Source organism: Nocardia cerradoensis NBRC 101014, assembly GCF_000308535.1.
Taxonomy (GTDB): Bacteria; Actinomycetota; Actinomycetes; order Mycobacteriales; family Mycobacteriaceae; genus Nocardia; species Nocardia cerradoensis.
Window position 1 is genome coordinate 1 of record NZ_BAFW01000383.1, and the last position, 43,634, is coordinate 43,634.

The window sequence follows — 43,634 nt, forward strand, 5'->3', positions numbered from 1 at the left end:
GGAACCCGCTCCGGGCGCGGCATAACCTGCAGCGGCGACTGAGCGGGGCCGCCACGATGCCGGTTCAGGTAGTCGGCGAGACCCTCGACCGTGGACGCGTCGAACAGATACCGCACCGGCACTTCCCTGCCCAGCGCGAGCTGCAGCCGCGCGCTCACCCTTGTAGCAGTCAACGAGTTTCCACCCAGGGCGAAGAAATCGTCATCGAGTCCCGCTCGGTCTCGACCCAATACCTCCGCGAACGCCTCGGCGATGATCTTTTCGGCCCCCGTCTGTGGCGCCCGGAAAGGCGCGGCGGCAAACATCGGTGCCGGCAAGGCCTGACGGTCGATCTTTCCCGAGGAGGTCAGCGGGAACTCGTCGAGCACCACGATCTGCGCCGGCACCATGTAATCGGGCAACCACGCGCTCAACCGCCGACGAATGGCGGCGATTTCGAGGTCGGTGTGAGGGTCGTTGGCGTGGACGGTGATTCGACGATCTCCGGTGGCGGGCAGGTAGAGGTCGGTCAGTCGTGGGGCGGGCCGGCGGTGAGGGGCGGAAGAGACGATGAAAACGGCATCGAGGGTGCCGGGGCGGGAGCCCCAGGTGACGGCGACCTGATATCCGGTGATTTCGCCTATCCGATGCAGTTGTTCGGGGGTAGCGGTGTCGGAGATGACGTCGGCTTTCGCGAGTGCGTCGGCTCGCGACAGCCCATCGGCGAGCGCGCGTTCGATGAGGACATCGGCGATCAGTCCGGTGCGGGGGATGTCGGTAATGCGTACGGTGGCGGGATGTTCGGAGATCAGCTGCGTCTGCAGCCCGCGCAGTCCAGCGAGTCCGGTCCATGTCCGAGTGGGTGCCGTGGCCAGTGAGCGGACCGGCGTCGGCGTTGTGTGGACGATGACGTCGTACCGGTACCGGTTGAGTTCGTTGTCGGCTGCGCCCCGTTTGACCTGAATGTCGAGTCCGGCCACCGACTGATGGCCGGCGGCCCAGCTGGTGAAGAACTCTGGGGCCACAAGCAATTCGGGTTCGCCGAGGACGGCGAGCTGGACTCGCCGGCGGATCTCGGCGGCGTCGGTGGTGGCGGTGCGGGCCAGCGTGACCGCGGTGTGGAACGCGCCCTGCAGGGTGTGGTTACGGACGTCGCCGATGAATATCGCCCCACCGGGGGCCAGCAGATCCAGGGCGGCGTCGGTGACCTCGGTCAGGTAATCCCGGTTGGGGAAGTACTGGATGATCGAGTTGAGAATGATCGTGTCGAAATCGCCCAGCGGCAGTGCCTCGGTGACGTGAGCCGGCTGGGTCAGCAACTGGACTCGGTCACGCCACGGGAGCTGCCTCTGCTCGAGCGAGTGCGCGAGATTGTCGATCGCCACCGCCGACACGTCGGTGGCGACATAGTGCTCACAGTGAGGGGCGAGCTGCGACAGCACCAGCCCGGAGCCGACACCGATCTCCAACACTCGGCGCGGCTGCAGGGCGAGGATCCGATCCACGGTGGCCGAACGCCACTCCATCATCTCCTCGAGCGGAATCGGATCATCGGTATAGCTGCTGTTCCAGCCCCGGAAATCCATGCCGAACCCCGACGCCGCCACCTCGGCGTCGTACAACTCGTCGTTCATGTGCCGCCACTGTTCGACGATCTCGGCGTCGGCGGTGGTGGTGTGGTCGAGGATGACGTAGGCGATGAGGTGGGCGCCGTTCGTGCTCCGGTGCATGGTCGCGGCGGCCCGGCTGACCTGCGGGCAGGCCAGCAGCGTGTTCTCGATCTCGCCCAGTTCGATCCGCTGTCCGCGCAGCTTGATCTGAGTGTCGGCGCGGCCCAGATAATCCAGGGTTCCGGTGGAGGTCCAGCGCACCAGGTCGCCGGTGCGATACATCCGCGCCCCGGCCTCTCCATAGGGATCGGCCACGAACCGTTCCGCGGTCAACCCCATCCGGCCCACATAGCCGCGCGCCAGCGCGGGCCCGCCCAGATACAGCTCGCCCACCACTCCGACCGGGGTCGGGTTCAGCCGCGCGTCGAGGACCAGCGCGCATATCCCCGGCATCGGGATGCCGATGCCGACCGGCTGCCCGGCCGACAACGACGCGAGGGTGGCACCGATGGTGGTCTCGCTGGGGCCGTAGCCGTTGAACATCCGCCGTCCCGGCGCCCAGACGGCCACCAACTCCCCCGGGCAGGCCTCACCGGTGGTGATCACCGTGCCCACCCGGTCGAGCCGGGTCGGATCCAGCGACGACAGCACGGTCGGGGTCAGCACCGCCGCGCTGACCCGCTGGTCCTCCAGGAACGCGGTCAACGCCTCCCCGGCATACACCTGCGGCGGTGCCACCACCAGCGCCGCGGCCGACCCGACCGCCCACAGCATGTCGAAGATCGACGCATCGAAGGTCGGCGCGGCCACCATCGAAATCCGCGCATCCGCGTCCAATCCGAGCATCGCCCGTTGCGCCGCGGCCAGGCCCAACAGCCCGGCGTGACTGACCGCCACCCCCTTGGGGACACCGGTCGATCCCGAGGTGAACATCACATACGCGGTGTTGTCCACTCGCAGCCCGGCCCGCCGATCGGCGTCGGTGATCGGCTCCGCGGACCGCTCGGACACATCCCGAGCGTCGACGCGCACGACCGGACGCGCCGCGGCACCGGCCACCGCGTCCGACCCGCAAGCGACCACGCATACCGCCCCCACCGCGTCCAGCACCGTGGTGATCCGCTCGACCGGGTGGGCCTGGTCCAGTGGCACATACACTCCGCCGGCTTTGGCCACCGCCCACCACGCCACGACCAACTCCACGCAGCGAGCCATCGCCACGCCCACCGCGCACTCCGGACCCACGCCCGCCTCGATCAGTACCCGCGCCAACCTCGTCGACCACTGGTCGAGCTCGCGATACGACACCTCCCGGGCGCCGTCGACGACCGCCGGCGCGTCCGGGCAGGCCGCCACCGCCGCGGCCAGCAACTGCGGCGCCAACCCGACCGGCGCTGCCACTCGCGCACCGGACCACTCCGACAACACCAGATCGCGTTCACCGGTAGCCAGCAGCGAGACCGCTCCCACCGGCACCGACGAATCCGCCACCAGAAGGCGGTCGAACAGCATTTCCAGCCGGGTTATGTGCCTGGCGATGTCGTCGGAGTCGTATCGATCCGGATTCCACGTGAACTGAATTCGCGGCGCGCCGTCACCCAGCCGCGGATAAATGTTGATTGCGCAATCTTGTATGGGATAGGTGGTCAATACGTTGTAGGTCACTTCGGAAGGCCCGAATTGAAGCGGGGCGGCGAAGTCGAGAATGTTGATCGCCGGGCCGAATTCGATGTTCATATCGGGCCGGGTCGCCTGGGCGATCAGGTCCGGCCAGCGCCGGAACTGTTGATGCCGCAACGCACCGATCATGGCCTCGGCCACCCGATCGCTCAGTACACCGATGGTGTCGTCGTCATGGACATCGATGAGCAGCGGCACCATGTTCGACACCATGCCCGTACATCGTTTCAGCGCCGCGGTCGTCCGTGCCGAAACCGGCAGTGACAACGAGACATGGTGCTGCCCTGTGGTTTTCGCGATGAACACGGCTACGGTCGCGACAATCCTTGCGACATCGAAGCGGAGATGCCGGTTCTCCTCGACTCGACGCGGGCACATCAGTTCCCGTATCAGCGGGTGGCGTGGGGCCACCGGCCTGCGCGTACCGCCCAGGTCGGTGATGTCGAGAGGTTCACGCACAACGGTTTTCCAGTACTCGGCATCGTCTCGACTGCGCGAAGACTGCTGATACTTCCGATCCGCGCTGCGGATCAGGTCGAACTCGGAGAAGTCGACTTCGCCGGTAACGGGCGCTGCTCCCGAGTAGACGGCCGCGATGTGCCGCATCAGATTGTCGGCGCCGTACCCGTCCAAGAGAAGGTGGTGTGTGCGCAGGTAGAAGTACGACAGATCGCCGGTGATGCGCAGCAGTGCGAAGTCGGTGAGTCGGTCACGGGCCAGATCGATCGGCCGGCGGTAGTCGTCGTCCATCCAGTCGCGAGCGGCGGATTCCGGGTCGCGCTCGGCGCGCAGATCGATACAACGGAGGGTTTGCGGAAACGAGCGGTCGACGGTGAAGACCGGTTCGCCGTCGTCGAGGGACAGCCGCGCGCAGGGTGTGCCGAACCGGGTTGCCGCCGATTCGCACGCGAGCATGAGCCTTTCGGCGTCGACATCGTGATCGATCGTCAGGAAAGCGGCCACGTTGTAAGGGACTTCGGGCCGGAGTTGTTGGGCAGCCCATATCGACCTTTGAGCGGCGGTTAACGGCCCGAGTACCTCCAGTTGAGCACCGTAGTTGAGCATGATGACGAATTCCTCGTATGTCCTCGAGGCTTCAAATCCCGGCAACCCGACGACCGATCAAGTGATCTCGGGTCGGCTGTGGTGGTGATGGCGATGACACACACTGCGCCCATGCTCGTGGTCACGGGCGTCGATGCCGATCGGTTCAATCGAATGTCCACGCGTCCGTACTCCTGTCATCTGAGGAGCTGCCGTGGACGCTCGCAGGGAGCCACCTACGATGTGGCCTCACGAGCACCCTACGCCGAACGGGATTGGAAGACATCAGAAGTCAGGACCGGATCTGGGCTTGCGGGCAGAACCGGCCACCGCGATCTGCGGGCTTCCGGGCAGAACGGGCGGCTGCCTGCGCAGTTCGAGGGTGATCGACGGGTCTGCGTAGCGGGCCAGCGCACGCAGCGCCGACGGGCTGTAGGCGCGCAATGAGCTGATCAACGCGTCGTGCCAGTACGGAATGATCGTCAACGGCAGTGCCAACGCCACCATGACGAGGTGCAGCAACGAAGGCGCGCGCGACAAGTCGATGATCAGCAGTTTATCGGCGGCGCGGGTGCCTTCCGCGAACACTCGGGCGGCCGGCGGCGGTGGTAGATGGTGCAGGGACAGCGCGAACACGGCGAGGTCGTAGGCCCCGTCGGGTGCGTCGATGGCGGTGGCATCCATCTCGCGCACGGTGGCCCGTGGATGACTGCCCAGGTCACCGGCGGCGATGGCGGCGACGGATGCGGGCTCGATGTCGGTGACCGTGACGTGCGCGGTAGGATGCATCGTCAGCAGCGCCCGCGACAGCCCACCGTGGCCGGACCCGAGTTCGAGGATCTTCGGATCGCGCACGTCGGCGACCTCGTCGAGCACGATGCGCGCGAGCCTGCGATGTATCCCGAAAGCCCTTTCGCCGCGTTCCAGAGAACGGATTATGCTGCGCTTGCGAGCATCGACGTCGTCACGGTCGAGGTACTCCAGCCGATCGGTCTGCAACCGCCGGTCCAGCCACGACGCATCCGGACCACCACGCGGCATGCGGTCGATGTCGAAGACTCCGGTGGCCCTCTCGTTCCCCCTGCTCTGCGCACCGCCACCGTTCCGCCGTTTCGTCGCCGTTCCGGCTCGGCGGTTGGCCGCGACCAGCCGCCTCAGGAACGAGGGCCGCGCGAGCCGGGCGGGTGGGTCGACGAAATGCATCACACGAAGCACCGCTTCGGCGACCGCCGGATCGTTCGCGGCGGCTTCCTGCGCCTTGTCGATGGGCCAGTTCAGCAGGCGTCTCGGCACCCGGCGCCAGCCATCTCCCTGGGACACGGTGAAATCGGTGAACCGATTCCCCCGCCACACGGGGCCGATCTGCTTGGCGGTCGCCTTGAAGAATCGCCGGCTCAAGTCGGCGTCGCGCTCGGTCAAGCAGTTTCGCAGCGCCACGGCCTGCAGTGCGGCCATGGTCATGCCCTGCATATAGACCGGGTTGAAGCTGCAGATCGCATCGCCCATCACCAGCAGCCCCGCTGGAAATTGACGCATCTTGTCGTAGCGTCTCCATGTGCTGGCCGGGTAATGCTGCGCGGACATCGAGCCGAGCGGCTCGGCGGACCGCAGCGCGGCGATCAGCGAAGGCGGCGCGAATTGCGCGGCGCAGTCGATGACACCGGACAGATCATGGGGAAGTTTGTGCCCATCCACGCCGAACAAGGTCAGGATCCAGGTGTCGTGCTCGTAGGCCACGGCCACCACCCCGACCGGTCGCTCGGGCAGCGGGCTGATCGAGAAGCCCAATTTGTCGCCGACCATGTCGGGCGGAACCCGCAGAAATTGGCTGGCGTAACTCAGATGCACCGGGTAACGCTGCTCGATCGGTCGCTCGCAGCCGAGGTTGTCGAGAAAAACCGGGGTGTGCGCGGAGCGGCCCATCGCATCGACCACCAGCTCGGCAGTCAGCCCGGTTTCCTCACCTGTGTGGCGGTTGACCACCCGCGCGCCCGTGACGCGGCGGGCCCGGTCGGTCATCGGCGCGACGACACCATGGCTGTCCAGGACTTTCACGTTGTCGATGGCGCGGACTCGCCGCCTGACATGGGAGTCCAAGAATGGCCGGCTGGGTTGATAGACGACCAGCGATGCGGGGTCGGCGTATTTGTCCGAACCGCCGAGTTCGTGCCGGCCCAGCCGGACATAGACACGCGACGGCTCGTTGGCGAGAACATTCGCGCCTGCGCTGACGAGTTCCTCGAGCAGGCCGGGAAACAGCTGGCCCAGGACATTCGATCCCGTACTCAGCAGCGCATGGAAATGCCGCGCCTGGGGCACACCTCGACGCTGCTCAGGACCGTCCGGCAGCGGGTCCCGCTCGACGAGTGTGACCTGCTCGTAAAAGTCCGACAGCACCCGGGCGGCTAATAGCCCGCTCATACTCGCACCGCAGACGATGGCTTGTTGTCCGAGCTTGCTCATGGCACTCCCTGCCGCAACTCGCCGTTGTGCTCGTTGGTGAGAAGCTTGCCCGCCTATCCTTCGCCTTATCCAGCAAGCACGAAACAGCGGGTGTACCAGGTTCAATTTGTCGAAGCAATTTCCGGCGGCCGGCAGACGCCGCGATAAGACCCTGTTCGAACCCGGCCGCCCCTTCGATGCTGTTCGCCCCTGCCGCCCGCCCTCTCCACGTTACCGACGTTGCTGGTGTGTCGCGGCAGCGGCCGGCAGTCCGGCCTTCCCGGGGGAGCGGCGGCCGGCAATTCCGGGATCACCGCTCGTTCGGCTACCGCAGCCCCGGGAACGCCGCGTCGTGCGGGTTGTCTGCTCCTGCCGCGCGAAACTCCGGACGGGAATGTCGATCCCGTCTCGTGGTGAAAGCAGGCTCGGTACCCGCGTCCGTGTAATCATCGATGGCCGTGTCGGTGGCGTATTGTCCTCGCGCCCTGCGGATTTCCCTCAGACCGTGAGAGATACAAGCCGCGATCACAGCGATGCCCAGCAAGCCGACGCAGATCGAGAAGATCAGCTGCCCGTGGGCGCCATCGAGTTTCATGCAGTCCTCCTCGCTCACCATCGTCGAAGGCGCCTGTCTCTGCGGCATAGACGCGGACAGACTGTCGAAACCTCCGACCCGGGACGGGTTCGATGCGCTGCCACCGAGCGATGCGCGTCCGGTACCGGAGGGGCTGTCGAGCCGAACAAGGTCTATCGCTGCGCGCGAAGTGGGCTGTCACACAGAGTGTTTGGTGTCTTCGATGTCGGTTGGTTGGTCGGCGGGATGCGGGGTATATCGGCGTCGAGCACGCTCGGATGCAGAGCGTTTCGACGTTCGAAAGAGGAGATACGATGCTGGGTCTGGGAATTATCGGTTGGATCATCATCGGTGGATTGGCGGGCTGGCTGGCCAGCAAGATCATGAAAACTGATGCTCAGCAGGGCATTCTGCTCAACATTGTGGTCGGCGTGATCGGCGGCTTCATCGGCGGCTTCCTGCTGAAACTGTTCGGCGTCGATGTCGAGGGTGGCGGATTGTGGTTCAGCTTCTTCACCTGCCTCGGTGGCGCGGTGGTCTTGTTGTTCCTGGTCGGTTTGGTCACCGGCCGCGGCCGCGCACTCCGATAAGGGCGCCTCGCCCCGGGATCGCACGCGAACCGGCTGTGATGTAAGGGGCGCAATGCTGGGCTCGGAGGCCGTCGTAGCCTCCGAGCCCAGCATTGTGTCCACCTTCGCGCGCGGGCCGAGGAGAACCGATTCGACCGTTTACCACTATGGAAAACCACGGTCACAGTAGGCTGCTGCCCATCGCCGTCTCGATGATGGGAAAGTATGCGCGCTATCGCAATTCACCTCGCCGCGGCCGTGGCCGCCATCGCCGCAGTCGTCGCGTCATTGCAGATCGCGCAGGTGGCGCACGTTGATCGCAGCCCAGTGCGCCCCACCGCGGCGCAATGCAGCCTGGCACCGACAGCCGGCACCGTCGTACGGACGATCGGTAACAGAATCTATCGGCTCAACGTTCCCGCCGGCTTGGCCGGACACTCGGTGCCGCTGCTGCTCGCCGAGCATGGGAACGCCAGTAACGCAGCAGATTTCGAGCAGGTCTCGGGCTGGACTCCCTACGCGGCCGCGCACCACTTCATCGTCGCCTACCCGCAGGGCAACGCCAACAATCTGCCGCTGGATCCCGGTAACGGTCTGGTGGGCAACGATTGGCAATTCCAGCAGGGCTCGATCGACGTCCAGTTCCTGCGCGCGGTCGTCGCCGACATCGAGGCGAATTGGTGCATCGACTCCGGGCGCGTATACAGCAGCGGGTGGTCCGACGGCGGCATCATGTCGCAGCGGTTGGCATGCGACGCCTCCGACGTCTTCGCGGACGTAACCTCCTGGGAGGGAGGAGATCCCACCCTTCCCAACCCCACCCTGCTGATTCCCAGTCCTCCGTCGCCCTGCACACCGGCTCGACCGATCTCCGTCGAGATCGCCCAGGGACAGATCGACCCGATCTCCGATCCGCCGGCCGGCGTGGCCAACGTCGGCGCGTGGGTGAATCGCGATGGTTGCCCCGTCCGTCCGGCCCAATCCAGCGACGCCTTCGGCACGACGGCCGGCTACGGACCGTGCCGCAGCGGGACCTCCGTGCAGTACCGGGTGGAGAACGGTCAGTTGCACCAGTGGCCGTCCGGTGCGGCCGGCGAGGACCTGCGAGATCGACTGTGGAACTTCATGTTCGCCACCACACTCCCGTAACGACCGAGCGGGCACACTGCCCTGGCGGAGCGACGCCGCAGTGGGATTCCGGTGCCCGTCATCCGTGGGCGAGGGTGCGGTCGATGAGGGCGCCGATCGCGGGTCCGAGAATCTGGGCGTAGCTGACGGTGAGGTGATTGTCGTCGCGGAACACCAGAGTATTGCCGACGATGACGGGGCAGCGGCCGGCAGTGCAGAACATCGGGGTGAGATCGGCGTACTCGCCGCCACCGGCCGTGGCCGCGGCCTGCTCGGCCGAGACACCGGCGTCGTTCACCCCGGCCGGGCGCGCGGGTGCGCATGCGGTGGCATCGTCGAGGTGTTCGGACAGGCACGTCGGCACCGTGGCGTGGGGATCGGGGATCGGGCCGAGAACGAGAACCGCCGAACCGATCGCGCGCAGCTCGGAAACCAAGCGGGCCAGGCTGTCCACCCAGGCCCGATCGTAGGAGACGAAGCCGAAATCGCCGCCGTAGCGCCGGGACATGCCGACCACGATCAATCGCGGGTGTTCGTTGCGCAGCCGGTTCACTACCTGGCCGCGCCACTGCTCGCATTCGGTGTACTCGCGGTCCAAGTACGGGCTCGTGATCGGCAGGTCCAGCAGTGGGCAGGTGACCTTCGCCATCGTTTCCAGCCGCCAGTGCCGCGCCTCGGCGATGGGTTCGAGCGCTGGATTCCACATCGCCGCATGTGAATCGCCCACCAAGGCCACCGTGGTGGGCGAGTCCGGATCACCCGAGGCGCACTCGGCCTGCCCGACCTCGCGCCACGAACGCACACAGCCGTTGGTGAACACGTCGGCCTTGTCGCCGGGCGCGTTGTCCAGCGAGGGGGTGAGATTCGATGGGACAGCACGGATTTCGGCCGAAGCGGTGACAGCGGATTGCGCCTGCGCCATCAGCTGCCGGACGGCCTCGTCACGGGGGTCGGCGGCAGGCGCGGTCGAGTCGCGGGGCGTCGAAAGTACCAGCGACGGTGCCGCCGTGCCGCGCCCGATCGGGGCGGGGACGAGCATGAGAAGGACGAATGCCGCACTGGTGGCCAGCGCGGTACAGGCGAAGCCGCAGGCGAGGCTGCGCATGGCCGAGTTCCGCAACGGCGCCGCGAAGCGGACCGGGTTCTCGATCGTCCACTGTGTGAGCAGGGCCAGCCCGCCGGCCATCATGAGCGCACCGATTGCCCCGACTCGCCCGAGCGGGTGGCCCAGCATGTGCGGTGCCAGCAGCAACACCGGCCAATGCCACAGGTACCAGGTGTAGGACACGCCGCCGATCGCCCGTACCGGACCGCGGGTCAGCAGTCGGCCGACCCCGAAACGTGGCCCGGCGCAACCGGATACGATCATCAGAGTGGTGCCCGCGACGGGTATCAGGGCCGCGCTGCCGGGATAGGGTGTCCTGCCGTCGAGGTGGGTGCAGGCGACGACGACCAGAACCAGACCGATCCATCCGGCCGGCGCGGCCACCGCGTGCGGCAACCGGGACCACACGACAACCGAGAGCGCCACCAGGCCGCCGGCGGCCAGCTCCCACGCCCGGGCGGGCAGCGAAAAGAACGCCCACGGCGGCAGTGTGCCGGTCCAGATCAGGGAGATCGTGAACGAGAGCGCGGCGACAACCGCAAGAATGATCAGGTAGGGAAGTGGCCCCGCCGATCCGGTGCGTCGGCGCCGGAGGACCCACGCCGACGCGACGATGAGCACCGGCCACACCAGATAGAACTGTTCCTCCACGCCGAGTGACCAGAAGTGCTCGAACGGCGACGGCGGCTCGCTCGCCGCGAGGTAGTCGGTGCCGTGCAGGGCGAGCCGATTGTTCCCGACATACAACGCGCTGGCGATCCCGTCGCCGAGGACCTGGCGCGCCTGCAGCGGCGGCAGCAGCACCGCCGCGCCGATCGCGGTGGCTACCACCACGATGCCCGCCGCGGGCAGCAGCCGGCGAGCCCGTGCGCCGTAGAATCGCGCCAGCCCGATGGTGCCGCCGGCCCTCACCTCCCGCCACAGTATGCCGGTGATCAGAAATCCGGAAATCACGAAAAAGACGTCCACACCGACAAATCCACCGCTGATACCCGGAATTCCCGCATGGAACAGCACGACCGCCACGACAGCGACCGCTCGCAGTCCCTCGATATCGGGCCGAAATCCCTCCCCGGGCCGCGGTGCATGGTGAACCCGGTCTGCCTGCCGATTTACCAACCCGCTCACGGCCGTGTCCGTCATGTGCAGCATTGTGATTGATCGACGCGCTCATGACGCGACGACGTGCCGATTCCGCGCCCGACGAATTCGCCGTGCCGGATGTGCTACTTATGGTCGAATTCGGCGGTTTTTGTCTCGCGGAATTCTCTCGGCCCGGTGTGGGATTAGCTCGAGCGTTTCACCGAAAGTCTCTGCGGTAAGAGCGAATCCGCGTGGCCGGGCCAATGGCGGTGAACGAGAACCATGCTCGATGTGCTTATCGGATCAGCGCTTCCAGTCGTGCTGCGGCGTCGCCGAACACCGGCATGAGTGATTCCGGAATCGGCTCCCAGCCAGTACTTACCCGCCATGGTCGCCTCCGCAACGGATACGTGCGGCTACCAGATTTGCCTGCTCGTCGGGGCATCGCATCACCCGAACCGGGTGATCTATGCACGATGGGGGTGCCGGCCGGCGTGGACACTCGCGAGTTGGATTCTCGCGCCCGATTACGACGGTCGGACAGGGCTTTTCGTCATTCCGAACCGATCCGGACCCTTGTCGCATTCACCCGCGGCGGGTGATGCCACCGTGTTCGCGTCGATGGAAACGTCGCCCGGCGACAGGGCAGGTAATCCGATCGGTTCGAGGAGAGGTCATATGGCGCGGCTCGCTCATTTCGGAATCGTCCTCGCGGCTGCCGTGGGGGCGGCAGTCGCCGCGTTACCGAGCGTCGCCGCCGATCCGCCGGCAGGTGCGGGTGTGCATATCAGTGCCTCGGCCGACAATCGAAAATGCCAGGTGACGTTCAAGATCGACAATTACACGAACGCGCACAACTGGTACACCCTGGACTATTGGTTCTCCCAGGAGGACCAGCCCTGGGCCCCACCGGACGCGGAACCTCTGCCGAGCGGCTGGCCCGACCCGCTGCCGTCCCCGTGGCGGTTCGTGCCCGGGGCCAAGAAGCCGGTCGCGCGCTACACGCCGCCGAGCCCGGACGATTCGCCCGGCTCCATACGTGGCGCACTCCCGGCCGATTTCCCTGCAGCGGACCGCTATCAAGCTCCGTACACGAACTTCAATCCATCCGCCCTGTCAACACCTTTCACCACGACCGTCACGTTCGACCTCCGGACCGTCGATCCGGCCCCTCCCACCACCACCGACGGGACATACACACTGCGCTATCGCGTGTACCTGGGCCCGCAAACCGAGACCTACGGCCAGCTGGTGCCGAAGTCCGTCACCGTCGGCGGGTGCAATTCCGGCGGAGGCTCGAGCGGGTCCGCGGACATGGGGTCCAGCGGATCCGCAGATATGGGCTCCAGCGGATCCGCTGGAGCCTGACCTGGGTGCAGAGATGCGCAAGCGGTAGCGGCCGGGTCCTCTACCTTTGGGGAACTGAGATGACCGCGTAAATCGCTGTGGGGGAAGACTTTTCGAGCCGCTCGGCTGCTGAGATCGGGTGAAGGAGCTCGGCGATTCAGACCTGCGGCGGCCCGCTACTCGGCTCCCGACTTCGCCTGTCCTGCGTGTGGATGCTCGGTTACTGCCGTGAGGTCGATACTTCTCTGTTCAGTGGCGCTGAGGCTCGCCTATTCGTGCGTGGACGGTATCGGCGATGTCTTCGGTGGCGGCGCGTGCGTCGGGATCCGCGAGCATGGTGGCGAATCCGTGCGGCAGGTTGTCGTAGCGTTCGAGCGATACCGGTACGGCGAGATCGTCGAGTCGATGGGCCAGTGCTTCGCCTTGGTCGCGCAGGACGTCCATTCCGGCGGTGGCGATGTGAGTGGCGGGCATGTGGTTCACATTCGGCGCGTGCAGCACGCACACGCGGGGGTCGAGGGCGGTGTGCGGGTCGGGGGCGTACCAAGCCAGGGCTCGTTCGACGCAGCCGCGGTCCAGCGGGACGGTGAACAGGTCGCTGGATCGGTAGCCGGCCATGCTGGTGTCGACCACCGGATACAGCAACACTGCCAGTGCCGGTCGGTATCGAGAGTCCGCACCGAGATGCAGGGCAGTTGCCGCTGCCAGATTGCCGCCGGCGCTGTCGCCGCCGATCGCGATCCGGGTCCTGTCGACATTCCAGTCCGGTGCGTGATCGACAGCGAATCGGTACGCAGCGAGGACATCGTCGAATGCCGCGGGGAAAGGATGTTCGGGCGCGAGCCGGTAGTCGACCGACAGCACTTTCACCCGGGCGCGCGTGGCCAGGAGTCGGGCGGGTGCGTCGAAACCGGCGGCACTACCCAGATGCCAGCCACCGCCGTGCACGTACACCAGCAGGCCGCACGGTCGTCGCAGTTCTGTGGGTTCGTACAGTCGCGCGCTGAGCGGGCCGGCCGGACCGCTCAGCTGGATGGTGGTGACAGCGACATCGGTGTGGTCGACGCCGCCGGCGATGCGTGTCAGGACATCGAAGCGGGCGCGAGTCGCCGGGGAGGGGGGCCGTCGGGCGAGCAGTTCACGTTTTCCGAGGGTGGCCAACACGTGCAGGCGCGGGGAGAGTCGCTGACCGTCGACGACGGGGCGCTCGAGCGCCAACAGCGACCACCAGGCCGAGGGCATCGACAGTGCGCGAGCGCCCGCTGCCTGTATCGCGGTCGTCAGGATCCTGAAGCTTGCTCTCACGGCGTTCCATCCTTGCTTGTCGACGCCACGTGTAGACAGCTTTTTCGCACCGTCTCGCGCCGAGGCGCGGACCACATCATCATGGACCGCCGACGTATTCGGTTTCTCACGGCCCTTGTGGTTCGAATTCGTCCGACTCAGTCCGAACGTAGCGACTTCTGTTCGCGCTCGCCGCGCAACCAGTGGGACAACGCTTCGTAGACTGCCTCGTGGTTGAGCAGCGTGAAATGATTCGCCCCGGGCAGGTGCATGCCGTTGTCGTCGTCGAAACCGATGCGCCGGGCGCGATTTCGGCCCGAACCGCTCGTGGTCAGCACCAATCCGTCTCCGATGACGCGGCCCAGAGGATGGTGCGGGCTGCGAGTGATGGTCGCGGTGACGAAGTAATGATCGGCGCCCTCGAGAAGCGGGACCTCGCGAATCGCTCGGCGGCGCAACGCGTCCGCGTCCACACCGTCCCAGTCCTGATCGACCAGTGAACCTTGACGCAGATCTCGGATGCCCGCACTGCGGCGGCGTAGCAGTCGTCCGAACGGACGGGTCTCCGGGATGCGGACCAGCGCCGCGGAGAGGTAATGGACGAATTGCTCGAGCGGCGCACCCAGATGAGGTGATCCGAGGCAGACCACTTGACGCACCCGGCGTACCCAGGAACGTCCCTGCTCGGCGGCCTCGAAACATGCGCCACGCGCGATGAGCCCACCCATCGAATGACCGACCAGCGACAACTGTTCGACCTCGACCGGCCAGTGCTCGACGAGGCGCTCCAACAGATCGTTCAACTGCCGGGCGTTCTCGGAAATGTGCAGACCGCTGTTGTATCGCACCTGAAGGGAGGTGCAGACGAGATCGGTCTCGAGTCGTTCGGCATAGGTCGGTCTGCCGCCGAGGCGCCACGCGTGTTCGGTTTCCGCCAAACCGTGCAGGAAGATCACGACCCGACCGCTCGGGTTCGTGATGCGCTCCGCGAGCTGTTCCGGCGCCACCGGTTCGCCGGCGGAGCGAAATGTCATGGGAGCGGCGAGAATCGGCCGCTGCTGCGCAAGAGTGTCGCCGATCAAGCCTTGCAGCGCGGCGAGGAAGCCGGAGCCGAAAACCGTACGCGACGGGGTGGATACCCCGGAGAGCGTCGCGGCATGTTCGGCCAGCACGCCCGCCGACACCGCGGAACCGCTGACGATCCGGTACACGCTGTCGGCGATGGTGTCGTGTACCACCTGCACCGGCAGAGTGGCCGGGCCGACCCCCAGCCGCACGGCCGCGAAGACGTGATCGGAGATGGCGCGATGCACCGTGGCGACCCCGTCGACAGCACCGCCGAGTTCGTCGCCTGCCAACCGGGCGAGCGCCTCGATCTCCGACTGTTGCCGATCGCTCATCAATTCAGTGTACGTCTGTGCACTGAAAACTGTTCCCCTCCAGGGCAGATCTCCGGATGACCGGACATTCGACGAATGGATACCGACCGCCGGTGATCTGTACCGGCGGTCAGTTGTCTCGATTCGACTACTCAGAGCTCCGCCGCGATTCACGGAACGGGAGCGAAGAAGCCGATCGCGGCACCGATCACGGCACCCACAGCGCAGCCGACCACCGCGCCGACCACGAAGAACCAGATCCCGATCGCGATGCCGATGGCGCAGCCGATGCCTGCACCCACAGCGGCCCCGATGAACAGGGCATTGTGCAACAGGCCATTCAGCTGGTCCGGCGTGGCGACCGGATGAGTGGTCGGTGCACTGACCGGTGTCAGCGTCAACACCGTGCCCGTGCTGTTCAGGCTGGGTGCGACGGTGAACGTTTCACCGGTCTGCATGCGCAGGGTTGTCGGTATCGTGCCGACCACCGAACCGTTGTCCGCGGTCACCGTGATGGCATCCGGCGCGAGGCTGAACTTTCCGGAGGCCAGATCGACCGTGGCGCGCGAGTGGTCGGCAGCGAGGTTCGTCGTATAGGCGACGGTGCCGTCGACCCCATGCAGGCTGACATCGGTAACCTCGGCCTGCCCATTCGCTGTGACGGTGGCAATCGCCGTAGCGGCGATGGTGAATAATATGGTTGCCACCAACTTCTTGAGAAACATGTGAACTTCCAATCATCGAGCCCCCACCTAAGGCCCCGATCCCAGTAGAACTGGGCATTGATAATTTTTCTCTGATGATGTACGGCCGTCAACAAAGTAAACGGCCGGCAGGGAAAGGCTTAACGAGTCCGAGTCCCGCAGCAGCCCGATCAGTGGAATGAACAATTGCGGACCCCACAGAGGTCGGCGGCGATACCGAACAATCGGGCCCGTTCTGAATGCCGATTCCGTTGATCGTCGTGATGATCGGGGGCGTGACGGTAGATCTGCCGCATCATGCGGTCGGCGGCGTCGGCCGAGCCGAGCATGAGATGGCAGAACAGCCGCAGTTGCGTGTCGAGGGCCGCACCACATGCGGCGGAGTTTTCCGGTTCGGACATGCTGTCGCCGTCTCAGAGCCCGAAGCGGGGAAACAACGATGCGCCGTGGAACGCGACGATCCGGGCAACGCCCTCGGTCGTGAGAGTCAGGACGTCAGCAACATGACTTTCTCTTTCCGTTGTTCACGCCGGCGCGTGAAGACCGTGCCCGGGTTCGCCGGGCTTACCTCCGACATATGCAGAGGTGAGCGCACCGCGAAAATCATCGGTGCCCGATCCGTCCGCATCTCGGGGATACGGTTTCGGCGATCCGTGACAGGGTGGTCGCGGAAAGTTCGGGTGTTTGCGTCGTGCTACCGGGGCGGGGGTCCCAGGAGAGGGAGGACCATCGTGCACGTCGGCGGGGTGGCGTGGGCGGGGTCGAGTGCGTCGAGTACCTCGTGGATGGCCACCGGATCCGACGTCAGCTCGTTGTGTTCGGTGAAGTCGGTCGGGCACAGGTCTTGTAGGACGACGTTGTGCACGTTGGGGCCATCGAGAAGACCTGTGGTGTAGGGAGTGGCGATCTGGTCGTAGCGGGTGACGATCATGGTGAACGGGATCTGCGGTGTGGCACCGGGATTCGGCTCGAGATCCTGCAGGAACGGTGTGCCTGGTGAGAGCTGACACGGTCCGCAACGGCGGGTGGCCGCCGCACCGCTGCCGGTGGACTCCACCAGCGGCTGCAATCCGGCGAGGCCGCTGAGCGTCGATCCGTGCATCGGAGCGGCCAGGGCGATGTAGCGGCCGACCTTCGACGCGCCGCCGAGTCGGCTCAGGTAGTAGTAGGCGACCGCCCCGCCTATCGAATGACTCACCAGGTCGACATGTTTCGCTCCGGTGGCGGCCTCGACCTCGTCGACGAAGTCGCCGATCTGTGTGGCGCTGTCCTGCACGGGCACGGTGGCGCCGATCGGGCCCAGGCTCTCCGTACCGTAGGTGATGGTGTACACGCAGTAGCCGGTGTGGGCCAGCACCGGCGAGAGGGTATTCCAGCTGATGGTGTCGTTCGACAAACCGTGGATCAGCACAACGGGATTCGGATGTGCTGCGGTCGGCCGGCACGATCGATCGTTGGCCCCGGGAGGCGACTGCCCCGGTCCGGTCAACTCGGCCTGCACGCCGCTCAGATAGCTGTAGGAGGGGGAGGGTCGGGTACATGATCGTCGGCCGCGGCTGGACCGGCTACCGCCACGAGCGCCGTAACAGCCAGCGTGGCAACGGATATCGCGCGTCTCATCGGCGTACTCCTTCGCGTGTGTAGCCGGTCGGCAGTCCTTCCGCCCCCGCCGAGGAAGGAATGACTCCGACCGGAGTGGCTGCGGTGATCGAACCTGATCTGCGGGCCATCGGATGGGAGGACCCCGCGGCGGTGGCGCAGCTGGTCGTCGCGATGGTCGCTGAAATCGCTTTCGTGGAACTGTATGCCGATGAGCCGCAGCCGGCTCTGCGTTCAGCGGTGATCAGCCTGATCAGCAGGTAGGCAGCGCAGCTCGCGCCGCGCACCGGGCGGTTCAGGTGAAGGCCAGAGGTCGGCGTCGCCGTGGCTACTCGTGACCACACTGACCGGTGACAACCGGCCACACTGTCGGGTGTGATCGACGTCGGTGCCTCGGTCGAGTCCACCGCCACTAGACTCGGCGCGGTGAGACGGTCCGCTCGGTTGCAGCATGCGCGTGGCTTGGGGCCGCGAGATCATGTGTGCTGGGGTTATACGGGGATAGCGGAGTTCAGGACCCGTGCCGCTGAGTTCCTCGCCGACGGTTTGGACGCGGGTTGTCGGGTCTGCTACATCCGGCCCGGCACGGTCGGCGACATCGCCGAGGACTTGCGTGAGCTCGCGGGCTGGAGCGAGGCGTTGCGGGACGGCAGAGCCGAGGTCATATCGCTGTCGGAACTCCACGACGCCGACGCGGTCCTCGACCCGTCCGGCCAGGTTCAGGCTTACGCCGAGGCGACCGAGCGTGCCGTGGCGGACGGGTTTCGAGGACTGCGGGTGGCGGTCGATTGCACGTCGCTGGTGAACGATGCGCCGCGGCTGGCGGTTTTCGCCCGTTTCGAGCATCTGATCGATCGCTATATGGCTGGCCATCCGTTCTCGGCGCTGTGTGGTTACGATCGGTCGGCGGTCGAGGCCGAGGTGCTGGCCGAACTCGCCTGCCTGCACCCGTGTACCGATGCTCGCGCGGCAGGGTTCCGGTTGTACGCGCCGCTGTCGGCCGGCCACACCGTCGCTCTTGCCGGTGAACTCGATCTGTCCACCCGCGACCTACTCGCGCCGACATTGAAGCGAATCGACCTGAAGCCCGAGGGCGGCGAGGTCGTCCTCGATGCCAGCGGGGTGGAGTTCATGGACCATGTGAGCGTGACTCGGCTGGCGGATTGGGCCGCGGCGCGCGATGCGGATCTTGTCATCCGCACGCAGTGGTCCGGTATCGATCGCGTGATTCGGCTACTCGATATTTCCAACGTCCGAGCGGAGCAGCTGCCATGACGTCGACAACCCGCACGGGCCCGCGAGCAGGGGAATTCGTCCACCCCGCCGTGTTCTATCGATCCGACGAGGACTACCTGGCGACGCTCTCGCCGTTCATCACCGAGGGCGTGGCGCAACAGCATCCGGTCGCGGTCGCCGTGCCCGGCCCCCGGCTGCGAGTGCTGCGTGATGCCGTCGGGTCCGCCGGCGAAAACGTGACGTGGATCGATATGGCGCAGGCCGGCCGGAATCCGGGCCGGATCATTCCCGGCATCTTACGGCGGTTCGCCGATGCGCATCCGGATCGGCACGTGCGCATCATCGGCGAGCCGATATGGCAGGGGCGCACCGCCGCCGAATATCCCGCCTGCGCTCAGCACGAGGCGTTGATCAACGCGGCCTTCGCCGGTCGCGACGTGACGATCGTGTGCCCCTACGACGCGACGCGACTCGCTCCGGACGCACTCGCCGACGCGTATCTGACGCACCCGCTGGTCTGGGAGACACACCGGCGGTATCGCAGCGATCGATACGACCCGGACAGCGTGGTCAGCCGATACAACGAGGAGTTGGTCGTGCCGGTCGAGGCGACCGAACACCCCGTCGACACGTCCGCCGAGGTCTCGGACGCCCGCCGATTCGCCACAGCCGAAGCCCGCAGGCTCGGCCTGGCCGAAGGACGAATCGCCGACTTCGAATTGATCGTGACGGAGTTGGTGACCAACAGTCTCGTCCATACCGGCGGCCCGTGTCGGTGGCGGCTGTGGCGCGAGGGCGAGGACATAGTGTTCGACCTGCGCGATTTCGGGCATGTGACCGATCCGTTGATCGGGCGTCATCCGCCGGACCGGGATCGCTTCGGGGGACGTGGTCTGTTTCTCGTGAACGAGCTCGCCGACTTGGTCCGCATCCACTCCACACCCCACGGCACCACCTGGCGTGTTCTGCTCCACGTCCATCCGCGCTGAACCGCCGACACCGCATCCGGTTCGCGCGGTAGTCGTCGAGCCGGGTCCGGAAACCGAGGAAGCCCGCACCATCGGTGCGGGCTTCTTCATGTCCGCCCTACGAAAAAATCTATAGTGGTGATGGTAGACATTCGGCAAATGATGCGGTAACTTCTGTCTTGTCGGAAGCGAAGAAAGTATCCAGATGGCACGGGAGATGATGAACTGCCCGTGAGGAAAGACGGCGGGCGTGGCAGCGGGACCAGCAAGTACGACGGTCCCGCCGCCCGCCGGGCAAGAAATGAAGTGGTACGGAAAGTTGAAGTAACCCAGTGAGGAGAAGGGAGGAGTTGCCCGTCGGGTCACTCGGAAGAACATGTGGTCCGTGTGATCGCCGACGCTTCGGTTACATGTCGGAAGACGCAAGTACATTCCCCCTTTCAGCGCCCCGGTGTCATGGGACACCGGGGCGCTTCGGCGCATGGAGGCCGCACGATTTCTGAATCACCCACCGCGAACGAGAAGTTCGACGACGACGACTACCCCGCCTACACGATGGGCCGGGCCGCGGACATGCTCGGCACCACCCAAGCGTTCCTGCGCAGCCTGGACGAGGCGAAACTGATCACCCCGCAACGCTCCGCCGGCGGGCACCGCCGCTACTCGCGCTACCAGCTGCGAATCGCCGCCCGCGCCCGTGAACTCGTCGACCAGGGCACCCCCCTGGAGGCGGCGTGCCGGATCATCATCCTCGAAGACCAGCTTGCCGAAGCTCGCGATCTCAACGACAAACTCAGCCGGCAAGACCGACCCAGCTGACCCTCTGTCCCTGTGGCGCGACGATCAGGCGACCGCGCCGGTCGCTCATTGGAGTGCACGAACCGGCCGACGCGGCGCGCCAGGAGACCGACCGGCGTGCCGACTCGAGGCTAGAGGTCGATGACGACCTTGCCGTGCACGTGGCGGCCGGCTTGGAGCTCGACGGCGGCGCGGATCCGGTCGACCGGAAAGGTTGCGGCGATCGGTACGTCGATTTCGTTCGCCGCGACCAGGCGGGCGATCTCTTCCAGGGTGCCGGGGTCGGCGTCGGCCCCGTTGGCGGGGGTGATCCCGTCGATCTGGCCCGCGATGGTGGTGATCCGCGTGTCCGCGACGCCGAGTTCGCGTGCGACCTGCGCTGTCTCCAGCCCGTGCAGGTCGATCGCCGCGGTGACGCTTTCCGGAGCGAGGCCACGCACACGATCGGCCAGACCCTCACCGTAAGCGACCGGCTCCGCCCCGAGGTGGCGCAGAAAGTCCTCCGATGCCGGCGATCCTGTGCCGATCACCCGAGCCCCCGCGAGGCGCGCCAGTTGGACGGCGAACACCCCGACCCCACCCGCTGCGCCGCCGATGAGAACCGTGTCGCCCGGTCCGGGATCGACGACGGCCAGAGCGGCAGCGGCGGTGCAGCCCGCGATGGTGAGAACGGCCGCGGCGCGGTCGTCCACACCGTCCGGAATGTGGTGCGCCTGGCCCCCTTTCGCGATGGACCCCGCCACGTCGACGACTACGAAGTCGGCGACCGCGCGCGACAGAGCGCCGCCGAACACCCGATCGCCGACCGCGAACCCGGTGACACCGTCACCAACCTGGTCGACCACTCCCGCATAGTCGGTTCCGAACCCCGCAGGCGCGCTCAGGCCGAACCGGGCGGCGGTGTCGGCGTCGGAGGTCATGAACCAGTCCATCGGGTTCAGTCCGGCCGCGGTGACTCGCACGCGAATCTGTCCCGCGCCCGCCTGCGGCGCGGGCACCTCTTGGAGGTCCAGAACTTCCGGGCCGCCGAACGACTCGAGCCGTACCGCCCTGCCTGTGCTCACCGACGTGCGAGTGCCGTGTTCCTGCATCGTTGCTCAACTCCTCGGCTCCGATATGGCCTCGAAACGGACTATGCTCCGTTTATATGAGCTACGGTAACATAAGCGGAGCATGATCCGTTTTGGGTAAAGGGCAGAATCGCGCGCCGCGTGCGGACGCAACCCGTAACCGCGACCAGTTGTTAGCCGTGGCGACCCGCGTGTTCGCCTCGGCCGACAGCGAGTCGTCGATGCGTGCGATCGCGCGCGAGGCGGGAGTCGGCATTGCCACGCTGTACCGCCATTTCCCCACCCGTGAATCGTTGGTCGACGCCGTCTACCGCGATCAGGTCATACGGCTGACGGCCGGTGCCAGGGAACTGCTCGGCCGGCTCGCCCCTGCCGCCGCGCTACGGCGCTGGATGGACCTGTTCGGAGAGTGGATCGCGACCAAGAACGGCATGCTCGACACGCTGCTCACGATGATCGAGTCGGGTGAGATCGCCCATGCCCGGACCCGTACCGAACTGCTGACGGCCATCACCGAGATACTCGACGCCGGCCGCGCGGCGGGCGATATCCGCACCGACGTCACCGCCGAAGACCTCGCCGCCCATCTCATCGGAATCTTCACCGTGGCCCCCCGCCCGGAGCACGAAGCGAAGGCGGCTCGCATGCTGGACATCCTGATGGACGGCCTGCGACCTCCCACGTACGGCCGACCTCAGGTGGTCGAGTAAACGCGAGAAGCCCGACCGGCTGCTCAACCACTGTCACCTGACCGTGCGGCAGCCCGTTTGAGGTTGTGTGGATGGGTATTGAAAGGTCGCGGTCGGTGCGACCGTCGTCACGGAGCGCTTCTGGTTCGTGGTGCAGCGGGCTGAGCGGCGAGGAGTTCTGGTGACATTTGGCGGCGCGACGGTTGATACGGCCACGGAGTATGTGATCACGCAGTTGGAGAGTGCGGGTAGCGCGGAGCGACACGATTTCGATGTGCCGGCACTGGTGGCCAACTTGCACGCCCTGACCGAGGGGTGGGATTTCCACCTGGTGAACCGGTCGATGTTCTGGTCGCTGGCGGCCGGGTATCTACGGCTGTAACTCATGTCGGCACGGTCGTGCAGTCTCCGATGCGAGCGGTCGTCCTGTTGACTCTGCCACCGTGTCAGGGTCGACACTCGACGAGTCATGTTCACCATCGGAGACTTCGCCAGGCACGGACGTGTTTCGGTCCGAATGCTGCGGCACTACGACGCCATCGGTCTACTGCGCCCCGCGCACGTGGACGCGTCCAGCGGCTACCGCTCCTACCAGGCGGCGCAGCTGTCGCGGCTCAACCGAATCGTCGCGCTGAAGGACCTCGGCTTCACACTGCAGCAGGTGCAGACAATCCTCGACGAGGACATCGGCATCGAGGAACTGCGTGGGATGCTGCGCCTGCGACGCGCCGAGCTGGAAGCAGCCCTGGCGGAGGCCATGTCGGGTCTGGCTCGGGTCGAGGCGAGGCTCCGGATGATCGAGAACGAGGATTCCATGCCCCAGGAAGACATCGTCATCAGGAAATTGCCCCCGATCCGCCTGGCCGAACTGAGCGCGACGGCCACGAGCTTCGACCCCGACGAGACCGGCCCGCTCATCGGCCGGCTCTTCGATGAGCTGCGCCGACGGCTCGACTCCGCCGCAGTCGCGGCGGGCGGCCCTCGTACCGTCTATTTCGAGACCCCCGACGAAGACGACTACCGGATCATCGTGCACGTCGGCCTCCCGGTGTCGGCGGGTGTCACCGAGGCCGCGGGCCTCCGAATCGTCTCGCTGCCTGCGGTGGACCGCGCCGCTACGATCGTGCACCGCGGCATGGAACACGGCTTTCTGCGCACCAGTCAACTGCTCGTGCGCTGGGTCGAGGCGCACGGCTACCGGTTCGACGGCCATGCGCGGGAGATCACGCTCAACTCCTCGGAGGATCCGGACGAGTCGGTGGCCGAACTGCAGGCCCCGATCGTCACGACCTGACCTCGGACACTGCGATGTCGCAGCCGAATGCGCCGGGTCGCGTCGAGATGCCGGTCGACGATGAACTGTGCAGTGGTGCCGACGATGGGTGGTATGCCCGTCCAGAACACGGCGGACCACCGACCATCGAACGTGACGAGGTATTCACGAGTGGTGGCGAAGATGTCGGTGATCTCGGCGGTGACTTCGGAGCCGACGGGGTGGCGGTGTGTGGCGGCGTGCCATTCGGACCGCTCATGCCGGGAAGGCCGGTCCTCGTCGATCAGAACGTCGACGAATCCGCCTCGGGGATGGCCCACGTCGACGAACAGCCCGATCATCGCTGGACCATTCCGACGATCGCTCCTTCGGTTGTGAACGGCCCGGAGGAATCTGTCGGCTCCTCACCTTTCGCTGTCGAGTGCCTGGCGTACCAGCTGATCGCTGGCGGACAGCAGTCGGCCGCCGACCGATTCGTCGCGGGCGAGTGCGGAAGGTTCACGGGGACTGTCGTTTTCGAAATAGCCGCCCGTGGTGTCCGTCAGGGCCGGATCCGTGGCGAGGTAGGCGAGCCGGCGACCGCCTTCCTCCGGTGAGACCATGGTGAGGCGTTTGACGACTTCCAGGAGCGGGCGGGTGAACCACGGGGCGCCGTTCCAGATGCCGGTGGCGACCATGCCGGGATGGAGCGCATTGACGGTGACGCCGGTACCGGACAGTTGCGCCGCCAGGGCGCGGGCGTAGCCGACGTTGGCGAGTTTCGATCGGGAATACGCCTTCATGATCGAGTATCCCTGCCGGTACTGCAGGTCGTCGAAGTCCATCGTTCCCCGATAGTGCGCGGTCGAGGCGGTGAACACGATGCGCGACGGCGCGCTCGCGATCAGGAGCCCTTTCAGCGATTCGGTGAGCAGATACGGCGCGAGGTGATTGACCGCGAACGTCGCCTCGTAGCCGTCGGCGGATTCGGTCCGCCCGGAATAGACGGTGCCCGCGTTGTTGACCAGGACGTCGAGCCGGTCGTATCGCGCGAGCACCGAATCGCTCAGTGCGCGTACCGATTTCAGGGAGGTGAAATCCGCGACCAGGCTGTCGACCTGCGCTGCCCCCGCGGCCGACACGCGCTCGGTTGCCCGGCGCAGTTTGTCGGCATCGCGCCCGACCAGTACCAGGTGTGCTCCGGGCGCGACCTGGCTCGCACATTCCAGTCCGATGCCCGCGGTGGCGCCGGTGATGAGAATCGTCTTCACGGTATGCCTTTCGAACGGTGGTTGTTCGCTTTCGCGGTCAGTGCGTACCCGCGGCGCGCGCTGCCATCCGGAAGATACGACGCCGCACGTCTCGGCGCACCCGGTCGCGCAGCGGCGCAGCGGGTTTCGCGGGCGTGCTGCCGAAGCGCGGGAACAACGCGAGCGCATCGGATCGCTCGATACCGCGGCGGGTCGATTCGTCGATGCCGTATTCGTCGAGTCCGCCGTTGAAATACAGCACCGCGGGTTCCTCTTCGTCACGGTGCCCACGCCCGACTTCGCGGCGGCCGCCACCGAAGCCGAACGGGCGCTGGACGTTCTGGGCGCCGATGGTGTCGTTCTGCTCGCCAACGCCCGCGGCATCTATCTGGGCGCCGATGGGCAGGACGAGCTGTTCCGCGTGCTCGATGAGCGGGCGGCGGTCGCGTTCGTGCGCCCGGCCGCGCCGTGCGATGACGCCGCGGCGTTGTGACTGATCGGAAGAGGTTCGGCTGGCCTCGACTGCCGACTACCGGACGATAGTTGGTCAAGAACGTCAATCATGCTGGAACTCACATCTTCGATGATTTCATCGGACTTCTTGACAGAGGAGATGATCGTAACTGATGATTTAGTCAATAACGGTTCTGGAGGTAGCGGTGACGAGTATCGACAAGCAGGCGGGAGCCGGACGGGCGGTCCGGGTCGACGGTCGCGAGATCTACTTCGACGAGGCCGGCTCCGGTCCGGTGGCGGTCTTGCTGCACGGTGGTGGTCCCGGGGCGACCGGCTTGTCGAACTATTCGCGCAATATCGAGGCGCTGGCGCAGCGGTTCCGCGTGATCGTGCCGGATATGCCGGGCTACGGGAAGTCGTCCAAGTGGGTCGATCAGTCCGATCCGTTCGGGTACCTGGGCCGGGCCGTCGGAGGGTTGCTGGACGAGCTGGGTGTGGCCTCGGCGCACCTGGTCGGCAATTCCTACGGTGGTGCGGCGGCGTTGCGGCTGGCGATGGATCGGCCGGAGAAGGTCGACCGGATGATTTTGATGGGACCCGGTGGTATCGGCTCCTCTCGGGCGTTGCCCACCAAGGGGCTGCAGGAGTTGCTGAACTACTACCCGGGTAGTGGTCCGAGTCGCGAGAAGATCACCCGGTTCATCCGTGAATACCTCGTCTTCGACGGTGCGTCGGTGCCCGAGGAATTGATCGAATTGCGGTACCGGGCCAGCATCGAGCCCGAGGTGGTCGCGAATCCGCCGCTGCGGCGTCCGTCGGGGCCGTGGGCGCTGCGCACGCTGTGGCGGATGGATTCCACCCGGGATTCCCGGCTGCGGAAGGTCCAGCATCCGACCCTGGTGATCTGGGGGACCGACGACAAGGTCAACCGTCCCTCGGGCGGACGCATCCTGTCGGAGACCATGCCGAACTGTGATCTGTACCTGGCGGCGAACACCGGTCACTGGGTGCAGTGGGAGCGTGCGGACCTGTTCAACTCGCTGGCCACCACATTCCTGGAGGCGACGTCGTGATCGGTGCGAACCCCGATTCGGTTTTCGGCTCCGTGCACCTGGGTTATGTTGTCGTGCAATCGAATCGGCATGCCGACTGGCGCCGCTTCGGCGCCGACGCGATCGGTCTGCATGTCGACGCCCTCGACTCGGGGGTGCTGCGTTTCCGTCTCGACGACCGTGCCTGCCGCTTCCTCATCCAGCGTGGCCCGGCCGAGGATGTGACCGCGCTGGGCTGGCAGATCGACGATCACGAAACCTTCGATCGCATCGTGGCGCGCGTGAGCGACCGCGGCGTCCCGATCACCGAAGGCTCCGCCGAGGAAGCGGCGCTACGCGGGGTGCAGCGATTGTGGCGCTTCCCCGGGCCGAAGGGGATCGCTCAGGAGATCTTCACCGTGGCTGTCACGACGCCGGAACCGTTGCGAATGATCAGTTCCGGCTGGGTGACCGGTGAGGCCGGCATGGGCCACGTCGCGATCGTGTCGCGTGAGCCGGAGTCCATGCGCGGCTACTACGAGACGGTCTTCGACTCCCGGCTGTCGGACTACATCGACGAGAACATTTCCGGGCTGAAGATGAAGATCCGCTTTCTGCGGGTCAACGAGCGCCACCATTCGATCGCCATCGCCGATATCCGCGGAATCAAGATCGATCCGCTGCGCACGCGCGTGCAGCACATCAACATTCAGTCCGCGACGCTCGACGATATGCTCGCCGCCTTCGGCCGCGTCACCGACCTCGGCTTCCGCATGCAGTGGTCGGTGGGGCAGCACACCAACGACCGCGAGCTGTCGTTCTACTGCGTCACCCCCTCCGGCTTCGAACTCGAGGTCGGCTGGAATCCGATCGTCATCGGCCCCGAACTCGAATCGACCTGGGAGCCGACCACATATCCGGGAATCAGCATCTGGGGACACACCCCGGTAGGGGACACGGTGCTGACGAAGTTCACCCAATTCCGCCGGGCGCTGCAGTCCGTGCGCACGCCCGAGATCACCGTCCCGCAGCTCACAGGAGGTCTGTCACGATGAACGCCACCGACTACGACGTGGTGGTCGTCGGCTTGGGCCCGACCGGGCTGACGCTGGCCAATCTGCTGGGCCGGCGCGGAATCAGTGTCCTCGTGCTCGAGCGCGAGCCGGAATACTACGGGCTCGCCCGTGCCGTCTACACCGACGACGAGGTCATGCGGATCTTCCAGAGCACCGGTGTCGCAGACGATCTCGCCGCCGACATGAACGTCGATTCGACAGTGCAGTGGGTGCGTGGTGACGGCAAGGTGCTGGTGCAGTTCCACCAGACCGACCGCCCGCTCGGCTGGCCGATCGTGAACTTCCTGTATCAGCCGTATCTGGAGAACGGCCTCGAGCGGGCGTTGGAACGCTATCCCCACGTCACCGTGCGGCGGGGCCGTGAGGTGGTCGGTTTCGATCAGGATGCGGACTGGGTGAGCGTCGAGCATGCCCGCAGCGCCGGGACCGACTACGGCAAGAAGACCTCGGAACCGGACCCCCGCACCACGGAGCGGGTGCGGGCGAAGTTCCTCGTCGGCTGCGACGGCGGGCGCAGCGTGGTCCGTACTCGGCTCGGAATCGATATGTCCGGCACCAGTTTTCCGGAGCGGTGGCTGGTCGTGGATCTGAAGGCCGCCGACGGTGTGGACGCGTTCCGGCATCTGCCGTACTTCAATTTCGTCTGCGACCCGAAGCTGCCGATCGTCTCCTGCCCGCAGCCGGGCGGCCATCACCGTTTCGAATTCATGCTGCAGGAATCGCAGACGGCCGAGGAGATGGAGGACCCGGACAACGTCCGCCGCCTGATCGGCGCCTTCGTCGACCCGGACGAGGTCGAGGTGCTGCGTCGGCTGGTGTACACGTTCAACGCCGTGGTCGCCGAGCGCTGGCGGGCCGGGCGGATCCTGATCGCGGGCGACGCCGCGCATATGACCCCGCAGTTCGTGGGACAAGGGATGAGCTCGGGTGTCCGGGACGCCGACAATCTGGCGTGGAAACTGCATGCGATCATCGAATACGGTGCCGCGCAACGGATTCTGGACAGCTACGAGACCGAGCGCCGTCCGCATGCGAAGGCGATGATCGACTTCTCGGTCTTCAACAAAGCGCTGGTCTCCGTCGACAACCCATTGCTGGCGGCCGCTCGTGACCTCGCGCTCACCACCGCGGTGCGCACACCTGGGCTGGGCGGCTGGATTCGCGCCGCGAAAATGAAGCCACAGCCGCGCTTTCGTCCCGGCGCCTATCTGGGCCTGCCACGTGGGCGGTGGAGACGCGGTGTGGCGGGCACCCTGTCGCCGCAACCGCAGATCCGCACCTACGACGGGCGGCATCGCCGCCTCGACGAGGTTCTCGGATCGGGCTTCGCGGTGCTCGGCAACGGTGTGGACCCGCGCTCGGTCCTGAGCTCCACGGACGGCGCGGCACTGCGGGCGTTGGGAACTCGATTCGTCACCGTCTACCCAGCCGGTGGTCGACCGCAGGGCAAGCCGGGAGACGGCCGGGCTGCCGGCGACGACTACGCCGACGTGGAAGACCACACCGGTGCGCTGACCACGTGGTTCGGGAAAGCGGGTGTGGGCGCGCGCGGCCTGGTGCTGCTACGTCCGGATCGGTACGTCTTCGGCACGGCCGCACCGCAGCGTGCGCACGAACTGACCGCCGAACTACTGCGTCAACTGGGTGGGCCGCGTCCGCGCATCGCCCCGGAGGTTGTGCCCACCGCCGGCATCCCGATCGCCGACACCGCAGCCGCCCACTCGGGTCCGGCCGAATCTATTGCCGAACACAGCGGTACCGGTCCACGCCGGGACGACATGGAGGACGCGCGATGAGGTCGGCGCCGTCCGAGACCGGGGCCGTCCGTGGCACGGCGCAACGACTGTTCACCGCGACGGCGACGACACCACCGTCGCCGCCGGCGTGGGCGGTGATGGTCTGCATCGCGCGCCCTCCGACCGGGCACCGGGCCGGGTGAGGGCGGCCCGGTTGTCGACCGGTGCACCGTGGATCGCGGTGGCGGCGAGGCGGTTACAGCTGTGGCAGCGGCGGGAGTTCGCTGCTGGAGAGTTTCTGCGCGGTGCGCTTGTTCATGCCGAACATGCGCAGCATATGGAAGGTCATCTCGTCGGTGAGGGCGTCGGCATCGGCGTCCGGACGGGCATCGAGCAGCTGCAGCAGTCCCAGCAGGGCCCCGCCGGCGGCCATGATCGCCATATCGGGGTCCATCGGTTCGAACCGGCCCTGCTCCTGCGCGGCGATGATGTCGCGGCGGGCCCGCGGCGCCAATCCCTCGTCACGCAAGAGCACCGACATTCCGGAATTCAGCAGCACCCGAACCATTTCCGGCACCTGGCGCTGCAGTCGTCCGGTCATGCGAAAACTCACCGCGAACACTTCGGCCGGATCCTCGTACTGCTCGACGATGCCGTCGCGCATCTCGCTGTAGACCTGCAGCACCGAGCGGATGGCCTCGTCGAACAGCTGTTCCTTCGAGGTGAAATGGTTGTAGAACGAGCCGAATCCGACGTCCGCCGCGTCGGTGATCTCTTGGATGCTCACCGCGGAACGGCCCTCGGACAGGAACTTCCGCGCCGCGCCCAGCAGGGCGTTGCGGGTGCGTTCGCGGCGTCGGTCGATGCGGTTGCGGACAACGGGTTCGGCGGCCATCGATCTCTCCCAATCACATGCGTTATGGAAATCGTAACTGAGAAGAACATCAGAGTCGATTCCGAGTGCCTTTCGACACGCGCTCGGACCGGAAAGTGAGAAGAACATGGTCAGTTCCCGCCTCATCTCGGCGGTGAGCCGCCGTCGCGCACTCGGTACGGCCGTCGCGGGCACGCTCGGCGTCGCCGCGGCGTCGGTCGCGTTGCCCGGTGCGCAGGCGACACCCGTTCGAAGGCGGCAGCCGGCGCCGTCGGGCACGTATCGCATCGATCTGCACGCGCATTTCCTGCCCCCGGACTACCGCGCCGCCCTGATCGAACACGGCCACCTCACCATCGGCGGGTACCCGACGCCGGAATGGTCGGCGGAGCAGGCGCTGGCCTTCATGGACTATTACGGCATTGCAGCACAAGCACTTTCGGTATCCGATCCGGGTGTGTCGTTCCTGAGCGGGAAGGAGGCCACCGATATGGCGCGTTACTGCAACACCTATGCCGCCGGGCTGTTCCGGTCGAATCCGACGCGGTTCGGCGCCTTCGCGGTCCTGCCGATGCCTGATATTCCCGCCTCGATCGCCGAGGCGATCTACGCCCTCGACGAATTGGGTCTCGACGGGGTGATCTTGCTGTCGGCCTACAACGGGGTCTATCTCGGCGACCCGCGCTTCGAACCGTTGATGGCCGCGCTGAACCAGCGCAGCGCCTACGTGTTCGTGCACCCCGCGGCGATCCCCGATAACGCCAAACCGAAACTGCCGCTACCGGATTTCCTGGAAGAGTTCACCTTCGACACCACCCGCGCCGCGACCATGATGATGGTCACCGGTGTCACCCAGCGGTACCCGCACATCCGCTTCCAGCTGGCTCACGCGGGCGGCACGGTGCCGTTCCTGTCGCATCGGATCAGCGTGGCCTCTCAGACCGTGCTGGGGCAGTTGTGGCCGCAGGACCTGCCGAAACCGTCCGTGCTCGATATCCAGCACCAGATCTCGACCTTCTACGTCGACACCGCGCTGAGTGGCTCGGCGGCCGCGATGGCGAGCGCTACCGCCGTCATGAGCCGCGACCACATCGTCTTCGGCTCCGACTGGCCGTTCAGCGCGTTGACTCTGCCACAGTCGGGCAGCCATGATCCGGCACCCGGACTGAGCGATATCTTCGACGCCGATCAGCGGATGGAGGTCGAGCGCCACAACCCGTTGCGCCAGTTGCCCCGCCTGGCCCAAGCGGTCGGCGCGTGAGCCACGGCGGTGTCGGGCGCGTGGCCGACGATCGCATCGAGGTCGCTATTGTTCGCCATCACCTCGAACGTGACGGCGAGAAGCTGAGCTACGTCCTGGCCCAGGTGTACCGTGTCGACAACGTGAAGCTCGTCGAGTATTGGGAGTATCCGGAGCCGGCCTTTTACCACGCGTGGCGATGAGGTCGACTCAGATCTGTTGGGCAGCGCTGCGATTCGCAGGGTCGGCCGACTCCGGATACCGGACCAACCGCCACGACCCTACTGGAGAAGTAGCGGGTCCCCCGACGTGAGCGAGGTGAAATGAAAATGAACCGGCGTCAGCGTTGGACGGCTGACGCGATACCGGATCAATCGGGGCGCACTGTCGTTGTAACAGGCGCTAATTCGGGTATCGGGTATGAGATCGCCGCTGCTCTTGCGCGTCGCGGAGCCCGCACGGTGCTCGCCGTGCGAGACATCGGCGCGGGAACCGAAGCTGCCGCCAGAATCGCCGACTCTCGACTCGGCGCTACCGTCAGCGTGCAGCAGCTCGATCTCGCATCCATGCGGTCTATCAGATCCGCGGCCGCCGACCTGCGCGCGAGCTACCCCCGCATCGACCTGTTGATCAACAACGCGGGGCTGGTCGCGTTTACGAAGGGATCCACCGAGGAGGGCTTCGAACTCCACTTCGGCGTGTGCCACCTCGGACACTTCGCGCTGACAGGCTTGCTCTTGGATATGCTGATGAACACACCCGGAGCCCGGATCGTGACCGTGAGCAGTTTCGGCCACCGCATGGCTGGTGACGGCATCGACTTCGCCGACCCACACTGGCAACGGCGTCCCTACAAGTGGGTACAGGCCTACGGCCAGGCCAAGCTCGCCAACCTGCTCTTCACCTACGAACTTCAACGTCGGCTGGCTGCGGCCTCAGGTACGAACGCCATCGCCGTGGCAGCGCATCCGGGCACGACGAAGACGCAACTCGTCAGGGACGCCCCGATATCCATCCGGCTGCAGAACAGACTGCTCGGCGGCTTGCGTCAAGGCGCTGCGATGGGAGCACTGCCGATTTTGCGCGCCGCGACGGATCCCACAGTTGTAGGCGGCCAATACTTCGGTCCCGGAGGACTGGGCGAACTACGAGGCTATCCCCGGATCGTCAGCTCGTCCGCGACCTCCCGCAATGCCCTGCTTCAGCGCAGATTATGGGAGATGTCCGAGGACCTCACCGGTGTTCGGTATTCCGTATGACCACCGACGAAGCAGTATCTGAAGTCTTTGGGGGGATGGAAGCTCACACGTCGATGGGACGGCCGCCATGCTGCCCTACCGCGCCCGCGGCACGGTTACGCCGGTACCGGCTCGGGTGCGGTGCCCGCCCGAAATCCGGGGACCACGCGGTCGACCAGCGGTATCAGCAGTTGGATGAGCGGCCCGATACCGAACGCGTAGACGAAGGTGCCGACGCCGACGCTGCCGCCCAGCAGCCAGCCGGTGCCGAGTACCGTCGCCTCGATACCGGTGCGTATCACCCAGACGGGTTTTCCGGTGCGTGCGACCAGGCCCGTCATCAGTCCGTCCCGCGGTCCCGGCCCCATGCCGGCGCCGATGTAGAGGACCGTGGCGATGGCGTTGAGCACCACTGCCGCGGCCATCGCCGCGATGCGCACCGCCATGGCGTCGAGTTCGGGGAGCAACCACAGTCCGGCATCGACGGACACCGCGAGCACCACCACATTGCTCACCGTGCCCAGCCCGGGACGTTGCCGCAGCGGAATCCAGGCGAGTAGCACAGCGATTCCGGTGGCTGCGGTCACGGTGCCGAAGCTCACCGGCACGTGTGCGGCCACACCCTGATGGAAGACATCCCAGGGGTCGAGTCCCAGTGCCGCCCGGATCATTACGGCCATCGAGAACCCGTACAACCACAGTCCGGTGTAGAGCGCAGACAGTCGGCGAAGCAGCATTCGGCCAGTATGTCGACGACTGGACCTTCAGCCCAGAGCCAGTTGAGGGGGAGTGGACTGTATTGATATGGCCGGTGATTCGGCGACTGAGCTCCGGAACGGAATCGCCCGACCGGTCGCGGTAGCGACTTTCGGGATCCGAGCCGAGGAGTATCACCCATGACATCTCCTACATTTTGTAGTAGAAACGTCAGCGTGTGACTTCGATGAAACCTGCTGTCACGCAACATCGAACGACAACGGTTGCGGGAAGGCAGAGATGTTCACAGGGCGTCGAGATTTCCTGATGGGCGCTACCGCGGCGTTGGCTGGTATGCCATGGCTGCGCGGGAGGGCGGTCTCCCCACGCGATACCTCAGCACCGATCCGGCCGGTCGACGAGCCCCTGCGTGAGGGAAGCGAGCAGATCGCCATGCTGCTCTACCCTCAGTGCACGGCACTGGACTTCATCGGTCCTCAATATGCCTTCGCATGCCTGTCGGGCGCGACGGTGCACCAGGTCGCTGCCACGATGGAACCGATAGTCACCGACACCGGGGTGACCCTCACGCCGACGGCGACCTTCGATCAATGCCCGCGGGATGTCGATGTGCTGTTCGTCCCCGGTGGAACGAACGGAACGCTGGCCGCCATGCGCGACGACAACGTCATTCGCTTCGTCGCCGACCGTGGCGCACGGGCGACATGGGTCACCAGCGTGTGCACCGGTTCGCTGGTGCTGGGCGCGGCCGGACTGTTGCGCGGTTATCGGGCCACCTCACATTGGGCCGCACGAGATCTATTGGCCGAAGCACACGCGATTCCCACCGATTCGCGGGTCGTTGTCGACCGCAACCGGATCACCGGCGCAGGCGTCAGTGCGGGATTGGACCTCGGCTACGTCATCCTCGCGCTTCTGCGCGACCAGCGCTACGCGGAAACGGTGCAACTCATGGCCGAATACGCACCGCAGCCGCCGTTCGGCGCAGGCTCTCCCGACACCGCACCGCCATCGACGAAAACCATGGTGGAGGCAATGTTCACCGACTTCCGCGCAGGCGTGCAGCAGACTCTCCCGCGTTGAACACTCTCTCTCCGGCTCTCGCCACCGCGGGGTAGTCTCACCCGAAACGATGAGGGGGCGGTGGTGTGAGAGATTCCCAGGCAGACCCGAAGTCGTTTGCGCCACATGGTGCGACCGCCGTCACCGCGGCCATGACAGCGTTGACCGTAGGACTGCTCAGCGGCATCGCCGGAATCCTGTGGCTTCTCTACGTGGTCACCGGAATCGAGGATCAGGCCCGCGAATCGCCTACCGAGATCAGCCGATCCTCGGACCTGATCGCCATGGGCGTCGTCGCACCTGTCATCGGGCTGGCCTGGATTGTCGGAGGATTCCTTCTGCTGATGTGCATGAAGACGGGCCGAGTCCTGTTGGTCCTCGCATCGGGAGTGGCGCTGGTCGCGAGCGTGGTGCAACTTGTCAACAGAGGCTTCGCCTTCTTGTACATTCCTCTCGCCGTGAGCCTGCTGATCCTCATCCTGTGCGCGGTTCCGGCAACCGGTCGCTGGATCGTATCCGAGCGACAGGAGCTCCGATGACGCGGCGCGGCGCGGAGGATGGTGCGGGCTGCGAGTGACGGTCGCGGTGACCCGCCGTCGCGTCCGCGGTTGTGCGCCGAATCGTACTGGGACCCTATCGGTTTGGTGTGCGGGTCCGGCAGGTATCGCGGACCCGCACGGTGATCGCTAGCGCCCGGCGTGCACGGCCGGACGGCGGTCGGCCCACGGCATGGCTCGCTCGAGATCCCCGGCGAGCGCCAGTAGCGTGGCCTCGTCGCCGTGGCGGCCGGCGAACTGGATGCCGATCGGCAGCCCCGCCGCCGATTGGGCCAGCGGCAGCGAGATGGCGGGCATACCGGTGACGTTGAACAGCGCGGTGAAGCTGCCGTAGTCGAAAATTCGGTCGTACCATTCGCGGGCGCTCAGCGAGGCGTCGTCGGCATCGAGGTGACCCAGCGGGATCGGTGGCGCGCTGGTCGTGGGCGTCAGCAGGACGTCGTAGCGGGTGAGGAACCCCGCGACCGCGCGGGTGGTCTGGTTGAACACCCGGTCGGCGGCGTAGATGTCGAAGGCGGACAACGTTTTTCCGTATTCGACGCACGCCAGCGTGGTCGCCTCCAGGTGCTCCCGGTTCGCCGGCACGCCCAGCTGCGCCGAGGCACCCAGGACGGCGTCGGCGAGGAAACTGCACCACGCGTCGAGGTTGGCCTTGTCGAAGGCCACCACATCGAGCTCGGGCGCGGCCTCCTCGACGACGTGCCCCATCTCGGCCAACCGTTCGGCCACGTGGGTCACCGCGGCCACGCACTCCGGGTCGACCGCGCGACCGGCGTCCATCGGGGTCGCGGTGACGGCGATTCGTAGTGGCCGGGAACCGGCGGCGGCGTGTTCGGCGTAGCTGCGCACCGGGCCGGGCAGCAGGTAGCGGTCGCCGGGTTCGGCGCCGTGCACCGCGTCGAGCAGCCGCGCGCTGTCGCGCACGGTGCGGGTGACGGCGAATTCGATGCCGAGCCCCAGCAGCGGGTCGGCGAAGTCCGGGCCGGGCGTGGTCCGTCCACGGCTCGGCTTGAGACCGACCGCACCGCACGCGGCGGCGGGGATGCGGATCGAGCCGCCGCCGTCGTTGGCGTGTGCCATCGGCAGCGCGCCGCTGACGACCAGCGCCGCCGAGGCGCCGCTGGAACCGCCGGGGCTGCGGTCGGTGGCCCAGGGATTGCGGCTCGGTCCGCCGTAGGCGAGAGCTTCGGTGGTGGCGTTGAACCCGAACTCCGGGCTGCGGGTGATCGCGCCGATCGCCAGGCCCGCGCGGCGGAATCGCGCCACCAGGTGGGTGTCCTCCGGGTGGGTGACACCCGCACCGAACAGCCTGCTGCCGCTGCGGCTCGGCACTCCGCCCGCGTGTGCGATGAGGTCCTTGAGTGCGAACGGCACACCGGCGAACGGACCGGACTCGTCGTAGTCGAGCGGTGTGTCGAAGCGCTCGCCCGCCACGGCGGCCAGTTCGGGTTCGACCGCGTCCAGGGCGGTCGCGGCGGCCGTCCAGACCTCGGACGCGCTGACCTGACCGTCGCGGATCAGCTCCGCCAGACCGGTGGCGTCGTGCGCGGCGTATTCGGCGACATCCATGCGATTTTCTCCTCGTGCTTCGCGGGCAGGATGGGCGAAGAGTAGGAGCGAATATCACGGCGCGTATCGGCAGAATTGCGGAGGCGCAATCGCGGACAAGTCGCTAGCCGCGCACCTACCATGACCGCATGAGCGAGTCGGCGGTGCGTGCGCGTCTCGCCGCCGCGCTCGAACTCCGGGACACGGCGGCCGGGTCACCCGGGGGCGAACCCCTCAAACAGCAGACCGCACGTCTGCTGTTCGCGCTGCGCCGAGTGGTGCCCTACGACCACGCCGCGCTGTCGATCCCGGACCCGGTGACCGGCGAGCACACCACCTATTCCAACTTCGGCTACAGCACCCCGACGCTGGATCTGATCAACGACGCCATGCCGGACATGGAGCTGTACGGCGAACTCCGCGAGACCAGGCTCCCGGTACTGCTGCACGACGTGGACCGGCGGCGACGGCGCGGCGTCGTCTTCGACATCATCCGGCGCAACGGCTTTCGCGACGGGCTCAGCCACTGCCTCTACTCGCCGCACGGCCGCTACCTCGGCTTGCTGAACCTGAGCACCTACACCCCGCTCGACGAGCACACCCTGCCGCTGACCACGCTGGTCTCCGACGCGCTCGCCGCCGCGGTCGACCCACTGCGCCCGGCGAACGGCGGCGCCATCGCGATCGGCGCGGGGGAGGACGCCCTGCTCATCGATCTCGACGGCACTCCACGCCCGTTGACCGCGGGCGCCCGCACCGACCTGGCCGCCGCCCTGATCGGGCTCGACCCGCCCGCTGCGGTGACGGTGATCCACGGCGCGCACGTGCACGAGGTCCGCCTGGACGCGGTGCGCGGCGGCACCCTCATCCGGCACCGACCCGTGCCGCCGCCCGCCGGACTGACGCTGCGAGAACTCGAGGTGCTGGAACTGCTTTCGCACGGCGCGGCCAACACCGAGATCGCCCGCACCCTGCGGATCGGCGCATCGACGGTCGCCACCCACGTGGAGGCGATCCTGCGCCGCACGGGATCGTCCAACCGGACCGCCGCGGCCGTCTACGCGACACGCATCGGGCTGTGCCGTTCCGCGTGACGCCGGCAACCGCTGGTACGTAGCGCATTTCCGCGCGTGGGAATCGCGTGGGCGGCGGCTGGATCTACTCTCGTCGCGTCGATCGAGCGGCCGCTACGTCCACGAATTCCGCGCCCGGACCCAGCGGCCGGGCTATGAGGAGTTCGCGGTGACCCGAGGCGATGTTCATCTGTGTGGCAGTGTGCCGCTGCCGGATGCGGAGGCCGTATTCGGTGCGGCCGCGCGGCGGCTGGGACCGTGGCTCAGCCGCATTCCCGACGGTGAGACCGGCGAGCGGGACAATTTCACGGTCTGGCAGTTGCCGCGCATGGGCGCGCATCCGGATCTGGAGACGGTGCCGCCGCCGAGCCCGGAATACGGTCCCAGTGAGCGGGTGCGGCCCAAACCGGGCGTGGATCCCGCGTCGATCGATTTCGGTGAGCTGGGTTACGCGCAGGCAGCGCTCGAGTCCTGGGGTGTGTTCCGCAAGCTGCGCGAACGCGGCGATATCGATGCCGGGGTGCGGTTCCAGGTCTGCCTGCCCACCCCGATCTCGGTGGTCGGCGCCTTCGTCGGCGATCCGCAGGACATTCTCGAACAGCGCTACGAGGCGGCTCTGCTCGCCGAACTCGGCCGCATCGCCGCGGCGATCCCGCACACCGATCTCGCGGTGCAGTGGGACTGCCCGGTCGAGTTCGCCATCTTCGAGGGGGTGTTCCCGTCCTGGTTCGGCGCCGACGACGAGACTCGGCTGAGTGAGATCGTGGCACGGCTCGTGCGCCTCGGCGCGGCCGTGCCGGGAAACATCGAACTCGGATATCACTTGTGCTACGGCGATTTCGGGCATCGTCACTTCGCCGAGCCCGCCGACACCGGTCGCATGGTGGCGGTGCTGTCCGGTGTGCTGGCGGCGCTGCCGCGCCGGGTCGATTGGGTGCATATGCCGGTTCCGCGCTCGCGCGCGGACCGTGCGTACTTCGCGCCGCTGGCCGGGCTGCACCTGCCGCCGCAGACCCGGCTGTACCTCGGACTGGTGCACGCCACCGACGGCCGCGACGGGGCCCTGCGCCGCATTCGCGGCGCCCGGGAAATCGTCGACGGCTTCGGTATCGCCACCGAATGCGGATTCGGCCGCCGGCCCGCCGAACACATCCCGGATCTATTGGATCTGCATGCCGAAGTGGCGGCCATGCTGTCGTGAGACCGGTGAACTCGGAGTGGACGGTGAAGGGGGCCTGCTGGTCCGAGTGACAGCGGGATGCCCCGGCCGACTAGCCCCAGTTGGCAGCGAGGGTGAGGCAGAACGGGTGGCCACTCGGATCGAGCAGCACCCGCCAGGTCTCACCGGGCTGAAACTCCGGCACCGTGGCACCCAGTTCGACCAGTTGTTTACTGGCGATCTCGAGGTCGTCGACCGCCAAATCCAGATGGAACTGTTTGGTGCCCTTCTCGTTCGGCCAGGTCGGAGCCTGATAGTCCGGGATAGTGCCGAATCCCAGCGCGTGATCCGGACCGGTGAGCATGGCGTACTCGTCCTGCGCGTGCGTGATTTTCCAACCGAGCGCCGCCGCCCAGAACTCCGCGTCTCGCCGCGCGTCGGCACTGTCCAGAGTGAGCATTTTCAACGTGGCAACCGCCATGGGTTTTCCTCTCAGCTACACGATTACTGTCAGTCAGCCTGCACCACCGGCACCGCGCGGGATTGGAGAAACGCGACACCGGCCCCTGCCGGATACCGGCCGCCGTCAGCGGTTCGCCGAGGCCGACGCGCCGAAGGTGTACGCCGGATCCCTCGCGACGTCCGCGGGCGAGCAAACGGTTCACCCCACGTGGACAACTGCGCCCGTTCTCACATGCTCGCGAGGCCACCAGCCCAGGTGCGCATACCCGCCGGGCCGTCACCAGCGGCATAGGCGGCGAACTGTGCGCGGGCTTCGCCTGATCGGATGCCGCCCCTGATCTCGCGGGGTTTCGCGAAGTATGGAAGCTCCTGCGGGGGCAACCACGATTCCACCAGCGCGGCAGCACCATCGTTCGGCGACGGGAGTGCGAACCATACTCTGCGAACGCCCAACGTGATGGCCGCACCCATGCACATCAAGCAGGGCTCGAGATTCACTGCGAGGGTGAGTGTTCCGTTCGGTCGGGTGAACCCCAGCGCTTCGTCGGCCTGCTGCATCGCGAGAAGATCGGCATGCACGATCCGTCGGCCCTGTGCCTTTTCCTGGGTGTGAGCGCGCCCCAGTACCTGCTCGTCATCGAACACCACCGCACCGATCGGCATCTCACCCGCGGCCAATCCCTCGTCCGCGACCGACAATGCGAGTCCCACAGCGTCATACGGCTCCATCACCACCGCGACTGTAAGCGTTCTCGGAACGTCGTGTCCGCCACACTCCCTTCCTGTCGGTCGCGGTCGGCTCTGGTCGAGAGCCGTACCGAATCGTCAGCAGGCGCGGGCTCCCGCAGGCCCCGGACCGATCTCCGTGTCAGTAGCCGCGTCAGGTCGCCGTCAGTGTGCTGTCAGCGCGGCCGGACACAGTAGGTCCATCGAACACCACGGCCCCCGACCATCAACCCGGTGACGGGGAACTGCCACAACAGATTTCGAAGGAGACCACCATGTCCGCCACCCTCGCCCTGACCGCCCAGGACCAGCTCACCTTGCGCACCGCCGCCTACGGCGCGGTCTCGCTGCTGGCCGCCGGATCGAGCAAGCCCCACACGGCCGCCACCGCGGGATCGACGGCGCTGCTGTCGGCGACCGGCACGGTCGGACACGTCCTCGCGGCAAAGTCCAGGGACATCAAGCTGGCTGGGAAGTCCGTCGCCGAACTCGCCGATCAGGTACTGCCCGCCCTCACGGCCGCAGTGACCCTGCTCGAACAGTCCGACCCCGCCGAAGCCGACAACTTCCGCACCACCGTGCAAATCGCGATCGAGGCCGCCACCACCGAGGTCCGCCCCGGCCCCGTCACCACCGAAATGATCCGCAAGATCACCGCCGCCATGCACGCTGGGTAAGACGCTTACGAGTGCTCGCCAATACAAACGCCTCCAGGTGACACCTTGCGGGTCGGAGTGTGAAGATCGGCCGAGTGCGAACGGCCTGGCGCGGGTAGGACGCCGGCTGGCAAGGTGTTGCTCATGGACAACTTGCGGGACGCCGAGCGCCGACTCCAGACCGCGCAGCTCGCCGGCGACGTCGAGGCGCTGGATCGACTACTGGATGATCGGCTCATCTTCACCTTCGGTGCCAACGTTCAGACCAAGGCGGACGATCTGGAGCTGCACCGCACTCGAGCGCAGGTAGTGACGAAGGTGGCCGAGGAGGAGTTGACCGTGCTCACCGACGGGCGTACCGGGGTGACGTGGTTTCTCGGCACCATCGAAGGGACCGTCTCCGGGACGCCGTTCGCGGCCAGGATGCGCTACACCCGTACGTGGCTGTACGACGAGACGCACGGTTGGCGAATCATCGCCGTGCACGCCAGCACGGCCGATTGACGCAGCCGACACGTTGTCCGGCGACCGGCCGGCTACACGGCAAACGGCGGGTTCGGCGGGGCAGCACCGACATATCCAGGCGTTCCTCGGGCCGGCCGCGTGGTCGCCGGCGTCGTTAACGCCGCAAGGGTAGGTGATCGATTGTCGAGCGACAGTAAAGGAATGTGGGAGAGGGGAAACGAATGAACACGACGGCAACTGTCGCGGCGCGGGCTGTGGTCGCCGCGGCTGTGGTTTCAGGTTTCGCCGGCTTCCTCGGATCCGGTGTGGCTCGAGCCGCGCCGCAGGACTGTGCGGTTTCGCGGGATCTCGTCGGTGCGACGGCGACGTGCTACGACGACGGCCCCCCTGGCCGGGAGTACGCGCTGATCGTCGAGTGTTTCGGTCTGCACGGCATCCCCAACGCATTTCCGTTGATGGCTGTCGGCCCCTACCTGGGATCGTGGAATGGTTCCTTCGGCCCGTCCGGGCAGGGCACGGCCTCCTGCCTGGGGCCGACGAGTATCGGGACCGCTACGAACGCTTACGTGAAGATCTATCGGGATTGATCGCCGCAGTATGTGGCGGCGGGCTCACGGCACACCCGGCCGGCGCGATCGAAACGCACTCCGCAACGCCAAAGGGATTGTGTCGTAGGCCGACTCGTTCGCTGCTGAGCAGGTGTGGTACGACGAGGAGTCCGCCGAGGAAGGGAGGCCCAGTGGCCGCCGAGCCGTTCGAAGTCAGCGTCACCGAAGCCGAGATCGCGGATCTGCGTGAACGGTTGCGACGGACGCGGTGGCCCGAGCCCGAGCCGGTGGACGACTGGTCACAGGGTTTGCCGCTGGCTTATGCGCAAGAGCTGTGCCGCAGCTGGGCCGAGGACTACGACTTCGGGTTCGCCGAGCGGCTGAACGTTTTTCCGCAATATCGCGACACGATCGACGGGCTGGGCATCCACTTCCTGCACGTCCGCTCGCCCGAGCCGGATGCGTTCCCGCTGGTGCTCACGCACGGGTGGCCGGGTTCGGTGCTCGAGTTCCTGGAAGTTCTGGGCCCGCTGACCGACCCGCGCGCGCACGGTGGGGATCCGGCGGACGCGTTCCATGTCGTCGCGCCGTCGTTGCCCGGGTACGGCTGGAGTGACAAGCCGTCGACGACCGGGTGGGGCGTCGATCGCATCGCGCGCGCCTGGGACACGTTGATGGTTTCGCTGGGTTACGAGCGGTACGGCGCGCAGGGCGGTGACTGGGGTTCGGCGGTGTCCGGCGCGCTGGGCGAGGTCGCGCCCGAGCGGGTCGCCGGCGTGCATCTGAACATGGGATCCGTGGCGGCGGGCACGTTCGACGATCCGACGCCTGCGGAGCTGGCGAACCTGAAGGCCGCCAAGGAGTTCCGGCGCACCGGTCGGGGATACTCGGCGATCCAGGCGACCCGGCCGCAGACGCTCGGCTACGGCCTCACCGACTCCCCGGCGGGCCAGGCCACATGGATCGCCGAGAAGTTCTGGGCCTGGACGGACAACAACGGTCATCCCGAGGACGCGGTGTCGCGGCAGCAGATCCTCGATGAGATCTCGGTCTACTGGTTCACCGCGTCGGCCACGTCGTCGGCCCGCCTGTATTGGGAGAGCTTCGCCGCCTTCCGCGACAAGGTCACCGCGCCGTCCGGGTTGTCGGTCTACCCGCGCGACCTGACCCGCCCGTCGCGGCGTGAGGCCGAGCTACGGTTCACCGACCTGCGCTGGTTCGAGGAACTCCCGCGAGGTGGCCACTTCGCCGCGCTGGAGCAGCCGGAGTCGCTGGTCGAGCAGGTGCGCGGGTTCTTCCGCCTCTTTCGCTGACGGTCCGTCCCAACCCACCACAGCCGGCCCAGCGCACCAGCATCTCAGGAGCGCGCCGCGAGGGGCGATGATTCTCCGATGGATATCGTCGAGTCGCTGCGGCGAGCCTGCGCGGCTTACGGGCATTTCAGGGTTTGGCATGCCTGGATGAAGTGATCACGCCGGACGTCTCTGCCATTGGAACCGCCGTTGATGATCCGCGAGACGGGATCGATGCTCGCGGAGCCTCGAGGATGTGCGTTGTCGGCGACGGCGTTGAGGTTGTTCCAGTACCACGCTGCCGTGGCGAACGCGTACTTCGGATCCGCCACCAGCTCGGGGTGATTGACGAAGTCGACACCGAGCGCGCCGAACTCGACGTACTGACGCCCCGTGGTGGTGACGGTGTCCGCAACGCCCAGCCGCGAAGGTGCTATGAACGCCACGCCCGCTACAGCACGCTCATGTAATTGCCGTAATTTCCGTTCAGGGCGTCCGTTGCGGCTTCGGCGATGATCTCGCGGCTGTCTTGCGAACATCGGGTCAGAAACACCCGCACGCGTGGCCCGGACCAACCGGCTGCTGCGACCGCCGGCCAGTACGCCAGGTGCTTGTGGTTGAGATCGTGGAAATTGGCCTCGGCATAGTCGAGGACGGCGTCGACCGCGGAGTCGGGGAGTTTCAGTCGCAGCATCGCGACCGCGCGCAGCGCGCCATCGGCGAGAAGTTCGACATCTTGTCGCAGGCACCACAGGGCGGGAGCAGGGTCGTTGTCGGAGGCGCGGCCCAGGCGGACGATGGCGTCGCCGAGTGCAGCGTTGACCGTCGTTGCCGACCGTGGTTGCAGCGCCAGCCTTTTCAGAAGCTCGACATCCGCGCTGCTGCCAGTCGTTCCCAGTGCCATGATCATGTGGTACTGCGTCTCCCA

At 66.6% G+C, this 43,634-nt stretch carries 43 protein-coding genes; 25 read left to right on the forward strand and 18 right to left on the reverse strand.

Features of this window, described 5'->3' with window-relative positions:
* From ON23_RS33625 to ON23_RS33635, 3 genes are all read right to left on the reverse strand, one after another.
* Positions 1-4,334 (reverse strand): non-ribosomal peptide synthetase (locus ON23_RS33625; protein ID WP_157170368.1); only part of this gene is annotated, 4,334 nt, incomplete at its 3' end.
* A gap of 264 nt (positions 4,335-4,598) precedes the next feature.
* Positions 4,599-5,354, reverse strand: a complete 756-nt coding sequence (locus ON23_RS37310; RefSeq protein WP_083904405.1) for a class I SAM-dependent methyltransferase — start codon at positions 5,352-5,354, stop codon at positions 4,599-4,601.
* A 1,726-nt stretch (positions 5,355-7,080) separates the two neighbouring features.
* A complete protein-coding gene (locus ON23_RS33635) occupies positions 7,081-7,350 on the reverse strand; it encodes a hypothetical protein (RefSeq protein ID WP_157170369.1) in 270 nt (89 codons plus the stop codon).
* Positions 7,351-7,643: 293 nt separating this feature from the next.
* Here ON23_RS33635 and ON23_RS33640 point away from each other — a divergent pair, with 293 nt between their 5' ends.
* The gene (locus tag ON23_RS33640; protein ID WP_039783587.1) at positions 7,644-7,919 is read left to right on the forward strand and encodes a GlsB/YeaQ/YmgE family stress response membrane protein; all 276 of its coding nucleotides are present in this window, start codon (positions 7,644-7,646) and stop codon (positions 7,917-7,919) included.
* A 204-nt stretch (positions 7,920-8,123) separates the two neighbouring features.
* Positions 8,124-9,047, forward strand: coding sequence for a CE1 family esterase (locus ON23_RS33645; protein WP_051043719.1), 924 nt, complete (start codon positions 8,124-8,126; stop codon positions 9,045-9,047).
* Positions 9,048-9,105: 58 nt separating this feature from the next.
* Here the strand turns inward: ON23_RS33645 and ON23_RS33650 are convergent, their stop codons facing one another.
* Positions 9,106-11,274: an acyltransferase family protein gene (locus tag ON23_RS33650; RefSeq protein WP_086007053.1), complete on the reverse strand. Its 2,169-nt coding sequence runs from the start codon at positions 11,272-11,274 to the stop codon at positions 9,106-9,108.
* Positions 11,275-11,892: 618 nt separating this feature from the next.
* Here ON23_RS33650 and ON23_RS33655 point away from each other — a divergent pair.
* A complete protein-coding gene (locus tag ON23_RS33655) occupies positions 11,893-12,582 on the forward strand; it encodes a hypothetical protein (protein ID WP_039783590.1) in 690 nt (229 codons plus the stop codon).
* Between the two features lie 228 nt (positions 12,583-12,810).
* On the opposite strand, the gene ON23_RS33660 is transcribed toward ON23_RS33655, so the two are convergent.
* The 5 genes from ON23_RS33660 to ON23_RS33680 form a co-directional block, all read right to left on the reverse strand.
* Entirely contained in the window at positions 12,811-13,866 is a 1,056-nt protein-coding gene (locus tag ON23_RS33660; protein WP_063821397.1) for an alpha/beta hydrolase, read from the reverse strand.
* Positions 13,867-14,003: 137 nt separating this feature from the next.
* A complete protein-coding gene (locus tag ON23_RS33665; protein ID WP_039783593.1) occupies positions 14,004-15,245 on the reverse strand; it encodes an esterase/lipase family protein in 1,242 nt (413 codons plus the stop codon).
* Between the two features lie 149 nt (positions 15,246-15,394).
* On the reverse strand, positions 15,395-15,949 hold the full coding sequence (locus ON23_RS33670) for a DUF8020 domain-containing protein (protein ID WP_039783595.1): 555 nt from the start codon (positions 15,947-15,949) through the stop codon (positions 15,395-15,397).
* A gap of 149 nt (positions 15,950-16,098) precedes the next feature.
* Positions 16,099-16,329 (reverse strand): hypothetical protein, encoded by a 231-nt coding sequence (locus ON23_RS33675; protein ID WP_039783597.1) that lies wholly within the window; start codon positions 16,327-16,329, stop codon positions 16,099-16,101.
* A 293-nt stretch (positions 16,330-16,622) separates the two neighbouring features.
* Entirely contained in the window at positions 16,623-17,339 is a 717-nt protein-coding gene (locus tag ON23_RS33680; protein ID WP_051043721.1) for an esterase/lipase family protein, read from the reverse strand.
* A gap of 269 nt (positions 17,340-17,608) precedes the next feature.
* Here ON23_RS33680 and ON23_RS33685 point away from each other — a divergent pair, with 269 nt between their 5' ends.
* From ON23_RS33685 to ON23_RS33700, 4 genes are all read left to right on the forward strand, one after another.
* The gene (locus ON23_RS33685) at positions 17,609-17,791 is read left to right on the forward strand and encodes a hypothetical protein (RefSeq protein ID WP_039783601.1); all 183 of its coding nucleotides are present in this window, start codon (positions 17,609-17,611) and stop codon (positions 17,789-17,791) included.
* Between the two features lie 111 nt (positions 17,792-17,902).
* Complete coding sequence (locus tag ON23_RS33690; protein WP_210743217.1) at positions 17,903-18,802, forward strand: MEDS domain-containing protein; 900 nt, start codon at positions 17,903-17,905, stop codon at positions 18,800-18,802.
* Positions 18,799-19,752: an anti-sigma factor RsbA family regulatory protein gene (locus tag ON23_RS33695; RefSeq protein WP_051043722.1), complete on the forward strand. Its 954-nt coding sequence runs from the start codon at positions 18,799-18,801 to the stop codon at positions 19,750-19,752. Before ON23_RS33690 ends, ON23_RS33695 begins: the two co-directional genes overlap by 4 nt.
* Before the next feature lie 534 nt (positions 19,753-20,286).
* On the forward strand, positions 20,287-20,550 hold the full coding sequence (locus tag ON23_RS33700) for a MerR family transcriptional regulator (RefSeq protein WP_210743451.1): 264 nt from the start codon (positions 20,287-20,289) through the stop codon (positions 20,548-20,550).
* Positions 20,551-20,660: 110 nt separating this feature from the next.
* Here ON23_RS33700 and ON23_RS33705 read toward each other — a convergent pair whose 3' ends face one another.
* Positions 20,661-21,620 (reverse strand): NADP-dependent oxidoreductase, encoded by a 960-nt coding sequence (locus ON23_RS33705; RefSeq protein WP_039783606.1) that lies wholly within the window; start codon positions 21,618-21,620, stop codon positions 20,661-20,663.
* A 92-nt stretch (positions 21,621-21,712) separates the two neighbouring features.
* On the opposite strand from ON23_RS33705, the gene ON23_RS33710 reads away from it, so the two are divergent.
* From ON23_RS33710 to ON23_RS33720, 3 genes are all read left to right on the forward strand, one after another.
* Positions 21,713-22,309 (forward strand): TetR/AcrR family transcriptional regulator, encoded by a 597-nt coding sequence (locus ON23_RS33710; RefSeq protein WP_039783608.1) that lies wholly within the window; start codon positions 21,713-21,715, stop codon positions 22,307-22,309.
* A gap of 160 nt (positions 22,310-22,469) precedes the next feature.
* On the forward strand, positions 22,470-22,670 hold the full coding sequence (locus tag ON23_RS33715) for a hypothetical protein (RefSeq protein ID WP_039783610.1): 201 nt from the start codon (positions 22,470-22,472) through the stop codon (positions 22,668-22,670).
* A gap of 87 nt (positions 22,671-22,757) precedes the next feature.
* The gene (locus tag ON23_RS33720) at positions 22,758-23,582 is read left to right on the forward strand and encodes a MerR family transcriptional regulator (RefSeq protein ID WP_039783612.1); all 825 of its coding nucleotides are present in this window, start codon (positions 22,758-22,760) and stop codon (positions 23,580-23,582) included.
* Between the two features lie 383 nt (positions 23,583-23,965).
* Here the strand turns inward: ON23_RS33720 and ON23_RS33725 are convergent, their stop codons facing one another.
* On the reverse strand, positions 23,966-24,811 hold the full coding sequence (locus ON23_RS33725; protein ID WP_039783614.1) for an SDR family oxidoreductase: 846 nt from the start codon (positions 24,809-24,811) through the stop codon (positions 23,966-23,968).
* Here ON23_RS33725 and ON23_RS38330 point away from each other — a divergent pair.
* From ON23_RS38330 to mhpA, 4 genes are all read left to right on the forward strand, one after another.
* Complete coding sequence (locus tag ON23_RS38330) at positions 24,783-25,283, forward strand: hypothetical protein (RefSeq protein ID WP_373282274.1); 501 nt, start codon at positions 24,783-24,785, stop codon at positions 25,281-25,283. The two genes, ON23_RS33725 and ON23_RS38330, sit on opposite strands and share 29 nt — an antisense overlap.
* A 175-nt stretch (positions 25,284-25,458) precedes the next feature.
* Positions 25,459-26,319 carry an alpha/beta fold hydrolase gene (locus ON23_RS33740; RefSeq protein ID WP_039783663.1) on the forward strand — a complete coding sequence of 287 codons (861 nt, stop codon included), beginning with the start codon at positions 25,459-25,461 and terminating at the stop codon, positions 26,317-26,319.
* Positions 26,316-27,332 (forward strand): VOC family protein, encoded by a 1,017-nt coding sequence (locus ON23_RS33745; RefSeq protein ID WP_218001144.1) that lies wholly within the window; start codon positions 26,316-26,318, stop codon positions 27,330-27,332. The genes ON23_RS33740 and ON23_RS33745 overlap by 4 nt, the downstream gene beginning before the upstream one ends.
* Positions 27,329-29,149, forward strand: coding sequence for a bifunctional 3-(3-hydroxy-phenyl)propionate/3-hydroxycinnamic acid hydroxylase MhpA (gene mhpA, locus ON23_RS33750; protein WP_083904403.1), 1,821 nt, complete (start codon positions 27,329-27,331; stop codon positions 29,147-29,149). The genes ON23_RS33745 and mhpA overlap by 4 nt, the downstream gene beginning before the upstream one ends.
* A gap of 196 nt (positions 29,150-29,345) precedes the next feature.
* Here mhpA and ON23_RS33755 read toward each other — a convergent pair whose 3' ends face one another.
* Positions 29,346-29,984 (reverse strand): TetR/AcrR family transcriptional regulator, encoded by a 639-nt coding sequence (locus tag ON23_RS33755; protein ID WP_039783622.1) that lies wholly within the window; start codon positions 29,982-29,984, stop codon positions 29,346-29,348.
* A 106-nt stretch (positions 29,985-30,090) separates the two neighbouring features.
* On the opposite strand from ON23_RS33755, the gene ON23_RS33760 reads away from it, so the two are divergent.
* The 3 genes from ON23_RS33760 (at position 30,091) to ON23_RS33770 (ending at position 32,462) form a co-directional block, all read left to right on the forward strand.
* Positions 30,091-31,224 carry an amidohydrolase family protein gene (locus tag ON23_RS33760; RefSeq protein ID WP_083904404.1) on the forward strand — a complete coding sequence of 378 codons (1,134 nt, stop codon included), beginning with the start codon at positions 30,091-30,093 and terminating at the stop codon, positions 31,222-31,224.
* A 20-nt stretch (positions 31,225-31,244) separates the two neighbouring features.
* A complete protein-coding gene (locus tag ON23_RS33765; protein ID WP_157170370.1) occupies positions 31,245-31,406 on the forward strand; it encodes a hypothetical protein in 162 nt (53 codons plus the stop codon).
* 120 nt (positions 31,407-31,526) lie between these two features.
* A complete protein-coding gene (locus ON23_RS33770; RefSeq protein WP_039783627.1) occupies positions 31,527-32,462 on the forward strand; it encodes an oxidoreductase in 936 nt (311 codons plus the stop codon).
* A gap of 95 nt (positions 32,463-32,557) precedes the next feature.
* On the opposite strand, the gene yczE is transcribed toward ON23_RS33770, so the two are convergent.
* Complete coding sequence (gene yczE / locus ON23_RS33775; protein ID WP_039783629.1) at positions 32,558-33,178, reverse strand: membrane protein YczE; 621 nt, start codon at positions 33,176-33,178, stop codon at positions 32,558-32,560.
* Between the two features lie 412 nt (positions 33,179-33,590).
* On the opposite strand from yczE, the gene ON23_RS33780 reads away from it, so the two are divergent.
* On the forward strand, positions 33,591-34,241 hold the full coding sequence (locus ON23_RS33780; protein ID WP_218001145.1) for a DJ-1/PfpI family protein: 651 nt from the start codon (positions 33,591-33,593) through the stop codon (positions 34,239-34,241).
* A gap of 65 nt (positions 34,242-34,306) precedes the next feature.
* Positions 34,307-34,759 (forward strand): hypothetical protein, encoded by a 453-nt coding sequence (locus tag ON23_RS33785; protein ID WP_157170371.1) that lies wholly within the window; start codon positions 34,307-34,309, stop codon positions 34,757-34,759.
* Between the two features lie 147 nt (positions 34,760-34,906).
* Here ON23_RS33785 and ON23_RS33790 read toward each other — a convergent pair whose 3' ends face one another.
* Entirely contained in the window at positions 34,907-36,346 is a 1,440-nt protein-coding gene (locus ON23_RS33790) for an amidase (protein ID WP_039783634.1), read from the reverse strand.
* Between the two features lie 128 nt (positions 36,347-36,474).
* On the opposite strand from ON23_RS33790, the gene ON23_RS36400 reads away from it, so the two are divergent.
* Together ON23_RS36400 and ON23_RS33800 are read left to right on the forward strand one after the other, a co-directional pair.
* The gene (locus tag ON23_RS36400; protein WP_051043724.1) at positions 36,475-37,419 is read left to right on the forward strand and encodes a helix-turn-helix transcriptional regulator; all 945 of its coding nucleotides are present in this window, start codon (positions 36,475-36,477) and stop codon (positions 37,417-37,419) included.
* A 148-nt stretch (positions 37,420-37,567) separates the two neighbouring features.
* A complete protein-coding gene (locus ON23_RS33800) occupies positions 37,568-38,599 on the forward strand; it encodes a hypothetical protein (protein WP_039783636.1) in 1,032 nt (343 codons plus the stop codon).
* Between the two features lie 70 nt (positions 38,600-38,669).
* Here ON23_RS33800 and ON23_RS33805 read toward each other — a convergent pair whose 3' ends face one another.
* Together ON23_RS33805 and ON23_RS33810 are read right to left on the reverse strand one after the other, a co-directional pair.
* Entirely contained in the window at positions 38,670-39,038 is a 369-nt protein-coding gene (locus ON23_RS33805) for a VOC family protein (protein ID WP_039783639.1), read from the reverse strand.
* Positions 39,039-39,247: 209 nt separating this feature from the next.
* Positions 39,248-39,748, reverse strand: coding sequence for a nucleoside deaminase (locus tag ON23_RS33810; RefSeq protein WP_083904407.1), 501 nt, complete (start codon positions 39,746-39,748; stop codon positions 39,248-39,250).
* Positions 39,749-40,020: 272 nt separating this feature from the next.
* Between ON23_RS33810 and ON23_RS33815 the strand changes: the two genes are divergently transcribed.
* From ON23_RS33815 to ON23_RS33830, 4 genes are all read left to right on the forward strand, one after another.
* Complete coding sequence (locus tag ON23_RS33815; RefSeq protein WP_039783641.1) at positions 40,021-40,422, forward strand: hypothetical protein; 402 nt, start codon at positions 40,021-40,023, stop codon at positions 40,420-40,422.
* 123 nt (positions 40,423-40,545) lie between these two features.
* Positions 40,546-40,905 (forward strand): nuclear transport factor 2 family protein, encoded by a 360-nt coding sequence (locus ON23_RS33820; protein WP_039783644.1) that lies wholly within the window; start codon positions 40,546-40,548, stop codon positions 40,903-40,905.
* A gap of 182 nt (positions 40,906-41,087) precedes the next feature.
* Positions 41,088-41,453, forward strand: a complete 366-nt coding sequence (locus ON23_RS33825; protein ID WP_210743216.1) for a hypothetical protein — start codon at positions 41,088-41,090, stop codon at positions 41,451-41,453.
* Between the two features lie 152 nt (positions 41,454-41,605).
* Positions 41,606-42,727 carry an epoxide hydrolase family protein gene (locus ON23_RS33830; protein ID WP_039783646.1) on the forward strand — a complete coding sequence of 374 codons (1,122 nt, stop codon included), beginning with the start codon at positions 41,606-41,608 and terminating at the stop codon, positions 42,725-42,727.
* Positions 42,728-42,843: 116 nt separating this feature from the next.
* Here the strand turns inward: ON23_RS33830 and ON23_RS33835 are convergent, their stop codons facing one another.
* Together ON23_RS33835 and ON23_RS33840 are read right to left on the reverse strand one after the other, a co-directional pair.
* Positions 42,844-43,152, reverse strand: coding sequence for a hypothetical protein (locus tag ON23_RS33835; protein ID WP_051043725.1), 309 nt, complete (start codon positions 43,150-43,152; stop codon positions 42,844-42,846).
* Between the two features lie 5 nt (positions 43,153-43,157).
* Positions 43,158-43,634 (reverse strand): hypothetical protein (locus ON23_RS33840; protein ID WP_039783677.1); only part of this gene is annotated, 477 nt, incomplete at its 5' end.

Bases quoted from the DNA above. Each gene is read 5' to 3' on its own strand.
- ON23_RS37310 (WP_083904405.1), bottom strand. From the start codon at position 5,354: ATGCCGCGTGGTGGTCCGGATGCGTCGTGGCTGGACCGGCGGTTGCAG.
- ON23_RS33635 (WP_157170369.1), bottom strand. From the start codon at position 7,350: ATGAAACTCGATGGCGCCCACGGGCAGCTGATCTTCTCGATCTGCGTC.
- ON23_RS33640 (WP_039783587.1), top strand. From the start codon at position 7,644: ATGCTGGGTCTGGGAATTATCGGTTGGATCATCATCGGTGGATTGGCG.
- ON23_RS33645 (WP_051043719.1), top strand. From the start codon at position 8,124: ATGCGCGCTATCGCAATTCACCTCGCCGCGGCCGTGGCCGCCATCGCC.
- ON23_RS33650 (WP_086007053.1), bottom strand. From the start codon at position 11,274: ATGACGGACACGGCCGTGAGCGGGTTGGTAAATCGGCAGGCAGACCGG.
- ON23_RS33655 (WP_039783590.1), top strand. From the start codon at position 11,893: ATGGCGCGGCTCGCTCATTTCGGAATCGTCCTCGCGGCTGCCGTGGGG.
- ON23_RS33665 (WP_039783593.1), bottom strand. From the start codon at position 15,245: ATGAGCGATCGGCAACAGTCGGAGATCGAGGCGCTCGCCCGGTTGGCA.
- ON23_RS33670 (WP_039783595.1), bottom strand. From the start codon at position 15,949: ATGTTTCTCAAGAAGTTGGTGGCAACCATATTATTCACCATCGCCGCT.
- ON23_RS33675 (WP_039783597.1), bottom strand. From the start codon at position 16,329: ATGTCCGAACCGGAAAACTCCGCCGCATGTGGTGCGGCCCTCGACACG.
- ON23_RS33685 (WP_039783601.1), top strand. From the start codon at position 17,609: ATGACTCCGACCGGAGTGGCTGCGGTGATCGAACCTGATCTGCGGGCC.
- ON23_RS33695 (WP_051043722.1), top strand. From the start codon at position 18,799: ATGACGTCGACAACCCGCACGGGCCCGCGAGCAGGGGAATTCGTCCAC.
- ON23_RS33700 (WP_210743451.1), top strand. From the start codon at position 20,287: ATGGGCCGGGCCGCGGACATGCTCGGCACCACCCAAGCGTTCCTGCGC.
- ON23_RS33705 (WP_039783606.1), bottom strand. From the start codon at position 21,620: ATGCAGGAACACGGCACTCGCACGTCGGTGAGCACAGGCAGGGCGGTA.
- ON23_RS33720 (WP_039783612.1), top strand. From the start codon at position 22,758: ATGTTCACCATCGGAGACTTCGCCAGGCACGGACGTGTTTCGGTCCGA.
- mhpA (WP_083904403.1), top strand. From the start codon at position 27,329: ATGAACGCCACCGACTACGACGTGGTGGTCGTCGGCTTGGGCCCGACC.
- ON23_RS33755 (WP_039783622.1), bottom strand. From the start codon at position 29,984: ATGGCCGCCGAACCCGTTGTCCGCAACCGCATCGACCGACGCCGCGAA.
- ON23_RS33760 (WP_083904404.1), top strand. From the start codon at position 30,091: ATGGTCAGTTCCCGCCTCATCTCGGCGGTGAGCCGCCGTCGCGCACTC.
- ON23_RS33770 (WP_039783627.1), top strand. From the start codon at position 31,527: ATGAAAATGAACCGGCGTCAGCGTTGGACGGCTGACGCGATACCGGAT.
- yczE (WP_039783629.1), bottom strand. From the start codon at position 33,178: ATGCTGCTTCGCCGACTGTCTGCGCTCTACACCGGACTGTGGTTGTAC.
- ON23_RS33780 (WP_218001145.1), top strand. From the start codon at position 33,591: ATGCTGCTCTACCCTCAGTGCACGGCACTGGACTTCATCGGTCCTCAA.
- ON23_RS33790 (WP_039783634.1), bottom strand. From the start codon at position 36,346: ATGGATGTCGCCGAATACGCCGCGCACGACGCCACCGGTCTGGCGGAG.
- ON23_RS36400 (WP_051043724.1), top strand. From the start codon at position 36,475: ATGAGCGAGTCGGCGGTGCGTGCGCGTCTCGCCGCCGCGCTCGAACTC.
- ON23_RS33805 (WP_039783639.1), bottom strand. From the start codon at position 39,038: ATGGCGGTTGCCACGTTGAAAATGCTCACTCTGGACAGTGCCGACGCG.
- ON23_RS33810 (WP_083904407.1), bottom strand. From the start codon at position 39,748: ATGGAGCCGTATGACGCTGTGGGACTCGCATTGTCGGTCGCGGACGAG.
- ON23_RS33815 (WP_039783641.1), top strand. From the start codon at position 40,021: ATGTCCGCCACCCTCGCCCTGACCGCCCAGGACCAGCTCACCTTGCGC.
- ON23_RS33820 (WP_039783644.1), top strand. From the start codon at position 40,546: ATGGACAACTTGCGGGACGCCGAGCGCCGACTCCAGACCGCGCAGCTC.
- ON23_RS33825 (WP_210743216.1), top strand. From the start codon at position 41,088: ATGAACACGACGGCAACTGTCGCGGCGCGGGCTGTGGTCGCCGCGGCT.